The sequence below is a fragment of the Pseudomonas sp. LjRoot277 genome (assembly GCF_964253845.1).
Classification (GTDB): domain Bacteria; phylum Pseudomonadota; class Gammaproteobacteria; order Pseudomonadales; family Pseudomonadaceae; genus Aquipseudomonas.
Genome location: NZ_CAXURI020000001.1, coordinates 684,116 through 741,786, shown reverse-complemented (window position 1 = coordinate 741,786; position 57,671 = coordinate 684,116). Strand labels below are relative to the sequence as shown.

50 protein-coding genes and 1 tRNA gene (2 of these 51 running past the window's edge) are annotated in these 57,671 nt (G+C 58.7%); 31 read left to right on the top strand and 20 right to left on the bottom strand.

Annotated features, from left to right (window positions below; translation table 11 throughout):
• Positions 1–1,309: the 5' portion of a PAS domain-containing sensor histidine kinase gene (locus ACSQ87_RS03480; protein WP_223431291.1), read on the bottom strand. The gene continues 1,091 nt to the left of window position 1, outside the view; 1,309 of the gene's 2,400 nt are visible here — the first part of the coding sequence; it begins with the start codon at positions 1,307–1,309; its stop codon lies off the left edge, out of view.
• 73 nt (positions 1,310–1,382) lie between these two features.
• Here ACSQ87_RS03480 and ACSQ87_RS03475 point away from each other — a divergent pair, with 73 nt between their 5' ends.
• Entirely contained in the window at positions 1,383–2,372 is a 990-nt protein-coding gene (locus ACSQ87_RS03475; protein WP_223431290.1) for an alpha/beta hydrolase family protein, read from the top strand.
• Between the two features lie 100 nt (positions 2,373–2,472).
• On the opposite strand, the gene ACSQ87_RS03470 is transcribed toward ACSQ87_RS03475, so the two are convergent.
• From ACSQ87_RS03470 to ACSQ87_RS03460, 3 genes are read right to left on the bottom strand one after another with little or no spacing between them, the layout of a single operon-like run.
• Complete coding sequence (locus ACSQ87_RS03470) at positions 2,473–3,240, bottom strand: TerB family tellurite resistance protein (protein ID WP_046045379.1); 768 nt, start codon at positions 3,238–3,240, stop codon at positions 2,473–2,475.
• 1 nt (position 3,241) lies between these two features.
• A complete protein-coding gene (gene murU, locus ACSQ87_RS03465) occupies positions 3,242–3,913 on the bottom strand; it encodes an N-acetylmuramate alpha-1-phosphate uridylyltransferase MurU (protein ID WP_223431289.1) in 672 nt (223 codons plus the stop codon).
• Positions 3,910–4,929 (bottom strand): aminoglycoside phosphotransferase family protein, encoded by a 1,020-nt coding sequence (locus ACSQ87_RS03460; RefSeq protein ID WP_436273365.1) that lies wholly within the window; start codon positions 4,927–4,929, stop codon positions 3,910–3,912. The genes murU and ACSQ87_RS03460 overlap by 4 nt, the downstream gene beginning before the upstream one ends.
• 130 nt (positions 4,930–5,059) lie before the next feature.
• Between ACSQ87_RS03460 and ACSQ87_RS03455 the strand changes: the two genes are divergently transcribed.
• The 11 genes from ACSQ87_RS03455 (at position 5,060) to ACSQ87_RS03405 (ending at position 19,250) form a co-directional block, all read left to right on the top strand.
• Positions 5,060–7,861, top strand: a complete 2,802-nt coding sequence (locus tag ACSQ87_RS03455; protein ID WP_436273364.1) for an LPS-assembly protein LptD — start codon at positions 5,060–5,062, stop codon at positions 7,859–7,861.
• Positions 7,842–9,158: a peptidylprolyl isomerase SurA gene (gene surA, locus ACSQ87_RS03450; RefSeq protein WP_223431286.1), complete on the top strand. Its 1,317-nt coding sequence runs from the start codon at positions 7,842–7,844 to the stop codon at positions 9,156–9,158. The genes ACSQ87_RS03455 and surA overlap by 20 nt, the downstream gene beginning before the upstream one ends.
• Positions 9,155–10,144 (top strand): 4-hydroxythreonine-4-phosphate dehydrogenase PdxA, encoded by a 990-nt coding sequence (gene pdxA, locus ACSQ87_RS03445; RefSeq protein ID WP_223431285.1) that lies wholly within the window; start codon positions 9,155–9,157, stop codon positions 10,142–10,144. Before surA ends, pdxA begins: the two co-directional genes overlap by 4 nt.
• The gene (gene rsmA / locus ACSQ87_RS03440; protein ID WP_056741305.1) at positions 10,141–10,959 is read left to right on the top strand and encodes a 16S rRNA (adenine(1518)-N(6)/adenine(1519)-N(6))-dimethyltransferase RsmA; all 819 of its coding nucleotides are present in this window, start codon (positions 10,141–10,143) and stop codon (positions 10,957–10,959) included. Before pdxA ends, rsmA begins: the two co-directional genes overlap by 4 nt.
• A gap of 121 nt (positions 10,960–11,080) precedes the next feature.
• Positions 11,081–11,461, top strand: a complete 381-nt coding sequence (gene apaG / locus ACSQ87_RS03435) for a Co2+/Mg2+ efflux protein ApaG (RefSeq protein ID WP_008147202.1) — start codon at positions 11,081–11,083, stop codon at positions 11,459–11,461.
• Positions 11,461–12,342: a symmetrical bis(5'-nucleosyl)-tetraphosphatase gene (locus ACSQ87_RS03430; RefSeq protein ID WP_223431284.1), complete on the top strand. Its 882-nt coding sequence runs from the start codon at positions 11,461–11,463 to the stop codon at positions 12,340–12,342. The genes apaG and ACSQ87_RS03430 overlap by 1 nt, the downstream gene beginning before the upstream one ends.
• Positions 12,343–12,375: 33 nt before the next feature.
• Complete coding sequence (glpE, locus tag ACSQ87_RS03425) at positions 12,376–12,705, top strand: thiosulfate sulfurtransferase GlpE (protein WP_030130002.1); 330 nt, start codon at positions 12,376–12,378, stop codon at positions 12,703–12,705.
• Between the two features lie 296 nt (positions 12,706–13,001).
• Positions 13,002–14,924, top strand: coding sequence for a PrkA family serine protein kinase (locus ACSQ87_RS03420; RefSeq protein ID WP_033056218.1), 1,923 nt, complete (start codon positions 13,002–13,004; stop codon positions 14,922–14,924).
• A 202-nt stretch (positions 14,925–15,126) separates the two neighbouring features.
• Positions 15,127–16,398 (top strand): YeaH/YhbH family protein, encoded by a 1,272-nt coding sequence (locus ACSQ87_RS03415; RefSeq protein WP_046045371.1) that lies wholly within the window; start codon positions 15,127–15,129, stop codon positions 16,396–16,398.
• Positions 16,395–17,957, top strand: coding sequence for a SpoVR family protein (locus ACSQ87_RS03410; protein WP_046045370.1), 1,563 nt, complete (start codon positions 16,395–16,397; stop codon positions 17,955–17,957). The genes ACSQ87_RS03415 and ACSQ87_RS03410 overlap by 4 nt, the downstream gene beginning before the upstream one ends.
• Positions 17,958–18,020: 63 nt before the next feature.
• On the top strand, positions 18,021–19,250 hold the full coding sequence (locus ACSQ87_RS03405) for a multifunctional CCA addition/repair protein (protein WP_436273363.1): 1,230 nt from the start codon (positions 18,021–18,023) through the stop codon (positions 19,248–19,250).
• 94 nt (positions 19,251–19,344) lie between these two features.
• Here ACSQ87_RS03405 and folK read toward each other — a convergent pair whose 3' ends face one another.
• Complete coding sequence (folK, locus tag ACSQ87_RS03400; protein WP_223431282.1) at positions 19,345–19,863, bottom strand: 2-amino-4-hydroxy-6-hydroxymethyldihydropteridine diphosphokinase; 519 nt, start codon at positions 19,861–19,863, stop codon at positions 19,345–19,347.
• On the bottom strand, positions 19,854–20,210 hold the full coding sequence (gene folB / locus ACSQ87_RS03395; RefSeq protein WP_150658500.1) for a dihydroneopterin aldolase: 357 nt from the start codon (positions 20,208–20,210) through the stop codon (positions 19,854–19,856). Before folB ends, folK begins: the two co-directional genes overlap by 10 nt.
• Positions 20,211–20,284: 74 nt before the next feature.
• On the opposite strand from folB, the gene plsY reads away from it, so the two are divergent.
• Positions 20,285–20,854, top strand: a complete 570-nt coding sequence (gene plsY, locus ACSQ87_RS03390; protein WP_223431281.1) for a glycerol-3-phosphate 1-O-acyltransferase PlsY — start codon at positions 20,285–20,287, stop codon at positions 20,852–20,854.
• A 35-nt stretch (positions 20,855–20,889) separates the two neighbouring features.
• On the opposite strand, the gene tsaD is transcribed toward plsY, so the two are convergent.
• Positions 20,890–21,915 (bottom strand): tRNA (adenosine(37)-N6)-threonylcarbamoyltransferase complex transferase subunit TsaD, encoded by a 1,026-nt coding sequence (gene tsaD, locus ACSQ87_RS03385; RefSeq protein ID WP_046045367.1) that lies wholly within the window; start codon positions 21,913–21,915, stop codon positions 20,890–20,892.
• Between the two features lie 199 nt (positions 21,916–22,114).
• On the opposite strand from tsaD, the gene rpsU reads away from it, so the two are divergent.
• The 5 genes from rpsU to ACSQ87_RS03360 all read left to right on the top strand — a co-directional run bounded on the left by rpsU (position 22,115) and on the right by ACSQ87_RS03360 (position 30,655).
• Complete coding sequence (gene rpsU / locus ACSQ87_RS03380) at positions 22,115–22,330, top strand: 30S ribosomal protein S21 (protein WP_002551877.1); 216 nt, start codon at positions 22,115–22,117, stop codon at positions 22,328–22,330.
• A 478-nt stretch (positions 22,331–22,808) separates the two neighbouring features.
• On the top strand, positions 22,809–24,776 hold the full coding sequence (gene dnaG, locus ACSQ87_RS03375) for a DNA primase (protein WP_046045366.1): 1,968 nt from the start codon (positions 22,809–22,811) through the stop codon (positions 24,774–24,776).
• 67 nt (positions 24,777–24,843) lie between these two features.
• Positions 24,844–26,694, top strand: a complete 1,851-nt coding sequence (rpoD, locus tag ACSQ87_RS03370; protein WP_223431280.1) for an RNA polymerase sigma factor RpoD — start codon at positions 24,844–24,846, stop codon at positions 26,692–26,694.
• 122 nt (positions 26,695–26,816) lie between these two features.
• On the top strand, positions 26,817–30,563 hold the full coding sequence (locus ACSQ87_RS03365; RefSeq protein WP_436273362.1) for an EAL domain-containing protein: 3,747 nt from the start codon (positions 26,817–26,819) through the stop codon (positions 30,561–30,563).
• Positions 30,564–30,578: 15 nt separating this feature from the next.
• Positions 30,579–30,655 (top strand) — tRNA-Ile (locus tag ACSQ87_RS03360).
• Between the two features lie 80 nt (positions 30,656–30,735).
• Here ACSQ87_RS03360 and ACSQ87_RS03355 read toward each other — a convergent pair.
• Both ACSQ87_RS03355 and ACSQ87_RS03350 read right to left on the bottom strand, forming a co-directional pair.
• A complete protein-coding gene (locus tag ACSQ87_RS03355; protein ID WP_056741296.1) occupies positions 30,736–31,041 on the bottom strand; it encodes a helix-turn-helix domain-containing protein in 306 nt (101 codons plus the stop codon).
• On the bottom strand, positions 31,034–31,399 hold the full coding sequence (locus tag ACSQ87_RS03350; protein WP_223431278.1) for a type II toxin-antitoxin system RelE/ParE family toxin: 366 nt from the start codon (positions 31,397–31,399) through the stop codon (positions 31,034–31,036). The genes ACSQ87_RS03355 and ACSQ87_RS03350 overlap by 8 nt, the downstream gene beginning before the upstream one ends.
• 492 nt (positions 31,400–31,891) lie before the next feature.
• Between ACSQ87_RS03350 and ACSQ87_RS03345 the strand changes: the two genes are divergently transcribed.
• Entirely contained in the window at positions 31,892–32,200 is a 309-nt protein-coding gene (locus ACSQ87_RS03345) for a DUF3077 domain-containing protein (protein WP_436273361.1), read from the top strand.
• Positions 32,201–32,254: 54 nt separating this feature from the next.
• Here the strand turns inward: ACSQ87_RS03345 and ACSQ87_RS03340 are convergent, their stop codons facing one another.
• A complete protein-coding gene (locus ACSQ87_RS03340) occupies positions 32,255–32,911 on the bottom strand; it encodes a peptidase M41 (protein WP_436273360.1) in 657 nt (218 codons plus the stop codon).
• Positions 32,912–33,022: 111 nt separating this feature from the next.
• Between ACSQ87_RS03340 and ACSQ87_RS03335 the strand changes: the two genes are divergently transcribed.
• The 10 genes from ACSQ87_RS03335 to ACSQ87_RS03290 all read left to right on the top strand — a co-directional run bounded on the left by ACSQ87_RS03335 (position 33,023) and on the right by ACSQ87_RS03290 (position 43,936).
• On the top strand, positions 33,023–33,484 hold the full coding sequence (locus ACSQ87_RS03335) for an Lrp/AsnC family transcriptional regulator (RefSeq protein WP_007980298.1): 462 nt from the start codon (positions 33,023–33,025) through the stop codon (positions 33,482–33,484).
• 156 nt (positions 33,485–33,640) lie between these two features.
• Positions 33,641–35,323, top strand: coding sequence for a flavin monoamine oxidase family protein (locus ACSQ87_RS03330; RefSeq protein WP_436273359.1), 1,683 nt, complete (start codon positions 33,641–33,643; stop codon positions 35,321–35,323).
• Between the two features lie 12 nt (positions 35,324–35,335).
• Positions 35,336–36,130 (top strand): carbon-nitrogen hydrolase family protein, encoded by a 795-nt coding sequence (locus ACSQ87_RS03325; RefSeq protein ID WP_223431275.1) that lies wholly within the window; start codon positions 35,336–35,338, stop codon positions 36,128–36,130.
• A 48-nt stretch (positions 36,131–36,178) separates the two neighbouring features.
• Entirely contained in the window at positions 36,179–38,611 is a 2,433-nt protein-coding gene (gene pqqF / locus ACSQ87_RS03320) for a pyrroloquinoline quinone biosynthesis protein PqqF (RefSeq protein WP_436273358.1), read from the top strand.
• Positions 38,612–38,766: 155 nt separating this feature from the next.
• The gene (gene pqqA, locus ACSQ87_RS03315) at positions 38,767–38,841 is read left to right on the top strand and encodes a pyrroloquinoline quinone precursor peptide PqqA (protein WP_009045898.1); all 75 of its coding nucleotides are present in this window, start codon (positions 38,767–38,769) and stop codon (positions 38,839–38,841) included.
• Between the two features lie 75 nt (positions 38,842–38,916).
• Complete coding sequence (gene pqqB, locus ACSQ87_RS03310; RefSeq protein WP_223431273.1) at positions 38,917–39,828, top strand: pyrroloquinoline quinone biosynthesis protein PqqB; 912 nt, start codon at positions 38,917–38,919, stop codon at positions 39,826–39,828.
• Between the two features lie 144 nt (positions 39,829–39,972).
• Positions 39,973–40,725: a pyrroloquinoline-quinone synthase PqqC gene (gene pqqC / locus ACSQ87_RS03305; protein ID WP_223431272.1), complete on the top strand. Its 753-nt coding sequence runs from the start codon at positions 39,973–39,975 to the stop codon at positions 40,723–40,725.
• Positions 40,722–40,997: a pyrroloquinoline quinone biosynthesis peptide chaperone PqqD gene (pqqD, locus tag ACSQ87_RS03300; RefSeq protein WP_223431271.1), complete on the top strand. Its 276-nt coding sequence runs from the start codon at positions 40,722–40,724 to the stop codon at positions 40,995–40,997. The genes pqqC and pqqD overlap by 4 nt, the downstream gene beginning before the upstream one ends.
• Positions 40,990–42,144 (top strand): pyrroloquinoline quinone biosynthesis protein PqqE, encoded by a 1,155-nt coding sequence (gene pqqE, locus ACSQ87_RS03295; RefSeq protein ID WP_176471511.1) that lies wholly within the window; start codon positions 40,990–40,992, stop codon positions 42,142–42,144. The genes pqqD and pqqE overlap by 8 nt, the downstream gene beginning before the upstream one ends.
• On the top strand, positions 42,110–43,936 hold the full coding sequence (locus tag ACSQ87_RS03290) for a S9 family peptidase (RefSeq protein ID WP_436273357.1): 1,827 nt from the start codon (positions 42,110–42,112) through the stop codon (positions 43,934–43,936). The genes pqqE and ACSQ87_RS03290 overlap by 35 nt, the downstream gene beginning before the upstream one ends.
• A 141-nt stretch (positions 43,937–44,077) precedes the next feature.
• Here ACSQ87_RS03290 and ACSQ87_RS03285 read toward each other — a convergent pair whose 3' ends face one another.
• From ACSQ87_RS03285 to ACSQ87_RS03270, 4 genes are all read right to left on the bottom strand, one after another.
• Positions 44,078–44,236: a YqaE/Pmp3 family membrane protein gene (locus ACSQ87_RS03285; RefSeq protein WP_007904205.1), complete on the bottom strand. Its 159-nt coding sequence runs from the start codon at positions 44,234–44,236 to the stop codon at positions 44,078–44,080.
• 83 nt (positions 44,237–44,319) lie between these two features.
• Positions 44,320–44,640 (bottom strand): helix-turn-helix domain-containing protein, encoded by a 321-nt coding sequence (locus ACSQ87_RS03280; RefSeq protein ID WP_223431269.1) that lies wholly within the window; start codon positions 44,638–44,640, stop codon positions 44,320–44,322.
• A complete protein-coding gene (locus tag ACSQ87_RS03275) occupies positions 44,633–44,989 on the bottom strand; it encodes a type II toxin-antitoxin system RelE/ParE family toxin (RefSeq protein ID WP_223431268.1) in 357 nt (118 codons plus the stop codon). The genes ACSQ87_RS03280 and ACSQ87_RS03275 overlap by 8 nt, the downstream gene beginning before the upstream one ends.
• Positions 44,990–45,242: 253 nt before the next feature.
• Entirely contained in the window at positions 45,243–46,526 is a 1,284-nt protein-coding gene (locus tag ACSQ87_RS03270) for an aspartate aminotransferase family protein (RefSeq protein ID WP_436273356.1), read from the bottom strand.
• A 169-nt stretch (positions 46,527–46,695) separates the two neighbouring features.
• On the opposite strand from ACSQ87_RS03270, the gene ACSQ87_RS03265 reads away from it, so the two are divergent.
• On the top strand, positions 46,696–47,625 hold the full coding sequence (locus ACSQ87_RS03265) for a LysR family transcriptional regulator (RefSeq protein ID WP_150658483.1): 930 nt from the start codon (positions 46,696–46,698) through the stop codon (positions 47,623–47,625).
• 227 nt (positions 47,626–47,852) lie between these two features.
• On the opposite strand, the gene ACSQ87_RS03260 is transcribed toward ACSQ87_RS03265, so the two are convergent.
• From ACSQ87_RS03260 to ACSQ87_RS03250, 3 genes are all read right to left on the bottom strand, one after another.
• Positions 47,853–49,631, bottom strand: coding sequence for an acyl-CoA dehydrogenase C-terminal domain-containing protein (locus tag ACSQ87_RS03260; RefSeq protein WP_223431265.1), 1,779 nt, complete (start codon positions 49,629–49,631; stop codon positions 47,853–47,855).
• Between the two features lie 187 nt (positions 49,632–49,818).
• Complete coding sequence (locus ACSQ87_RS03255; protein WP_436273355.1) at positions 49,819–51,615, bottom strand: acyl-CoA dehydrogenase C-terminal domain-containing protein; 1,797 nt, start codon at positions 51,613–51,615, stop codon at positions 49,819–49,821.
• Positions 51,616–51,705: 90 nt separating this feature from the next.
• A complete protein-coding gene (locus ACSQ87_RS03250; protein WP_436273354.1) occupies positions 51,706–52,995 on the bottom strand; it encodes a GGDEF domain-containing protein in 1,290 nt (429 codons plus the stop codon).
• 407 nt (positions 52,996–53,402) lie between these two features.
• Here ACSQ87_RS03250 and ACSQ87_RS03245 point away from each other — a divergent pair, with 407 nt between their 5' ends.
• Positions 53,403–54,986, top strand: coding sequence for a hypothetical protein (locus ACSQ87_RS03245; protein ID WP_436273353.1), 1,584 nt, complete (start codon positions 53,403–53,405; stop codon positions 54,984–54,986).
• Positions 54,987–55,074: 88 nt separating this feature from the next.
• Here the strand turns inward: ACSQ87_RS03245 and ACSQ87_RS03240 are convergent, their stop codons facing one another.
• The 3 genes from ACSQ87_RS03240 to bioD form a co-directional block, all read right to left on the bottom strand.
• Entirely contained in the window at positions 55,075–56,880 is a 1,806-nt protein-coding gene (locus ACSQ87_RS03240) for a phenylacyl-CoA dehydrogenase (protein WP_056741279.1), read from the bottom strand.
• 276 nt (positions 56,881–57,156) lie between these two features.
• Positions 57,157–57,453 carry a pyrroloquinoline quinone biosynthesis protein PqqE gene (locus ACSQ87_RS03235; RefSeq protein ID WP_150658478.1) on the bottom strand — a complete coding sequence of 99 codons (297 nt, stop codon included), beginning with the start codon at positions 57,451–57,453 and terminating at the stop codon, positions 57,157–57,159.
• 107 nt (positions 57,454–57,560) lie between these two features.
• On the bottom strand, positions 57,561–57,671 hold the end of the coding sequence (gene bioD / locus ACSQ87_RS03230) for a dethiobiotin synthase (protein WP_223431261.1). Its footprint extends 570 nt past the window's final position; only the last 111 of its 681 coding nucleotides appear in the window; its start codon lies beyond the right edge, outside the window; its stop codon occupies positions 57,561–57,563.

The following is a 57,671-nucleotide window of genomic DNA, read 5'->3' as shown; positions in this document are numbered from 1 at the left end:
CGTCGTTGAGGTAGACCACCAGGTATTCTCCGTCGCGAAACCGCAAAAAGCTCAGCGAAACATCCACCGGCAGATTGCTGCCATCCGCCCGTATGCAGTTGGTTTCAAAACTTTGCGGGCCGTCCTCACTGGCCCGGGCGCGTTTCCACAGGTTCAGCCAGCGGTCCATGTGCAAGCCGGGCTCGAAGTCGATCAGCGGCCGATCAATGATCCCGCCCGCCGGATAACCCAGCATGGTTTCGGCCGCGCGATTGGCGTAGCGCACATGGCTGTCCCAGTTGACCCACAGGATGCCGACGGTGCTCTGATCGATGGAAAACTGAGTGAGTCGCAAGGCTTCTTCGCTGGCGGCACGCAGCGCAATGTCTTCGCGCGCAGCCCGCAAACGATGCTCAAGACTGTGCTGCTGCCGACGCTGCCAGAACACGATGGCCATGCTGCTCAGCATCACCACCGCCAACAACAGACAGAGGTTTTGCCAGAAACCCGGGGACTCGGTCAGCCGCGGGTATTTGGGTTGCAGCCATTGGTTGTGCAGTTGCTCCAGGTCCTTGGCCGGGATCGCCCGCAACGCACTTTCGACGATGCCGGCCAGTTCCGGCCAGTCCCGGCGCGTGGCCACCCGCAACAGTTGCGGCAGGCCGATGTCGCCCACCACCACCAGACCGGCGAACTCTGGCTCGGCGGACAAACGCCCCAGCTGCGCTTCGTCGACCACGGCGTAACTGGCCTGCTGACTCAACAACAGTTGCAGCGCCTGGCGCTCGATCGGTACGCCTTGAAGGTTCAGGTGCGGGTAATTGCTGCGCAGGTAATCGGCGGTGGCGCCGGGCATGCGCACGGCGACGCGGGTCTGGCTGTCGAGTTTTTCCAGCTCTACCACGCCGGTGCTTTTCTGGTCGCTGACCACCAGTTGCGGCACCCGCATATACGGGTCGGAAAACTGCCAGAGCCGCAGGCCATCGGGTGTTTGGGTCAGCCCCGGAGCGATGTCGATTTCACCCTCGCGTGCGGCGTCTTCCAGCTGCGCCAGGTCGGGAAAGTTGCGCCAGCTCAGTTCGACTTTAAGCGCCTTGGCCAGCCACTTCATCAGCTCGACATTGACCCCGGACAAACGCTGCAAGCGGCGATCGTATTGGGCGTAGGGCACTTGCAACACAAGCCCCACGCGCAATTCGCCATGTTGCGCCAGCCATTGCTGCTGGCCCACGGACAATTGCGCGACATGCACCGGTGGCGCGGGAGCCGCCCAGCCCATCAAGGGAAACCACAAACAGCCGATAACCCACAGGCAGCGAAAACGCATCATCGAAATCTCACACACTGACAAATACTGACCAACCCATTAGGCTGCCGGAATAACTTCTGGCCTGGAATATCCGATGCCCCCTGTCTACCGCCTGGCACTGCCAGCATTGTGCCTGTCGCTGATCCTGCCTTGTGCCTTTTCTGTCGAGGCCGCCGACCCGGCGCCAGCCACTACGGAAACACCCGCCGAAGAAAAACCGGTCGAGCGCCAGCCGCTGCTTGAGCGTAGTCAGGAAGAAGCGTCTGCACTTGAGCGACAGATCCCTGCTCAGGAACAGCAGCAACTGCAAGCGGGCAGCGACACGTTTCTGGCCTTGTGGAAACCGGCCAATTCCGCCGCCCCCAAAGGCGCGGTGATTATCATCCCGGGCGCCGGCGAAACCGTTGACTGGCCGCAAGCAATCGGTCCATTGAGACGGAAATTGCCGGACGCCGAGTGGAGCAGCCTGAGTATCACCTTGCCGGACCTGCAAAGCGATGCCATTGCGCCGCGTATCGTCGAAGTGCCGCCCACACCAAAAGCCCCTGACGCCGGCAGCAAAGACTCGACCACCGCAGCGCCCATCGAACAAGCGGCGGGCGGCGAAGCGGAGGTGGCGGACAAGGCGATCGCCGAAACCACCGAGGAACAGGCCAAAGCCGACGCTGAACGAATCTTCGCCCGCATCGACGCCGCGATCGCCTACGCCGAACAGCAAAGCGCTCGCAGCATTGTCGTGCTGGGGCATGGCACTGGCGCTTACTGGGCCGCGCGCTACCTGAGCGAGAAGCAGCCCTCGCAAGTGGAGAAGTTTGTGATGGTCGCCGCTCAGATGCCGGTGAAAGCCAAACCAGAGCTGGCCGAACTGACACCGACCCTGAAGCTGCCCACCGCAGACATCTTCTATATGGATAGGCCGCTGGACCGCAACCTGGCGCTGGAACGCTTACAGGCCAGCAAACGCTTGAAGACTTCGGGGTTCAGTCAGGTTTCGCTCAAGGCTTTGCCGGGTAATTCCAATGCAGAGCAAGAGCAACTGTTCCGTCGGGTGCGGGGCTGGTTGAGTCCACAGACCGCGAATTAAGCAAAAGCAAAAGATCGCAGCCTGCGGCAGCTCCTACACCGGGTTATGCGTACACCTGTAGGAGCTGCCGCAGGCTGCGACCTTTTGATCTTCCCGGCCACTAGCGAAAATCCCGCCGCTCGCGAATCAATGTGTAGGCGCTATGCAGTTCGCGAGTCTTGTCAGTGGCTTCGCGCACCTGCAGCGCCGTCGCACCGCTGCCGGCGATCTTGTCCGGGTGATGGCGACTCAGCAGGCGTCGATAAGCACGCTTGATCTGCGCCGGCTCACTGGTCGCCGAAACGCCCAAAAGCCGCAGGGCATCTTGATAGGTCAGCACGCTGCTGGCCTGTGCAAACTTGTGCTGCTCGTAATCGGCCGACAGAGCCCGTACCTGTTGTGACGACCAGCCCAGCCATTTACCCCACTGCCTGATCAGCTCTCGCTCAGCGCTACCGGCGCGGCCATCGGCCCAGATCATCCGCCAACAGGCGCGCAAGACGCCTTCGGCGGCATGAGGTTGATGACTCAAGCGGCGCAGGTAACCGCGCAACCGGTCATCTCCCGACTTGCCGCGATTAAACGCCGCAATGGCCCGACGCTGGGCCGACTCGGTCATGTCCAGCGAGCGCATTTCCTGACGGGCCTGCTGGATATGCCCTTCCACCACCCGTCCATCGCACTTGGCCAGCCGTCCCAACAATACAAACAGCAGTTCATCGTTGCGCAGCACCGAGCGGCCACCGAGCCTTTCTCGCAAGTGCGCCCAGCTTTGTATGTGCAAGTGCCGATCCAGCACCTGCCCCAACAAGGCGCCTAGCATGGCCCCCGGAATGCTGGCGATGTAAAAGCCCGCTCCGGCTCCAATCAGAGTCCCTGGCCACAACATGTCAGCGTCTCGCTTCTAACAGGGTTTCGACTTCAGCCAGACGTTCGTGAGTGCCGACATCCACCCAATGTCCATTCAAGCGCTCGCCGGTGACGTGTCCATCGGCCATGGCCTTGCGCAGCAGCGGTGCAAGCTTGAAGGCGCCGGCGGAGCAACCGTCGAACAGCTGCGGGTGCAGGACCGCGATGCCGCTGTAGGTCAGGGTTGCAGTGTCCGGTTGGCCGTCGCGTACTTGCCCGTCGATCAGACTGAAATCGCCGGTCGGGTGATGGGCAGGGTTATCCGCCAACACCAAATGCGCCAGCCCGGTGATCGGTTGGTGCAACACGCTGAAGTCGTAGTCGGTCCAGATGTCACCGTTGACCACCATAAAGGCCTCGTCACCCAGCAACGGCAGCGCACGGAAAATCCCGCCTCCGGTTTCCAGTGGCTCACCTTCCGGCGAGTACTGAATACGTACGCCGTATTGCGAGCCATCACCCAGGTAGTTTTCGATCAGTTGGCCGAGCCAGGCATGGTTAATCACCACCTCGGTAAACCCCGCCACCGCCAAGGCCTTCAAGTGATACTCGATCAACGGAATACCGCCAGCGCGAACCAGAGGCTTCGGCGTGGTCAAGGTCAGCGGGCGCATGCGCTCGCCTTTCCCTGCAGCCAGAATCATTGCCTTCATGCATTCACTCCAGCACGCAGACTCAGCAGCAACACATCCAGCTCGGCCAGTTCAGGGCGGCGGGCGATCACAGCGTCTATATAAGCGAAGAAGCGTGGTACATCACCGAGATAACGCGGCTTGCCGTCGCGGTGGCAGATGCGGGCAAAGATGCCGATCACTTTCAGGTGCCGCTGCACACCCATCAGGTCACTGGCGCGCAGGAAATCTTCGAAGTCGGGCTGGACCGGGATCCCGAGATCGCACGCTTGCTGCCAGTAGGCTTCCAGCCAACCGCGCACACGCGCCTCGGGCCAGCTGAGGAACGCATCCTTGAACAGGCAGGTCACGTCGTAGGTCACCGGACCATAGACTGCATCCTGGAAATCCAGCACGCCGGGATTGGGCTCGCTGAGCATCAGGTTGCGCGGCATGTAGTCGCGGTGCACCAGCACTTTGGGCTGGGCCAGTGCGCTGTCGATCAATAGCTCGGTCACGTTCTGCCAGAGCATTTGCTGCGCCGAGTCGAATTCGATGCCCAACTCGCGCTTCACGTACCACTCAGGGAACAATTCCAGCTCGCGACGCAGCAGCGCCACGTCATAACTTGGCAGCGGTGCAACCATCGGCAACTGCTGAAAAGCCAGCAGCGCTTGCAGGGCATCCTTGAACAAATCGTCGGCATTTTCGCTGTCGATCACGTCCAGGTAAGTCTTGTTGCCCAGGTCATTGAGCAAAAGAAAACCACGTTCGAGGTCTTCGGCATAAATTTGCGGAACATTTATTCCGGATTTCGCCAGCAAAAAAGCGATATCCACGAAGGGTTTACAGTTTTCCTGGGGCGGTGGCGCGTCCATCACGACGAAGCTTCTGCCCTCGCCTTCCCAGCGGAAATAACGTCGAAAACTCGCATCACTGCTGGCCGCGGTCAACGTGGCCGGGGGTACGACGCCCCAGTCCTGTTCTGCAAAGAGGGCAGCCAATTGCTCATCGAGCCAAACTTTCAGGTGTTGCAAACGTACATCTTGGTCAGGCATTGCAAGGGTCTCCGACGGCGCTAGCCGTCAAGCGGGTCATGCTTTATTATCCAGCATCTTTTTCAGACCATCGAGAGGCGTGCGGCCCACACCGCGGGCAGATGGCACGCAGGAAGCCCGGACTAATAAGATGGCATTGAAATCCCCCGCGTTTCGTAAAAAATTTCCGTTGTTGGTTACCGGCAGTCTGCTGGCCCTGCAACCTCTAGCCACTTCGTTCGTGGTCGCCGCGGAACAGTATGACTGCTCAGTCTCTGCTTCGGGTGCCTGGAACTGTGCGCCAAAATCTCCAGCAGCTGCGCTACCACCTCGCCCCGTCCATGACGGCAGTGCGGCGGCAAGCACGAGCGGCGAGACTCCGGCTGACAGCGGTTTAAGTCAAGACACCGGCGCAAAACCTGTGCTGGTGACCGAATCCAAGGGCCGCGGCCTGAAGTCGCGTAGCGAAGACTACAGCCACCTCGATTGGGTTCCGCGCGAGAAGCTCACTGCCGCGCAATTGGCCGAAACCGGTCCTTACTGCGCTGGTTCCTATATCGAACCGATTCGTCCTGGCATGAATGACAAGACGAATAAAAGTGACGCTCCGACCTTTCTCGGCGCCAAAGCCTCTCGCTATAAGCAGGATGAGCAGGTCGCGACCCTGGCGGGTGATGTGGTCATGCGTCAGGGCAGCATGCAGGTCGAAGCCGACGAAGCGAACCTCTACCAGGCCGAGAGCCGTGGCGAACTGAGCGGTAACGTCCGTGTTCGCGACAACGGCGCTCTGATCGTGGGCGACCACGCCGACGTGCAGCTCGACACCGGTGAAGCCAAGGTCGACAACGCCGAATACGTGATGCACAAATCCCGTATCCGCGGTAATGCGCTGTACGCCAAACGTGCCGAGAACGCGATCATCCGCCTCAAGGATGGTACGTACACCACGTGCGAACCGGACAGCAACGCCTGGCAGCTCAAGGGCAACAACATCACCTTGAACCCGGCCACCGGCTTCGGTACCGCGACCAACGTGACGTTGCGGGTCAAAGACATTCCGGTTCTATACACGCCGTACATCTATTTCCCGATCGACGACCGTCGCCAGTCCGGCTTCCTGCCACCGACCATCGGCACCGGCAGCGATACCGGCTTCATGCTGGTCACACCGTATTACTTCAACCTGGCACCGAACTACGATGCCACGTTGTACCCTCGCTACATGAGCAAGCACGGGCTGTTGATGGAAGGCGAATTCCGTTACCTGACCCCGTCCAGCGAAGGTCAGTTCGGCGCCGCGTACCTCAACGACGAAGATACCGATCGCAGCAAGCAGACCGACTACCAGAAAAACCGCTACATGTATAACTGGCAGCACAAGGGCGGTCTCGACTCGCGCGTTCTGACACAAGTCGATTACACCAAGCTCAGCGATCCGTATTACTTCCAGGATCTGCAAACCGATCAGATCGGGGTAAAAAGCTCTGACTTCGTGAACCAGCAGGGTTCTGTCACCTATCGTGGCGACAGCTACACCGCTCGCTTGAATGCACAGGCTTATCAGCTCGCGACCGTTTCGGACATTACGCCGTACGACCGCTTGCCGCAGATCACTTTCAATGGTCAGTTGCCGACTCACCCTGGCGGCCTGAATTTCGACTACGACACAGAAGTCGTACGCTTCGACCGTGATTTGAAGAACGGTAACTTCGTTAACGAAGACGGTACCGTTGAACCGCGCCTTGATAACAACGTTACGGGACTGGCACGTGCCAATGGCGACCGTTTGAATCTCAAACCGGGTGTCAGCCTACCGTTGGACTGGACTTATGGCTTCGTGAAGCCATCTCTCAAGTACCAGTACACCCAGTACCAACTGGATCTGGACGGTACCGGCAAAAGCCAGATTGACGCGCAAACCGCGGAGCAGCAAAAGCTCAACGGCACCTTCAGCAGCAGCCAGAACCGTGGCGTGCCGATTGCAAGCATCGACAGCGGCCTGTACTTCGATCGCAACACCCAATGGTTCGGCAAGAACTATCGCCAGACCCTCGAACCGCGCCTGTTCTACCTGTACGTCCCTGAAACGGATCAGGAAGACATTCCGGTATTCGACACCACCGAATACACCTTCAACTACGCGTCGCTGTTCCGTGACAACCGCTTCTCCGGCTCCGACCGTGTCGGCGACGAGAACAAACTGTCTCTGGGCATCACCAACCGCTGGATCGAAGAAAATGGCTTCGAACGTCAACGCATCAGCGTCGGCCAGGCCTTGTACTTCAAGGACCGCGAAGTCCAGTTGCCGGGTATCGATGCAAAAACCCGCGACGACGCGCATGCTAATGTCTCGCCTTATGCGCTGGAATACGAATATCGCTGGAACCGCGATTGGCGCACCACGGCCGATTACAACTGGGACCCGGACAGCCGCAGCCCTCGCTCCGGCAGCGCGATGTTCCACTACCAGCCTGAAGACAACCCGAACAAGGTCATCAACGCCGGCTATCGCTATCGTAATGACCAGGTCCGTTACGACCAGAACACCGGTAAATGGCAAGTCGGCGGTGGTGACTACGGCACCCCAGGCCAACCTGGCTACGTGAAGGACTACTACAAGATTGAGCAGCACGATTTCTCGGTGATCTGGCCGATCGTGCCGCAATGGAACGCCATCAGCCGCTGGCAGTATGACTACAACCGTAACCGTACCCTGGAAGCTTTCGGTGGTTTCGAGTACGACAACTGCTGCTGGAAACTGCGCCTGATCAACCGTTACTGGGTCAGCTATGACGAATTCAGTCAGAACGCCCCGGAAAACGAAAAAGGCGACCACGGCATCTTCCTACAAATTGTTCTGAAGGGACTCGGCGGCCTCACCGGCGCCAAAGTAGAGAGCTTCCTCGACAAAGGCATCCAAGGTTATCGTGAACGTGAAGACCAAGCTTTCTGATTGTCTGCGCCCGCTGATGCTGGGCGCGCTGTTCCTGGGTACCGCGGCGAACGCCGCGGTGCAGTCCATCGATAAAGTGGTGGCCATTGTCGACAACGACGTGGTCATGCAGAGCCAACTGGACCAACGCGTTCATGAAGTTCAGCAAACCATCGCCAAGCGTGGTTCTGCCGTACCGCCGGCCAACGTGCTGGATCAGCAGGTACTTGAACGTCTGATCGTCGAAAACCTGCAACTGCAGATCGGCGAACGCTCCGGTATCCGCATTACCGATGAAGAACTGAACCAGGCTGTCGGCACCATTGCCCAGCGCAATAACATGTCGATTGAACAATTTCGCGCCGCTCTGACTCGCGACGGTCTGTCTTACGACGACGCACGCGACCAGATTCGCCGCGAGATGGTCATCAGTCGTGTGCGTCAGCGTCGTGTGGCCGAGCGTATTCAGGTTTCCGAACAGGAAGTGAAGAACTTCCTCGCTTCCGACCTTGGCAAAATGCAGCTGTCCGAAGAATTCCGCCTGGCCAACATCCTGATTCCTACGCCGGAAAGCGCCAACTCCGACGCGATTCAGAACGCAGCCAAACAGGCAGACGCGGTTTACCAGCAGCTCAAGCAAGGCGCTGACTTCGGTCAGTTGGCAATCGCCAAATCCGCCAGCGAAACCGCACTGGAAGGTGGCGACATGGGCTGGCGTAAAGCCGGTCAATTGCCACCTCCGTTCGATCGCATGCTGGGCACTATGGCTGTCGGCGACATTACCCAGCCAATGCGCACACCGGGCGGCTTCATCATCCTGAAGATCCTCGACAAGCGTGGCGGTGAGACCCAGACACGCGATGAAGTGCATGTGCGTCATATCCTGGTCAAACCTAGCCCGATCCGCGACGAAGCAAAAACCAAAGCTCTGGCTCAATCGCTCTACTCCCGTATCGAAGCGGGCGAAGATTTCGGCGAACTGGCGAAAAGCTTCTCGGAAGATCCGGGTTCCGCCCTCAACGGCGGCGACCTGAACTGGATCGACCCGAATGCACTGGTGCCTGAATTCCGTGAAGTGATGGCCAAGACCCCACAAGGTCAGCTGTCCAAGCCATTCCAGACCCAATATGGCTGGCACGTTCTGGAAGTCCTCGGCCGTCGCGCCACTGACAGCACCACCCAGGCTCGTGAGCAGCAAGCAATGACCGTATTGCGTAACCGCAAATACGACGAAGAACTGCAAACCTGGCTGCGTCAGATCCGTGACGAAGCGTACGTAGAGATCAAACTCCCTGGTGCAGACCAGGCAGCGCAGTGAAACCCAAACGTTTCGCGCTGACACCCGGCGAACCGGCCGGCATAGGTCCTGACCTGTGCCTGCTGCTCGCCTCGCAAGCCCAGCCACATCCCCTGATTGCCATTACCAGCCGCGACCTGCTCCTTGAGCGGGCCGTGCAGCTGGGTGTGGTTGTCGATTTGCTGCCGGTAAACCCGGACAACTGGCCGGATGTACCCGCGCCAGCCAACAGCCTGTATGTCTGGGATACACCGCTCAACGCCAAGGTCACCGCCGGGCAACTGGACAAGGCCAATGCGGCTTTCGTTCTCGAAACCCTGACTCGAGCTGGCCAAGGCTGCCTGGACGGGCATTTTGCGGGCATGATCACGGCCCCTGTGCACAAGGGCGTGATCAATGAATCCGGGATCGCCTTTTCCGGGCACACAGAATTTCTCGCCGACCTGACCCATACCGCACAAGTGGTGATGATGCTCGCCACTCGCGGATTGCGCGTGGCGCTGGTCACCACTCACCTGCCTCTTCGCGAGATTGCCGATGCGATCACGCCGGAGCGTCTGGAACGGGTCACGCGAATCCTGCACGCCGATCTACAAGAAAAATTCGGCATTGCCCGGCCACGCATCCTCGTCTGTGGGCTCAACCCCCATGCCGGCGAAGGCGGACACCTGGGCCATGAAGAAATCGACATCATCGAACCTACATTAGAGCGCCTGCGCGGTGAAGGAATGGACCTTCGTGGCCCCCTGCCCGCCGACACTCTGTTTACCCCCAAATATCTGGAGCACTGCGATGCAGTGCTGGCGATGTACCACGACCAGGGCCTGCCTGTGCTGAAGTACAAAGGCTTCGGCGCGGCAGTCAACGTGACCCTCGGCTTGCCGATCATCCGCACATCGGTCGACCACGGCACTGCCCTGGACCTGGCCGGCAGCGGCAAAATCGATACCGGCAGCCTGCAAGTCGCCCTGGAAACCGCCTACCAGATGGCCGAGACCCGTTTATGACCGAGCATTACCAACACCGTGCGCGCAAGCGCTTCGGCCAGAATTTCCTGCACGATGCCGGCGTTATCGACCGCATCCTGCGCGCCATTCGCGCCAAGCCTGAAGACCACTTGCTGGAAATCGGCCCTGGCCAGGGTGCGCTGACTGAAGGTCTGCTTAACAGCGGTGCCCAGCTGGACGTGGTGGAACTGGACAAGGATCTGATCCCGATCCTCAACCAGCAATTCGCCGGCAAGAGCAACTTCAACCTGCATCAGGGCGACGCACTGAAGTTCGACTTCAACAGCCTGAACGCTGCGCCGAACAGCCTGCGGGTGGTCGGTAACCTGCCGTACAACATCTCTACGCCGCTGATTTTTCACCTGCTGCATAACGCCAGCCTGATTCGCGACATGCACTTCATGCTGCAAAAAGAAGTGGTCGAGCGCCTGGCAGCAGGCCCTGGTGGTGGTGACTGGGGTCGCTTGTCGATCATGGTTCAGTATCACTGCCGGGTTGAGCATCTGTTCAACGTTGGCCCCGGCGCGTTCAATCCGCCGCCCAAAGTCGATTCGGCTATCGTGCGCCTGGTGCCTCACGCGGTGCTGCCGCACCCGGCCAAGGATCACAAGTTGTTGGAGCGCGTCGTGCGCGAAGCCTTTAACCAGCGCCGCAAGACCCTGCGCAATACCCTCAAGCTGCTGCTGAGCAACGCTGAAATCGAAGCCGCTGGCGTTGATGGCAGCCTGCGCCCCGAACAGCTCGATCTGGCCGCCTTCGTGCGCCTGGCCGACAAGCTCAGCGAACAAGTCCTACAGACACCCGCCGCCGACTGACAGGCAATGAGCGTTATCGGGTAGGACACCAGCCTTCATGTCTGGTTTACTACCCGATACTTGGCCTAGACTGAGTTCTATCAGCTACGCCCCGCGTTCCGCTTCGTTTAAGGCCTCTTGCATGTCCGATCCTCGTTACCAGGTCGACGTCAGCGTCGTCACCCGCTATCTGGCAGAACAATCGCAACCCGAGCAAAACCGCTTTGCCTTCGCCTACACCATCACCGTGCACAACAATGGCGAGCTACCGGCCAAGCTGTTGTCACGGCACTGGGTGATCACCGACGGTGACGGGCATGTCGAAGAGGTTCGCGGAGCCGGCGTTGTTGGCCAGCAACCGTTGATCGAGGTGGGCGAGAGCCACACCTACAGCAGCGGCACCGTCATGACCTCCAAGGTCGGCACGATGCAGGGCACTTATGAAATGGTTGCCGACGACGGCAAACACTTCGACGCCATCATCGCCCCATTCCGTCTGGCGGTGCCCGGAGCCCTGCACTGATGGCAACGTATGCCGTCGGCGATCTGCAAGGCTGTCTTCAAGCATTGCAATGCCTGCTCAAGCAGGTCGCCTTCGACCCGACACAGGATCGTCTGTGGCTGGTCGGCGATCTGGTCAACCGTGGCCCGCAGTCCCTGGACACCTTGCGCTTCCTCTATAGCATCCGCGAATCGCTGGTGTGCGTGCTCGGCAACCATGACCTGCACTTGCTGGCGGCCGGAAAAAACATCGAACGCCTGAAGAAGTCCGACACCCTGCTCGAGATTCTCGCAGCGCCCGATTCCGCGGAGCTGCTGGAGTGGCTGCGTCAGCAAAAGCTCATGCATTACGACGAACAGCGCGATGTCGCCCTGGTACATGCTGGCATTCCGCCCCAGTGGTCACTGCGCAAGGCCTTGAAGTATGCCGCCGAAGTCGAGACTGCATTGCGCGATGACAACCTGTTGCCGCCCTACCTCGATGGCATGTACGGCAACGATCCGGCGAAATGGGACAACGACCTCAAAGGCGTGACACGCCTGCGGGTGATCACCAACTATTTCACCCGCATGCGGTTTTGTACCGCCGAGGGCAAGCTTGACCTCAAAAGCAAGGAAGGCCTCGACAATGCGCCACCGGGCTACAAACCCTGGTTTCAGCACAAAGAGCGCAAGACCAAGGGCCTGAAAATCATCTTCGGCCACTGGGCCGCACTGGAAGGCCGATGCAATGAGCCGGGCATCTCGGCCCTCGACACCGGTTGTGTCTGGGGTGGCGCCCTGACCCTCATGAATGTCGACAGCGGTGAACGCCTGTCTTGCAAATGCGACGAGCATGGCCTTGCCCTGCCGCCAGTCGCCGCACTTACCCCCGAACCATCGTCAGCCAGCGCCCCGCGCTAGACTGCGCTTTCAGCCGAGCCACAGGAGCCCGCCATGAGCGAATTCAAACGTATCCCCCCAGAACAGGCCCAGGCCCTGCGCGAACAAGGCGCAGTGGTGGTCGATGTTCGCGACCCAGCGACCTTTGCCGCACTGCACATCGCCGGCTCGAAGCATCTGGATAACCATTCGCTGCACGCCTTCATCCAAGGCGCCGACCTCGACGCACCGACGGTGGTGGTCTGCTATCACGGCAATTCCAGCCAGGGCGCCGCCGCTTACCTCATTAGTCAGGGCTTCTCCGACGTCTACAGTATGGATGGCGGTTTTGAGCTGTGGCGTACGACTTATCCTTCGGAAACGGCGCAAGGCACTTCCGAATAATTTTTTTGTAACGCGCAAGCCCCGGCCCCCGCGGGCTCGCGCGGTGGCAGACGAACGGTCTGCCACAACTAATTACGTATCTCGCCTTTACCTCCCGAATTCCCAACTATCCTTAAGCGCAGGCCATCCAAAACAGGGGAGAGCCGGTACACCGGCGCGCGGGTCATCGGGAGTAGCTTTCGGGGTAGTCAGCTTCGAAAGAGTTCTGGGGGGTAAACAGCGACTGCATATTCGGTCGCTGCCAGCATCGACTGAATGATCCGGCGTCGGCTCCACGTATCGAGCGAGGTGACGTCATGAGTATCTTTAGCCACTTCCAACAACGCTTCGAGTCCACACGCCAGGAAGAACTCTCGCTGCAAGAGTATCTTGAGCTGTGCAAAAGCGACCGCAGCGCCTACGCCTCCGCCGCCGAGCGTCTGTTACTGGCCATCGGTGAACCGGAGCTTCTCGACACCTCGGCCAACTCGAGGCTGTCACGGATCTTTTCCAACAAGGTAATCCGCCGCTATCCGGCCTTTGAAGACTTCCACGGGATGGAAGAATGCATTGACCAGATCGTGTCGTATTTCCGCCATGCCGCCCAGGGCCTGGAAGAGAAGAAACAGATTCTTTATCTGCTCGGCCCTGTGGGTGGCGGTAAATCGTCCCTGGCCGAAAAGCTGAAACAACTGATCGAAAAAGTGCCCTTCTACGCGATCAAGGGCTCGCCGGTATTCGAGTCGCCTCTGGGTTTGTTCAACGCCACCGAAGATGGCGCGATCCTCGAGGAAGACTTCGGCATTCCACGGCGCTACCTCAACACCATCATGTCGCCATGGGCTACCAAACGCCTGGCCGAATTCGGCGGCGACATCAGCCAGTTCCGCGTGGTTAAGCTCTATCCTTCGATCCTCAACCAGATCGCCGTGGCCAAAACCGAGCCGGGAGATGAAAACAACCAGGACATCTCGGCGCTGGTGGGCAAGGTCGATATCCGCAAACTCGAAGAGTTCCCGCAGAACGACGCCGACGCCTACAGCTACTCGGGCGCACTGTGCCGGGCCAACCAGGGCCTGATGGAATTCGTCGAAATGTTCAAGGCACCGATCAAGGTGCTGCACCCACTGCTGACCGCCACTCAGGAAGGCAACTACAACAGTACCGAAGGTCTGGGGGCGATTCCGTTTACCGGGATCCTGCTGGCCCACTCCAACGAATCGGAATGGCACACCTTCCGCAACAACAAGAACAACGAAGCCTTCATCGACCGGATCTACATCGTCAAAGTGCCGTACTGCCTGCGGGTCAGCGACGAAGTGAAGATCTACGACAAGCTCCTGTTCAACAGCTCCCTGGCCAAGGCTCACTGCGCGCCTGACACCCTGAAGATGCTTGCCCAGTTCACCGTACTCTCGCGCCTCAAGGAGCCGGAAAACTCCAACATCTACTCCAAGATGCGCGTGTATGACGGCGAAAACCTCAAGGACACCGATCCGAAGGCCAAGTCGATCCAGGAATACCGCGACAACGCAGGTGTCGACGAAGGCATGAACGGCCTGTCGACCCGCTTCGCGTTCAAGATCCTGTCGAAAGTGTTCAACTTCGATCCGCACGAAATCGCCGCTAACCCGGTGCACTTGCTTTACGTGCTGGAACAACAGATCGAACAGGAACAATTCCAGGCCGAAACCCGCGAACGCTATCTGCGCTTCCTCAAGGAGTACCTGGCACCGCGCTATATCGAGTTCATCGGCAAGGAAATCCAGACCGCCTACCTCGAGTCTTACAGCGAGTACGGCCAGAACATCTTCGATCGCTATGTGCTGTACGCCGACTTCTGGATCCAGGACCAGGAATACCGCGACCCGGAAACCGGCGAGATCCTCAACCGCGTAGCGCTGAACGAAGAACTGGAGAAAATCGAAAAACCGGCCGGCATCAGCAATCCGAAGGATTTCCGCAACGAAATCGTCAACTTCGTACTGCGCGCCCGGGCCAATAACAACGGCAAGAACCCGACCTGGCTCAGCTACGAAAAACTGCGGGTGGTCATCGAGAAGAAAATGTTCTCCAACACCGAGGACCTCCTGCCCGTCATCAGCTTCAACGCCAAGGCCAGCAAAGAGGACCAGCAGAAGCACAACGACTTCGTCACACGGATGGTCGAGCGGGGCTACACCGACAAACAGGTTCGACTGCTGTCCGAGTGGTACCTGCGGGTCAGAAAATCACAATAACCCGCTGCCGGTCAGACCGGTTGTCGTCAGCCAGAGGCCTGTGTACGCATTTTCTGTTACACAGACCTCTGGAAGGTGTTCGAAAGTCGGTAGCGAGGTTCAGGCAGCGTCCAAAAGCGCTTGGGGGAGTGTGAGCATCCCTTGGCTCGGTCGATGCTGCATAACCGCTCGCCCCTTTCAGGACAGCTTCTAAGGAGCAGTCATGAGCTATGTGATCGACCGACGTCTCAATGGCAAGAACAAGAGCACGGTGAACCGTCAGCGGTTTCTGCGGCGTTACCGTGATCACATCAAAAAGGCTGTCGAAGAGGCGGTCAGTCGGCGCTCCATTACCGATATGGAGCACGGCGAACAGATCAGCATCCCCGGTCGCGACATTGACGAGCCGGTGCTTCACCACGGTCGCGGTGGCAAGCAGACCGTCGTGCACCCGGGCAACAAGGAATTCACCAGCGGCGAGCACATTGCCCGCCCGCCCGGAGGTGGCGGTGGCAGAGGCCCCGGCAAGGCCGGCAACTCAGGCGAAGGGATGGACGAATTCGTCTTTCAGATCACTCAGGAGGAATTCCTCGAATTCATGTTCGAGGACCTTGAGCTGCCGAACCTGGTCAAGCGCAACCTGACCGGTACCGACACCTTCAAGACCGTTCGTGCCGGGATCAGTAACGAGGGCAATCCGTCGCGGATCAACATCATCCGCACCTTGCGCTCGGCCCATGCACGGCGAATCGCCCTGTCTGGCAGCAGCCGGGCAAAATTACGCGAAGCCAAAGAAGAACTTCTGCGCCTGAAGCAGGAAGAGCCAGACAACTTCGGCGATATTCAGAAAATCGAAGCAGAAATCGAAAAACTCAGTGCGCGGATTCATCGCATACCGTTCCTCGATACCTTCGACCTCAAGTACAACTTGCTCATCAAACAACCCAACCCCAGTTCCAAAGCGGTGATGTTCTGCCTGATGGACGTGTCCGGCTCCATGACCCAAGCGACCAAGGACATCGCCAAGCGTTTCTTTATCCTGCTGTACCTGTTTCTCAAGCGTAACTACGACAAGATCGACGTCGTGTTCATCCGCCATCACACCAGCGCCCGGGAAGTGGATGAGGAAGAGTTTTTCTATTCTCGCGAAACCGGCGGCACCATCGTTTCCAGCGCCTTGAAACTGATGCAGGAAATCATGGCCGAACGCTATCCGAGCAATGAATGGAACATCTATGCCGCCCAGGCCTCCGACGGCGATAACTGGAACGACGACTCGCCAATCTGCCGCGACATTCTGATCAACCAGATCATGCCGTTCGTGCAGTACTACACTTACGTTGAGATCACCCCGCGCGAACATCAGGCCCTGTGGTTCGAGTACGAACGCATCGCCGAAGCCTTCTCAGACACTTTTGCCCAGCAACAACTGGTCTCGGCCGGCGATATCTATCCGGTCTTCCGTGAACTCTTCCAGCGCAGGTTAGTGACATGACCGCCAAAGAGCAGAAGCGCCAACCCATTTCCACCGGCTCCGAATGGACGTTCGAGCTGATTCAGGCCTACGACAAAGAAATCAGTCGTCTGGCGGCTCGCTACGCGCTCGATACTTACCCTAACCAGATCGAAGTGATCACCGCCGAGCAGATGATGGACGCCTACGCCTCCGTCGGCATGCCGCTGGGTTATCACCATTGGTCCTACGGCAAACACTTCCTCAGTACCGAAAAATCCTACTCTCGCGGCCAGATGGGGCTGGCGTACGAGATCGTGATCAACTCGGACCCGTGCATCGCCTACTTGATGGAAGAAAACACCATCTGCATGCAGGCTTTGGTCGTCGCCCATGCCTGCTACGGGCATAACAGCTTTTTCAAAGGCAACTACCTGTTCCGCACCTGGACTGACGCCAGCTCGATCATCGATTACCTGGTCTTCGCCAAGCAATACATCATGCAGTGCGAAGAGCGCCACGGTATCGACGCGGTCGAGGACCTGCTGGATTCCTGCCATGCCCTGATGAACTATGGGGTCGATCGCTACAAACGCCCGTATCCGATTTCCGCCGAAGAAGAACGTCGCCGGCAAAAGGATCGGGAAGAGCATTTGCAGAAACAGATCAACGATCTGTGGCGGACCATTCCAAAAGGTGCGGACAAGTACAGTGACAAGGACAACGCGCGCTTCCCCGCCGAACCTCAGGAAAATATCCTCTACTTCATCGAAAAACACGCACCACTGCTGGAGCCATGGCAGCGGGAAATCGTGCGGATCGTGCGCAAGATCGCTCAGTATTTCTACCCGCAACGTCAGACTCAGGTGATGAACGAGGGGTGGGCCACGTTCTGGCATTACACCCTGATGAACGACCTGTATGACGAAGGCCTGGTGACCGACGGGTTCATGATGGAGTTTTTGACGTCCCACACCAGCGTGGTCTATCAACCTGGCTTCGACAGCCCCTACTACAATGGCATCAACCCCTACACCCTCGGCTTTGCCATGTACCGGGACATTCGCCGCATGTGTGAACACCCGACCGAAGAGGACTACCGCTGGTTCCCTGAGATTGCCGGCACCGACTGGCTGTCGAGCATCAAGTTCGCCATGAGCAGCTTCAAGGATGAAAGCTTCATCCTGCAGTACCTGTCACCCCAGGTGATCCGTGATCTGAAGCTGTTCAGCATTCTTGATGACGATCAGAAGGACGATCTGCTGGTCCCGGCCATTCATGACGAAGGTGGCTACCGCATCATCCGTGAAACCCTGGCGGCGCAGTACAACCTCGGTAATCGTGAACCCAACGTGCAGATCTACAGCATCGACCGGCGTGGTGACCGCTCGCTGACCTTGCGTCACCAGCAACACGACCGCAAACCGCTGGGCGAGTCCACCGAGGAAGTGCTCAAACACCTGCACCGACTCTGGGGCTTCGATATTCATCTGGAAACCCTGCAAGGGGACCAGGTGATGAAAACCCATCATGTTCCGCCCAGAGGTGAACACAGCGAAGGGGACTACGGCCGGCTGGACCTGGCTGTCATCCATCTTTGATCCTGTTTGTGCCTCCGGAGGTTCGACGCAAAGGTTATTCTGTCGGGCTAACGGAGGTTTTTTATGCAGATTTATAAAGTCGGCGGCGCGGTACGCGATCGCCTGCTAGGCAAGCCTGTCACAGACATCGACTGGGTTGTGGTTGGCGCCACCACTGAAGAAATGCTCGCCAAGGGTTTTCGCCCGGTGGGTGCGGATTTCCCGGTTTTTCTTCACCCCAAAAGCGGTGAGGAATACGCCCTCGCCCGGACCGAGCGCAAAAGCGGACGCGGTTACGGCGGCTTTACCTTTCACGCCAGCCCCGAAGTCACCCTCGAAGAAGACCTGATCCGTCGTGACCTGACCATCAATGCCATGGCTGAAGACAATCTACAGAACCTGACTGACCCTTATCATGGCCAACAGGATCTCGAGAATCGTCTTCTGCGCCACGTTTCCCCCGCATTCGCCGAAGATCCTCTCAGAGTTCTGCGCGTTGCCCGCTTCGCAGCTCGTTATGCGGCGCTCGGTTTCACCGTGGCGCCGGAGACACTGGATCTGATGCGCCAACTCAGCGAATCAGGCGAACTGGAGGCCTTGACCGCTGAACGCAGCTGGAAGGAAATTTCCCGCGCCCTGATGGAAGATCAGCCACAGGTGTTCATCGAGGTGCTGCGAGAGTGTGGCGCTCTCAAGGTATTGATGCCGGAAGTCGATGCCCTGTTTGGCGTACCGCAACCGGAAGCCCACCACCCGGAAATCGACACGGGCGTGCACACTTTGAGCGTGCTGGAGCAAGCGGCACGGCACAAACAACCACTCACAGTGCGCTGGGCCTGCCTGCTGCATGACCTCGGCAAGGGACTGACGCCCGAGGAGGAGTGGCCGCGACACATTGCTCATGAGCACAAGGGCTTGAAGCTGATCAAAGCGGTCAACGAACGCTTCAAGGCGCCGAAGGACTGTCAGGAGCTGGCACTACTGGTGGGCAAATATCACACCCACGGCCATCGCGCCCTGGAGCTGAAGCCGTCGACGCTGCTGGAGTTGCTGCAAAGTTTTGACGTTTACCGTCGGCCGCAGCGGTTCGAGGAATTTATCGCAGCGTGCGAGATGGACGCGCGCGGACGCAAAGGGCTGGAGCAGCGAAGTTATCCACAAGCGGATTATTTGCGGGGAGCGGCGAATGCTGCTCGGACCGTGGCGGTCCAGCCATTGCTGGAGAACGGATTCAAAGGACCGGAGCTGGGTGAGGCGATCAAGCGAGAGCGGCTCAAGGCATTGAAGACTTACAAAGAGGCGGCGTCCGCCTGAAAAAGCTTCGCGAACAAGCCCGCTCCCACATTGAATCTGCGTCGTACACAAATCAAATGTGGGAGCGGGCTTGCTCGCGAAGGCGTCATCAGCATCACAACAATTCTGAAGGGGTCAACTGCTCACCGCGCCACTCAAACGCCACCGGTGCCAACACCTGATCAATCTGCGCCTCGCGCCACAACACGGCAAAGCTCTTGCCTACACCCGGATGCACGCGATCCGGTGCGATCAGCGACAACGGCCACAGCACAAAGGCGTTTTTCAGAATTTCTGCCCGCGGCAGGATCAAGCCATCGAAGTTGCCCACCAGATCACCGAACAGCAAAACGTCGATATCCAGCGGCAAACCTTTGCGGTCCGGCGCATAACGGCCATTGTCCGCCTCGATGAATTTCAGCCGGCGATCCAGTTCCATCAGCGGCAAATCGGTAAATGCCGACACCACAAAATTGAAGAACGGCCCGCTCTTGATCCCCACCGGCTGGCTTTCGAACACCGCCGAGCAGCGTATATCCACCAGAAAACCTGTCAGGGCTTCCAGGCCAGCCTGCAAATGGGATTCGCGCTCGATATTGCTACCGAGCCCGAGAAACACCTGAGTCAGCGACATCCGCGCTCGATCTCCACGCCCACACCACCTGTGGCAGCCGGGATGGCACCTGGCTTGGTCAGCTTGAGGCGCATCCAGGTGATGCTGAATTCGCTCATCAGCACTTCAGCCAGACGCTCGGCGAAGGTCTCGACCAGCTGGAACTGCGCCTGCTCGGCAAAAGCCTGGATACGCGACGACACACTGGCGTAATCGAGCGCCAGCGTCAGGTCATCACCGGCGGCGGCCGGACGATTGTCCCAGGCGAAGCTCAGATCAAGACGCAAGCACTGTCGGATGCCTCGCTCCCAGTCGTAGGCACCAATCACGGTGTCGACTTCCAGGCCCTCGATAAACACTCTGTCCAAGCACTTTTCTCCGCTGCACGACAAGGGCGCAATGCGCCGTTAGAATCAGGGCGTCCTCGCCCGGAATAGTTAGCATGTTTTGGTTACTGGCGACCCTCGCCTACCTGCTCGGCTCTCTGTCCTTCGCCATTTTGCTCAGCCGCCTGACCGGTAACCCCGATCCGCGAATGAGTGGCTCGGGCAATGCCGGTGCCACCAACATGTTGCGCCTGGCCGGCAAAAAACTCGCCGTCCTGACCTTGACCGGGGACCTCTTCAAAGGCCTGCTGCCCGTACTTATCGCCGGCGTTGCGGGCCTTTCGCTTCAGGAGCAGGCCTGGATCGGCGTCTGTGCCGTCATCGGTCACCTGTTCCCGCTGTACTTTCGTTTCCGCGGCGGCAAGGGTGTCGCCACCTCCGCCGGCATGCTGCTGGGGCTCTACCCGCCCGCCGCACTGCTGGCAGTCTGCGCCTGGCTGCTGACGTTCTACCTGACTCGCACCAGCTCACTGGCAGCCTTGATCGCCACACCGCTGACCCTGCCGCTACTGGCCTGGCAAGAACCGGCGGCATTGCTGCCCATGAGCGCACTCACGGGGCTGATCGTCTGGCGCCATCGGGGCAATCTACGCGACCTGTTTGCCGGGCGCGAACGGCATTTTTAAATACCGGGCATGAGCGCCGCTCATCCCGCACATCATCACAGCGCCGACAATTGCTCCATCGGCCAACGCGCCTGCACGCTGATCGCCAGGCTTTCATGCTGACCGGCCTGTAAGCGCTGGCAGCCGGCAAACGCGATCATCGCGCCATTGTCGGTACAGAACTCCGGACGGGCGTAAAACACATCGCCCTTCATGTCCCCGAGCATTTTCTCCAGTGAAGTACGCAGTGCCTTGTTGGCGCTGACGCCGCCAGCGATCACCAGACGCTTCATACCGGCCTGTTTCAGGGCACGCTTGCACTTGATGGTCAAAGTCTCCACCACGGCCTGCTGGAACGCCAGCGAGATGTCGCAACGGGCTTGCTCGCTGTCGTCCCCGGCGCTGACACTCTGCTGCCAGGTGTTCAGGGCGAAGGTTTTCAAGCCACTGAAACTGAAAGCCAGGCCCGGACGGTCGCACATCGGGCGCGGGAACGTGAAACGTCCTGCAACCCCTTGCTCTGCCAGGCGCGCGATTTCCGGGCCACCCGGATAATTGAGACCCATCATCTTCGCGGTCTTGTCAAAAGCCTCACCGGCGGCATCGTCGAGAGTTTCGCCCAAGAGCGTGTATTGACCGATCCCGTCGACCTGAACCAGCTGCGTATGACCGCCAGACACCAACAAAGCGACGAACGGGAATTCGGGCGGTTGCGACTCCAGCATCGGCGCCAGCAAGTGACCTTCCATGTGGTGCACACCCAGCGCCGGAATACCCCAGGCGAAGGCCAGCGCCTGAGCACAGGAAGCGCCCACCAACAAGGCACCGACCAGGCCAGGACCCGCGGTGTAGGCGATGGCGTCGATTTCGGTTGGCACACAGTCAGCTTCGGCCAACACCTGACGAATCAAGGGCAGCATGCGCTTGACGTGGTCACGCGAGGCCAGCTCCGGCACGACCCCGCCATAGGCGCGGTGCAGGTCGATCTGGCTGAACAGCGCGTCGGCCAGCAGGCCGCGTTCACTGTCATATAATGCGACACCGGTTTCGTCGCAGGAGGTTTCTAATCCCAGTACTAGCATGGGTTTGCGCCTTGTTTAGGCTGAATTCGAAGGCGCGCATAATAGTCGCCACGTGATGCCCCGACCAGCGGTTTTCGATCAGAGGCTTTGCATTCCGAGCGATGAGGGGTTAACATCCGCAACCCTTAAAAACCGACGTCTTCAAGTGCTCTTTTGCCACGAGGATGTTGACCCCGGTAATGAATGAAGGTAGCTCTGGATGCCAGCCGTCAAAGTAAAAGAGAACGAACCCTTCGACGTAGCTCTGCGTCGTTTCAAGCGCTCCTGCGAAAAAGCCGGTGTACTGGCTGAAGTTCGTAGCCGCGAATTCTACGAGAAGCCTACTTCTGAGCGTAAGCGCAAAGCAGCAGCCGCTGTTAAGCGTCACGCCAAGAAAGTTCAGCGCGAACAGCGCCGCGCCGTTCGTCTGTACTAATACACAGACGTCCGTAGCAAGCTTCTGCCAAGCCCGGCCCTCAGCCGGGCTAATGGCATTTGCGGAAAACGCTTGATGCTTCACCGTCAAAGCCGCAGACGCGACCGAGACAAATCTGCTTCACAGCGTCAGACCTGGCTCTTTTGCCAGCGGTGCACGTCTTTTCTGACGAGCCTTCCAAGGCTACTGACGAGCACACCCACTGATTCCTCTCACGACGATCAGCCCAAGGCACCTTCTTGCGTGCCAGCTTATGAGCTATCCGAGGCCATCGACAGGCCGCAGCGGATTTCAGCGCAACACTTTCAGTCGAATACTGATTGGTACTAACGTCAGTGGATTTTCGGCAGATACACTTCCCGACAGCGATTACGCAGACGACACTGGTCGAGCCGCACATTTTGCGCGCCTCAAACAACGACCCGCGCTCAGCCGCTCTTCGTTTCGGATTCATTGCAGCGCAGATGACGAGAACGCCATGGCCGGGCTAATTCCCCAGAGCTTCATTGACGACCTTCTGAACCGCACCGACATCGTCGATGTGGTCAGCTCGCGCCTGCAAATGAAAAAGGCCGGCAAGAATTACACCGCCTGCTGCCCGTTTCACAAAGAGAAAACCCCTTCCTTCAGCGTCAGCCCCGACAAGCAGTTCTATTATTGCTTTGGCTGCGGCGCTGGCGGCAACGCCCTCGGCTTCATGATGGACCACGACAATCTGGATTTCGTCCAGGCTGTCGAAGAACTGGCCAAAGCCGCTGGCATGGAAATCCCCCGCGAAGAAAGCGGACGGCCGCACAAACCGCGACAGCCGACCGATTCGCCGCTTTACCCGCTGCTCACTGCGGCTGCCGATTTTTACCGCCAGGCACTGAAAAGCCATCCATCGCGGAAAGCGGCTGTGGATTATTTGAAAGGTCGCGGACTGACCGGCGAAATCGCCCGAGACTTCGGCCTCGGCTTTGCCCCGCCCGGCTGGGACAACCTGTTCAAGCACTTGAGCAGCGACACCCTGCAACAGAAAGCCATGATCGATGCCGGCCTGCTGATCGAGAACGCCGAAACCGGCAAACGCTATGACCGCTTCCGCGATCGCGTGATGTTCCCGATCCGCGACAGTCGCGGGCGAATCATCGCTTTCGGTGGCCGGGTATTGGGCGACGACAAGCCGAAATACCTGAACTCACCGGAAACCCCGGTATTCCATAAGGGCCAGGAACTCTACGGCCTTTATGAAGCACGCAAGAACAACCGCAACCTCGACGAAATCATCGTCGTCGAAGGCTACATGGATGTTATCGCCCTCGCCCAGCAAGGCCTGCGCAATGCTGTCGCGACCCTGGGTACCGCCACCAGCGAAGAGCACTTGAAGCGCCTGTTTCGCGTCGTGCCCAACGTGCTGTTCTGTTTCGACGGAGATCAGGCAGGTCGAAATGCCGCCTGGCGGGCATTGGAGGCAGCGCTGCCGAGCCTGCAGGACGGGCGGCGCGCACGCTTTCTGTTCCTCCCTGAAGGCGAAGACCCGGACACGCTGGTCCGCTCCGAAGGCACTGATGCCTTCCGTGCACGGATCAACCAGCACGCCCAACCACTAGCGGATTATTTTTTTCAACAGCTGACCGAAGAATCGGACCCACGCTCGCTCGAAGGCAAGGCCCACATGGCCACCCTCGCCGCGCCGCTGATCGACAAAGTCCCGGGGGCGAACCTGCGCATCCTGATGCGTCAGCGCCTGACCGAAATTACCGGGCTTAGCGGTGAAGCCGTGAGCCAACTGGTGCAAAGCGCGCCTCAAGAAGCCCCACCGGCTTACGATCCAGGCATCGACTACGACGCCATGCCGGATTACAGCGACTACCATCAGCCGCAGGCGCAAGAGATGTATGTGCCGCAGCAGGAATGGACGCCGAAGAAACCCGGCGCAGGCGGCAAAAAATGGGACAAAAAACCGTGGGACAAAAACGGCAAACGCGGTGGTGATCACGATCAACCCCGCGCGCCACGGGTGCCGGCCGCTGTAGAGCCGCCGACCCTGGCCGCCTTGCGTACGCTATTGCATCACCCGCAATTGGCCGAGAAAGTCGAGGATGCCGGGCACTTTGCTGCCGAGGATCACACCAACACGCAATTACTGGTGGCCCTTCTCGAAGCCGTACAGAAGAATCCCAAGCTAAACTCATTTCAGTTGATTGCACGCTGGCACGGTACGGAGCAAGGACGTTTGCTCAAGGCGCTGGCGGAAAAGGAATGGCTGATTGACGGAGATAACCTTGAACAACAGTTTTTCGACACCATTACTAGCTTGTCAGCCCGCCAACGCGAGCGAAACCTGGAACAACTTCTCAGAAAAGCACGTCAAAGTGAACTGAGTACCGAAGAGAAAAATCAACTGCGCGACCTATTAAGTCGCAATGTTTCCGCAACAAGCCCGACCTCAACTGGCGCGTGAGGTCATAGCTCAGGTATAATCCTCGGCTTGTTTTTTGCCCGCCAAGACCTTCAGTGGATAGGGTGTTATGTCCGGAAAAGCGCAACAGCAGTCTCGTATCAAAGAGTTGATCACACTTGGTCGTGAGCAGGGTTACCTGACTTACGCGGAGGTCAACGACCACCTGCCGGAGGATATTTCAGATCCGGAACAGGTGGAAGACATCATCCGCATGATCAATGACATGGGGATCAACGTATTCGAGGTTGCGCCAGATAAGGATTCCCTTATGCTGGCCGACGCCGATACCGACGAAGCCGCGGCCGAAGAGGCAGCAGCAGCGTTGGCAGCGGTCGAGACCGACATTGGTCGCACCACCGACCCAGTGCGCATGTACATGCGTGAAATGGGTACGGTAGAGCTCCTCACACGTGAAGGCGAAATTGAAATCGCCAAGCGTATTGAAGAGGGCATCCGCGAAGTGATGGGCGCAATTGCGCACTTCCCTGGCACGGTTGACCACATTCTGTCCGAATACACTCGCGTCACCACCGAAGGTGGCCGCCTGTCCGACGTCCTGAGCGGTTATATCGACCCGGACGACGGCATTGCGCCGCCTGCTGCAGAAGTGCCGCCGCCTGTCGACCCGAAAGCCGTGAAAGCGGACGACGACACCGACGACGACGACGCTGAAGCCAGCACCGACGACGAAGAAGAAGCCGAAAGCGGTCCGGATCCGGTCATCGCAGCTCAACGCTTTGGCGCTGTCTCCGATCAGATGGAAATCACCCGCAAGGCGCTGAAAAAGCACGGTCGTAGCAACAAGCTGGCAATTGCCGAGCTGGTGCTTCTGGCTGAGCTGTTCATGCCGATCAAACTGGTTCCGAAGCAATTCGAAGGCCTGGTCGAGCGTGTTCGCAGTGCCCTGGATCGCCTGCGTCAGCAAGAGCGCGCGATCATGCAACTTTGCGTTCGTGATGCCCGCATGCCGCGTGCCGACTTCCTGCGCCAGTTCCCGGGCAACGAAGTTGACGAAAGCTGGTCCGACGCACTGGCCAAAGGCAAAAGCAAATACGCTGAAGCCATTGGTCGCCTGCAACCGGACATCATTCGTTGCCAGCAGAAGCTGACCGCGCTGCAAACCGAAACCGGTTTGACGATCGCCGAGATCAAGGACATCAACCGTCGCATGTCGATCGGTGAGGCCAAGGCCCGCCGCGCGAAGAAAGAGATGGTAGAAGCGAACTTGCGTCTGGTGATCTCCATCGCCAAGAAGTACACCAACCGTGGTCTGCAATTCCTCGATCTGATCCAGGAAGGCAACATCGGTTTGATGAAAGCGGTAGACAAGTTCGAATACCGCCGCGGCTACAAGTTCTCGACTTATGCCACCTGGTGGATCCGTCAGGCGATCACTCGCTCGATCGCCGACCAGGCCCGCACCATCCGTATTCCGGTGCACATGATCGAGACGATCAACAAGCTCAACCGCATTTCCCGCCAGATGTTGCAGGAAATGGGTCGCGAACCGACCCCGGAAGAGCTGGGAGAACGCATGGAAATGCCTGAGGACAAAATCCGCAAGGTATTGAAGATCGCTAAAGAGCCGATCTCCATGGAAACCCCGATCGGTGATGACGAAGACTCCCATCTGGGTGACTTCATCGAAGACTCGACCATGCAGTCGCCAATCGATGTCGCCACTGTTGAGAGCCTTAAAGAAGCGACTCGCGAAGTTCTGTCCGGCCTCACTGCCCGTGAAGCCAAGGTTCTACGCATGCGCTTCGGTATCGACATGAATACCGACCACACCCTCGAGGAGGTTGGTAAGCAGTTCGACGTGACCCGTGAACGGATTCGTCAGATCGAAGCCAAGGCGCTGCGCAAGCTGCGCCACCCGACGAGAAGCGAGCATTTGCGCTCCTTCCTCGACGAGTAATAACAAAACCCCCGGCCCAGGCCGGGGGTTTTGCTTTTATACAGATTAAATCCCCCGCACCTCCCCCCCTCCGAATTGCCCGTCTACACTCGAAACATTCCCCGAGCCATAACGAGACCGTTATGCCCAGACTGCCGACCGTGCTTTTTTTGCTGTCGCTATTGACCTGGACCGCAACGGCTGGCGCGCTGACTCTGACCGACGAAGAACGTAGCTGGCTGGCGGCTCACCCGGACTTGCGTCTGGGTGTCGATGCGTCATGGCCACCCTTCGAGTTTCGCGACGATCAGGGCCGTTATCAGGGCCTTGCAGCAGACTATATCGACCTCATCCGTCAACGCCTGGCCATCAAGCTCACGCCCATCGAGCCCGTCAGCTGGACCGTCGTCCTGGAGCAAGCCAAAAAAGCCAGGCTGGACCTGTTGCCCGGCATAATGTCGACCCCGGAGCGCCAGACTTACCTCTCATTCACCCGCCCCTACCTGGACTTTCCGATTGTCATCCTTGCCCATGTCGGAGGCCCCCAGCCACGCAAACTCAAAGACTTGTACGGGCTGAAAGTCGCCGTGGTGGAGAACTACGCACCCCACGAGCTGTTGCGCACCCACAATCCCGACCTCAATCTGGTGGCGATGCCTAACGTCAGCTCAGCGCTGCAGGCGCTGGCTACCGATGAAGTGGATGCGGTGGTCGGCGATCTCGCCTCCAGCGTCTGGAGCCTGCGTCAGCTCAAGCTCGACGGGCTCTATGTCAGCGGCGAAACCCCCTATCGCTATCAATTGGCGATGGGTGTGCCCCGGGACAACAAGATACTGGTCGGCATTCTGGATAAAGTCCTGGCGGACATGACCCCGAACGAAATCAATGAGATTCAGGAGCACTGGGTCGGCAACGTCCTCGATCATCGGACATTCTGGAACGATCTGCTGGTTTACGGTCTGCCAGGTTTGCTGCTGCTGATCATCGTGCTGGCGATGGTTATCCGGATCAACCGCCGGTTGAGTTCAGAAATTGCCCGCCGGGTCGACCTGGAACAAGAACTGCGCAGCAGCGAATACCATTACCGCGGGCTGGTGGAGAGCCTTTCGGCCATCGCCTGGGAGGCGCAGATCAGCGATTTCACCTACAGCTATGTGTCGCCCCATGCCGAGGATCTGCTCGGCTACCCCTTGTCTCATTGGCTGATTCCGGGCTTCTGGCGCAACATTATCCACCCGGCCGACCTGACCCGCGCCCAGACCTTCTGCGATCACGAAGTATTGGCCGGGCGCGATCACAGCCTCGATTACCGGGTCATCACCGCCGATGGCCGCTGCATTTGGGTGCGCGATATCGTCAGCCTGATCGAACACGGTCATGAACCGGTGATGCGCGGGCTGATGATCGACATCAGCGAAGCCAAGCGCACCGAAGAGGCGTTGCGCCTGTCGGAACAGAAGTTCGCCTCGGTGTTCCAGCAATGCCCGGACATTCTGGTCATCGCGCGACTCTCCGACGGCTGCCTGCTGGAGGTCAACGAAGCGTTCGAAGAACAGATCGGCCTCAAGGCCGAAGACGTCATCGGCCAGACGGCCACCGACCTGAACATCTGGGGCATACCCGGCGTCGGGCCGGGTTTGTTGCAACGGTTGCAGGCCGGCAGCATCCGTAACCTGGAGATGCCCTTTCGCCGCAACAATGGCCAAGTGTTTACCGGCCTGATCTCCGCTGAACCGTTCGACCTCGATACAACCCCTGCGCTGGTAGTGGTCGTACGGGACATCAGCCAGCTCAAGGAAACCCAGAAACAGCTGCAAACCTCCGAAGAGAAATTCGCCAAGGCCTTCCATGCATCACCCGACGGCTTGCTATTGTCCCGGCAGAGCGACGGTTTACTGATTGAGGTCAACGAGGGTTTCAGTCGCATTACCGGTTTCAACAGCGCGATGTCCGTGGATCGCTCCGTCCTCGAGCTGGGAATCTGGGTCAATCTCAACGAACGCAAACAGATGCTCGACCTGCTGCACCGGGACGGTTTCGTCCGCGACTTCAGTTGCCATATACGCCGCAGCGACGGGCAGATTCGCCTCTGCGAGGTGTCCAGCCGTCCGCTACCGATCGGCGATGAAGATTGCATGCTGACCATCGCCCGGGACATCACCGAGCGACACCTGATGCAGGAGAAACTGCAACAGGCCGCCACGGTATTCGAGAGCACCGCCGAAGGTGTATTGATCACCGACACTCAACAGCACATCAGCGCGGTCAACCGTGCGTTTACCGAAATCACCGGCTACAACGAGAGCGAAGCATTGGGCCACACCCCTCGCCTGCTCGCCTCGGGCCTGCACGACAGCGCGTTTTATGCCGCCATGTGGCATCAACTGACTGCCGAAGGTCATTGGCAGGGCGAAATTTCCAACCGGCGCAAGAATGGCGAGCTCTATCCGAGCTGGCTGACCATCAGTGCGGTGCGCAACCGAGACAAATTCGTCACCCACTTTGTCGCAGTATTCGCGGACATTTCCAGCCTCAAACACGCCCAGGCCAAGCTCGATTACCAGGCACACCACGACCCGCTGACCGGTCTGCCGAATCGCACGCTATTCGAGAGCCGATTGCTGACTGCGCTCAACAACCAACAGGAAAACGGCGGCCAGGGCGCGGTGCTGTTCCTGGACCTGGACCGTTTCAAACATATCAACGACAGCCTGGGTCACCCGGTCGGCGACTTGCTGCTCAAGGGCATTGCCGTGCGCCTCAAGGAGCAGCTGCGCGACATCGACACCGTGGCGCGCCTGGGCGGCGACGAATTCATCATCTTGCTGCCCGGGCTGCAGCAATCCAGTGACGCCGACAACATCGCGACCAAATTGCTCAATTGCTTCGGCGCACCGTTCCAGGCTGGCGAACATGAGTTTTTTATCAGCGCCAGTATCGGCACCAGCCTGTACCCCAAGGATGGCTGCGACGTCGCCACGCTGGTAAAGAACGCCGATGCGGCGATGTACCGCTCCAAGGCCAAGGGTCGCAACCGGGTCGAAAGCTACACCCGCGACCTCACCGCTCAAGCCAGCGAGCGAGTGGCACTGGAACATGAACTGCGACGCGCAATCGAGCGCAACGAACTGCACCTCCATTATCAACCGAAGATCAGCCTGGTCGACCATCGCCTGGTCGGTGCAGAAGCGCTCATTCGCTGGCGCCACCCGACCTTCGGCGATGTGCCGCCGGAGCACTTCATTCCGCTGGCCGAAGAAAACGGCATGATCCTGCAAATCGGCGATTGGGTTCTCGAAACCGCCTGCCAGCAGATGTTCGAGTGGCATCAGGTTTACGAACCCGTCGGCCCGCTGTCGGTCAACCTCGCGGGCGCTCAATTACGCCAGCCGAACCTGCTCGGCCGGATCGAACAATTGCTCAAGGACAACCGCCTCAAACCCGGTTTCCTGCAACTGGAAATTACTGAAAACTTCATCATGAGCCAGGCCGAAGAGGCGCTGGCAGTGCTGCATCAACTCAAACACCTGGGCGTGCAACTGGCGATCGACGACTTCGGCACCGGTTATTCGTCCCTGAGTTACCTCAAACGTCTGCCGTTGGACATTCTCAAGATCGACCAGTCTTTCGTCCGCGGCTTGCCGGACGATCCCCATGACGCAGCCATCGTTCGCGCCATTATCGCCTTGGGCCGCAGCATGCAATTCACCATCATTGCCGAGGGCGTGGAAACCCTCGCACAGCAGCAATTCCTCGCGGCCGAAGGCTGTGAACAGATCCAGGGCTACATCGTCAGCCTGCCCTTGCCACCGGAAGAATTTGCCGCGACGTTTCTTCGTATAGCCATTTCAGACTTTTCGGATAGCACAGCCGAGAAACCGTCGCTATAATCCGCGACCTACTGAGGGCCTATAGCTCAGTTGGTTAGAGCAGGGGACTCATAATCCCTTGGTCGTAGGTTCGAGTCCTACTGGGCCCACCAAACAAGAAAGCCGCGCAATGCGCGGCTTTTTCGTGTCTGTTGGAATACTCAATCGCGACGAGCGCCTGCCGAAACATCACTCAGTTGGCGAAATTCTCGATTCTGACCTGGCCCTCAGGAAAGGTCGCGATAATTTCCAGTTCGCCGCCCATGGCGCGGATGTAGTTTCGCAAGGTGCTGATGTACATGTCTGTTCGCCGCTCCATTCTGGAGATCGCTGCCTGGTTGACGTGCAACGTCTTGGCCAGCGTTTCCTGACTCAGCTCCTGGGCCTTACGCAGCTCGTGCAGAGGCATTTCTTTCAGGTGCTGCTGGAACAACCGCTCTGCGTTAGCGCGAGACTCCGGCGTCATGCGAGCTTGAAGTTCAGCAAATTTTTTAGCCATCGTTGCGGCCCTCTTTACGCAATGTTTCCAAATGGTCGTCGTACAATATTTCCGCCTGTGGGACATGCTCGTCATACCAACGGTTTCGACCGGTTTTGTCCCCTCCGATTAAAAGTAACGCGCATCGGCGTGGATCAAACGCATAGAGCACACGATAAGGCCGACCCGCATGCTGGACCCGCAACTCTCGGAGATTGCCCAGTCGTGAGCCTTTAATATCGCTGCTATGCGGGTAACGCAGACCCGGCCCGAAAAACCCCAGCAGATCGACGCTGGCTGAAACCGAGGCTTGCTCCTTTGCATCCAACCCCTCCCACCAACCTTCAAATTCATCGGTGTATTCAATTTCCCAGCCCATACCAATATGCCACCCAAGGAATATGATCTCAAGGGAATAACTCTAGGCTTTAACGGCCGTGCGGCCGCCTTGGTTGCCAATGAAATTGTTAACAGTGGTTTCTGGTTGGATCGGGGTGTTCGGTGCCTGGCGTTTAGTTGTGTTTACTTAAGGTGTCGAAATATCGGATGACGCCCGCAGACCTTGTAGGCAAACTCCGAAACTTGCATTTGGGGCACTTTGCCGCCTTGTTGGGCTTTTCTTTGACGGGATACTCTCCGGACGTCGCTGACCATTCAGCGATCGGGCTTGGAAACCCGACGAGCGAATCGCAACAACGCGCCCAACATGACCGCAGACGTTTTACGGCTGCAACCCTGTGTCATGGCGGCTGTGCGTGGGACGTCTTCGGACGTGCCGGTTTCCTAAGCTCCCGGTTTCCAACCTGCGCACAGCTGCCACCCATTCGCTTGGAAACGAACGTGGCAGCTCATCAAGCTTAGGAGCTAGACCATGAGCAAAACAAACCCGTCCGAACCTTCAGAACTGAAAACCATCGGCTTCACCCCGTTGATTTTTTGCTCGAATCAAGCGCTGTTCAACGTCCGCGCCGGCGTCCCGATCAGCAATGCGTTGGCTCAGGCTTCCGATCTGCTGTTCCTCGCCAAGGCGTTCGCCGTTGACGCCGCCTACGCAAAAGACACCGACCGCCACACCTGGGCCGCGCACTACCTGACGGCGATGAGTAAAGCGGTGATCGATGATGTGGTGAAAGTGCTGACACGAAAACCAGTTCCGACAGCAACGAAATCCAAAGCGTAGCGCCCGACAGTTCTACGAGATGAGCCCCGAGTCTTCGGGGCTTTCAATGCTCACTTACGTATCGGTAGAAGCCACCGCTATCGATGGAATAGCCTGCACCGGCCCCAGCCGCTCCAGCATTTCCTTCGTCATCACAACCTCATACGTATCCGCTGCCCTGCCCCACTGCTCCACGATGACCATGCCGTCCACCAGCGCCCGCGCCAATCCACTAACCGTATCAGCCAACGCCTCGACGATTTTCTCAGTCCGCAGCCAAACACGATCGGTAATTTCTTTAAGCTCAGTCGTTACGCGGTCGGACGACGCGGGATCCGTACCGGGGTAGGCGATATTGCGCAGCAAATGCCGCAACTCCCTTACTTTTGCGTAATCCTGTTCCGCCCCCAGCCCGCCCTTGAGGATGGCGGCCGCTTCCGACTTATCGACACGCCTCCTGGGCAAATGTTTTGAAGATAATGTCTGCCCCATGGCGCCAGCGAAGAGGACCATCATCCGCGCTTCCAGATACTCCTTCATGGCTTCTATCGACGGAATTGGCCGCGTCAAGGTGATGGAAGCTCCTCCTTGATGCCTCAAGTCCATGGTGACTGTCAGGGTCACACCGCCCGTTGCGAACCCCAAGGCGCGGGCCACGACGTAGTGCCCCATTTCGTGATGCGCTATCTGCAATGCATGATCCCGTATTACGGGAGGCATCTTGTTCGTCATTTCCATCGCCTCGCGTCACTGCCCTCAATTGCTCATTCGACTATGAGCTACTTTTGGCGTCCATCCTATGTAACATGCTCGCCCATTGATCTGTACCGCTGGAGACGACCCTTGCCTGACACCCGCCCGCCCGTTCTTGACGAAATCGACCGCCAGTTGATTGCAGCCCTGCAGATCAATGCCCGCGAAAGCGTGGCCATGCTCGCGCGACAATTGGGCATCGCTCGCACCACCGTGACTTCGCGCCTGGCCCGGCTGGAAAAAGCCAAGGTGATCACCGGTTACGGCGTGCGTTTGGGTCAACGTGTCGTGGATGGCGGCTTGCAGGCGTACGTCGGGATCACGGTGCAACCGCGCTCGGGTAAGGAAGTTTTGCGACGTCTCAGCGCGATGGCTCAGGTGCAGCAATTGTGTGCAGTCAGTGGCGAATTTGATTACGTGGCGTGGTTGCGCACCGATTCACCTGAGCAGCTGGATCAGTTGCTGGATCAGATCGGCAGTGTGGATGGGGTGGAGAAGACCACGACCTCGATCATTCTCAGCAGCAAGATTGATCGGGGCCAACCGGTTTAATCCAATCTGTTCGTCACACTCGTCAAATTGCAGCATAAACAAGCAAAACGACGACACATTGCGTCTTATTAACGTGTTCTACGCTCTCTAGAATGGCTGCCATCTTTTCCTATACTCAGACGCGTATACCGCGTCCGGTCGCCAGCAAGGTCAGCCATGAACAAGAACAATCGCCATCCTGCAGACGGTAAAAAACCAGTCACCATTTTCGGTCCGGACTTTCCCTTCGCCTTCGACGACTGGATTGAGCACCCGGCCGGTCTGGGCAGCATCCCTGCGCACAACCATGGCGCCGAAGTCGCGATCGTCGGTGCTGGCATCGCAGGTCTGGTGGCCGCGTACGAATTAATGAAACTGGGCCTGAAACCCGTCGTCTACGAAGCCTCGAAAATGGGCGGTCGTCTGCGCTCGCAGGCGTTCAATGGCGCCGAAGGCATCATTGCCGAGCTCGGCGGCATGCGTTTCCCGGTGTCGTCCACCGCGTTTTATCACTACGTCGACAAGCTCGGCCTCGAAACCAAACCTTTCCCGAACCCGCTGACACCTGCCTCGGGCAGCACGGTGATCGACCTCGAAGGTCAAACCCATTACGCACAGAAGCTGGCGGATCTTCCTGCACTGTTCCAGGAAGTCGCCGACGCCTGGGCCGATGCGCTGGAAGCCGGTTCACAGTTCTCGGATATCCAGCAAGCAATCCGCGACCGCGATGTACCGCGCCTCAAAGAACTATGGAACACCCTCGTCCCGCTGTGGGACGACCGCACGTTCTATGACTTCGTTGCCACTTCCAAAGCTTTCGCCAAGCTCTCGTTCCATCACCGCGAAGTGTTTGGTCAGGTCGGTTTCGGTACCGGCGGCTGGGACTCGGACTTCCCGAATTCGATGCTGGAAATCTTCCGCGTGGTCATGACCAACTGCGACGATCACCAGCACTTGGTGGTCGGTGGCGTGGAACAAGTACCGTTGGGGATCTGGCGTCATGTGCCGGAACGTTGCGTGCACTGGCCGGAAGGCACCAGCCTCAGCTCCCTGCACAACGGCGCACCGCGTACCGGCGTGAAAAAAATTGCCCACGCGGCAGACGGGCGCTTTGCCGTCACCGACAACTGGGGTGACACCCGCGAATATGCAGCAGTGCTGACCACGTGCCAGAGCTGGCTGCTGACCACCCAGATCGAATGCGACGAAACCCTGTTCTCGCAAAAGATGTGGATGGCCCTCGACCGTACGCGCTACATGCAATCGTCGAAAACTTTCGTGATGGTCGACCGGCCATTCTGGAAGGACAAGGACCCGGAAACCGGCCGCGACTTGATGAGCATGACCCTCACCGATCGCCTGACCCGTGGCACCTACCTGTTCGACAACGGCGACGACAAGCCGGGCGTGATTTGCCTGTCGTACTCGTGGATGAGCGACGCGCTGAAAATGCTTCCGCAACCCGTGGAAAAACGCGTGAAACTGGCGCTGGATGCGTTGAAGAAGATCTATCCGAAAGTCGACATCGCGGCACGGATCATTGGCGATCCGATCACCGTGTCCTGGGAAGCCGACCCGCATTTCCTCGGTGCTTTCAAGGGTGCCCTGCCCGGCCATTACCGCTACAACCAGCGCATGTACGCGCACTTCATGCAGGCCGACATGCCAACCGAGCAGCGCGGGATTTTCATCGCCGGCGACGATGTTTCGTGGACGCCGGCGTGGGTCGAAGGCGCGGTGCAGACCTCGCTCAATGCGGTGTGGGGCATCATGAAACACTTCGGCGGTGAAACTCACGCCGAGAACCCGGGTCCAGGAGATGTGTTCAACGAGATCGGCCCGATCGCCCTGCCCGAGTAAGAGGAATCCGAAATGCGCGTAGCCCTTTACCAATGTCCACCGCTGCCCCTGGATGTCGCCGGCAATCTGCAACGCCTGCATCAATTGGCGCTGGAAGCCAAGGGTGCGGATTTGCTGGTGCTGCCGGAGATGTTTTTGACCGGTTACAACATCGGCCTCGACGCGGTCAGCGTGCTGGCGGAGGTGCACAACGGTGAGTCGGCGCAGCAGATCGCGCGCATCGCCAAGACGGCCGGGATCGCCATTTTGTATGGCTATCCCGAGCGCACCGAGGACGGACAGATCTACAACGCCGTGCAGTTGATCGACGCCAATGGCGAGCGCCTGTGCAACTACCGCAAGACTCACCTGTTCGGTGACCTCGATCACTCGATGTTCAGCGCCGGGCCGGATGAGTTTCCGCTGGTTGAATTCAATGGCTGGAAGCTCGGCTTCCTGATCTGCTACGACCTGGAGTTCCCGGAAAATGCCCGACGCCTGGCCCTGGCCGGCGCCGAGCTGATTCTGGTGCCGACGGCGAATATGATTCCTTACGACTTCATTGCCGACGTCACTGTCCGCGCCCGGGCTTTCGAAAACCAGTGCTATGTGGCTTACGCCAACTATTGCGGTAACGAAGGCGAGATCCAGTATTGCGGCCAGAGCAGCATTGCCGCGCCGGATGGCAATCGCATCGCCCAGGCGGGTCTTGATGAAGCGCTGATTGTCGGCGAGCTGGATCGTCAGTTGATGGTCGATTCCCGCGCCGCCAATCGCTACTTCCTCGATCGCCGTCCCGAGCTTTATGGCGAGCTGAACAAGCGCTGATCACCCCTAATCCGCTAGCATTAGCGCTTCTCTGCTCTGGAAGTGCTCATGCCTGCGCTGAATCACCCCCACCTTCACACTGAAACCCTGGCCAACGGTCTGCGGGTGACGCTGCGTCATGTTCCCGATTTGAAGCGCAGTGCTGCTGCGTTGCGCGTCGCGGCGGGCAGCCATGACGTGCCGCTGGCCTGGCCCGGACTGGCGCACTTTCTCGAACACCTGCTGTTTCTCGGTACAGAGCGTTTTCCTGCGAGTCAAGCACTGATGGCCTACGTCCTAGGCCATGGCGGTCAGGTGAATGCGCGGACCAGCGAACGCACCACGGACTACTTTTTCGAGTTACCGCCTCAAGCGTTTGCCGGGGGACTGGAGCGCCTGTCGGACATGCTCACTCATCCACGTATGAATCCGGACGATCAGCGGCGGGAACGGGAAGTGCTGCACGCAGAATTTGTCGCCTGGTCTCGGGATACGACCGCTCAGCAGCAATTCGCGCTGTTCGATGGTCTTTCAGCCGCGCATCCACTGCGGGCGTTTCATGCCGGCAACCGCTACAGCCTGCCGGTGCCGCAACCTGAATTTCAGCAAGCCTTGCAGGGTTTCTATCAGCGGTTTTATCAGACCGGGCAAATGACCTTGTGCTTGGCTGGGCCGCAGAGTCTCGATGAGTTGAGGGCGATGGCTCAGAGCTTTAGCGCTGCTATTCCCATAGGGGAAAAAGTCCCGCAACAAGCGCCTGCATCGCTGATGGACTCTTCGGACAAAAGTTATCAACAGGCTGGAGCGCGTCGACTGGATCTGCTGTTTGCCTTCGACGCGTTGCCCGATTCATCGCCTGAGGCGCTGGCGTTCCTGTGTCATTGGCTGAACGCCGCGAAACCCGGTGGCCTGCTGGCGCAATTGCGCGAGTGCGGGCTGACTGACAGCCTGAAAGCTGCGCCACTGTATCAATTCGCCGGCCAGGCTTTGTTGCACATCGAGTTCACGTTGCCTGCCAACACGACGCCCAACGGGATCCGCGAACGGCTACTGGATTGGCTTGGATTCTTTGCCTCACAGCAACCCTGGACCGGATTGCGCGAAGAATACGCCGCCCTGCTGCAACGTCAGCAACAAGTCAGCGGCGCCCTGCAACTGGCGCGACTGGACAGCGAGCAGCGTGAAACAGGGTTATCCGAATCGGGCGTTGCAGCCCTCAAGGAAGTCCTGAAACAAATCGGCGCTGTGGATAACTTCACCGGCCAATGGCAACTGCCAACATCTAATCCGTTTTTACGCGCCGAGGCTGCGGCCCCGAGTGCCGGACTGATCCGCGGCCAGACCAGCAAACACAGAGGCCTGCGGACTTTTGCCCAGGATCGCTCACGCGGTCGTCGTGAACGTTCGCCCATGCAGTTCAGTCAGGCGTTGCCCGATAACAGTGCCGAAGGTGCCGTTTACCTGCGCTGGCGTCTGGACGCTGCACCTCATAGCAACCTTCAGGCAAGCCTGGTACACCGCCTTCAGCCGTTGCGTGAAGACGCTCGTCAGGCAGGTGTCGATTTTTCCTTCAGCGCATCAGGCAATGAATGGCTGCTGAAAATGACCGGACTGCAGGAGCCGATGCCGACCGTCCTCGAACATGCGCTGAAAGAACTGACAACACCTGATGCCAGTTTCTCGCAAGAAGAGCTGCCGAGCGTTGCGTTGATGCCGATTCGACAGTTGCTAAAAGCGCTGCCTGATCAATGCCTTGAGCGCACCGCTGACTCGGACGACTTGGCTCAGCTTTGGTCAAGCGCACGCTGGGATGGTCTGGCGACCGGGCTGTCCGCCCAGACCCAAGCGGCGATGGGCCTTGCCTTGAGTCGTGCGCCCGGCACTGCGGACAATCAACTGACGCCGCCCGCCCCGATAAACGCGCAGCGTCTGTGGAGCGCTGTCGACACCGGATCCAGCGAACACGCCTTGTTGCTCTTCTGCCCGACGGCAACCGCGGACATCGCTGACGAAGCCGCCTGGCGCTTGCTGGCTCACGTCTGCCAGACGCCGTTTTACCAACGCCTGCGGGTAGAACTGCAGCTCGGTTATGCGGTGTTCAGCGCCCTGCGGCAGATCCATGGGCAGACCGGGCTGCTGTTCGGCGTGCAATCACCCAGCGTCGCCCCTCTGGATCTACTGGAACATATCGAACATTTCCTGAGCGGATTGGCCGGGATGATCGACGACATCAATGACAAGACCTTCATCGACCAGCGCCAGGCACTGGCCGATCAATTCACTAGCGCGGCGCTGCCCAATGCGCAGGCCGCCGAACTGCTCTGGCAGGGCAAACTGGCCGGCCGCTCGTCGGATTATCTGGAGCTTCTACCTCAGACGATTCTGATGATCGACCGTGAAACGTTACTGGCCGCCGCACAACGATTGAAACAGGTCGAAGGCGGTTGGCGCTGTCTGGCCAGCGGACCGTGCCCGACCTCGCCTTGGCAAGCGGCAAAATGATCATTACCGGTGCTGCAATTAGCTTTCTCAAAGATTCCCGGCCAATCGCCCTGTAATTTTGAGTAACATAGCCACCTAACTATCTGAACATCTCCGGTTGGAGGTGGACTATATGTATAGATCTCAACTGTCCCATCACCTGAAGGAGCGCTCCTATGTCCTGGTCCAAACCTGCTTACACCGACCTGCGTATCGGCTTTGAAGTCACCATGTACTTCGCAAGCCGCTAATCTTTTTGTAGCGCAGTGCAACGCCTCGGCTCGCCGAGGCGTTTTTATTTTCAGTTTTCGAATGATGGAGCGGCCATGTTTGTCCAGATTCTAGGTTCCGCCGCCGGCGGTGGTTTCCCCCAGTGGAACTGCAACTGCGTGAACTGCGCCGGTTTTCGTGATGGCAGCCTGAACGCCAAGGCTCGGACTCAGTCGTCCATCGCAATTTCCGATAACGGCGTGAATTGGGTGCTGTGCAACGCTTCGCCGGATATCCGCGCCCAGCTCCAGAGCTTCGCCCCGATGCAACCGGGCCGGGCCCTGCGCGATACCGGCATCAACGCGATCATCCTGATGGACAGCCAGATCGACCACACCACCGGCCTGCTCAGTCTGCGCGAAGGTTGCCCGCACCATGTCTGGTGCACCGACATGGTCCACGAAGACCTGAGCACCGGTTTCCCGCTGTTCACCATGCTGACCCACTGGAACGGCGGGCTGACCTGGAACCAGATCGAGCTTGACCGCAGCTTCACCATCCCGGCCTGCCCGAACCTGCGCTTCACTCCTCTGCCCTTGCGCAGCGCCGCCCCGCCGTATTCGCCGCACCGTTTCGACCCGCACCCTGGCGACAACATCGGCCTGATCGTTGAAGACATCAACACCGGTGGCAAACTGTTCTACGCCCCGGGCCTGGGCAAGGTCGACGCACCGCTGCTGGAGATCATGGCCGGTAGCGATTGCCTGCTGGTGGACGGCACGATGTGGGATGACGACGAAATGCAGCGCCGTGGCGTCGGCACCCGCACCGGTCGTGAAATGGGCCACCTGGCGCAGAACGGCGCCGGCGGCATGCTGGAAGTGCTGGAACAGCTGCCCAACCAGCGCAAAGTACTTATCCACATCAACAACACCAACCCGATTCTCGATGAGGATTCGCCAGAGCGTGCAGAACTGGCTCGGCGTGAGGTTGAAGTGGCTTATGACGGCATGAGTATTGTGCTGTAGCGGCTGACGTCTTCGCGAGCAAGCCCGCTCCCACATTCAACCGAGTTCCTTCAGAAGAATACGGTCGAATGTGGGAGCGGGCTTGCTCGCGAAGACGTCAGACCAGACACCAAAGAATCCACCGGTCGTGCCCGGAGAACCGAAATGACTGACACAGCAATGTCCCCCGCCGAGTTCGAAGAAGCCCTACGCGCCAAAGGCGCCTACTACCACATTTATCACCCGTATCACGTGGCGATGTATGAAGGCCGGGCAACGCGCGAGCAGATCCAGGGCTGGGTCGCCAACCGCTTCTACTATCAGGTAAACATCCCGCTCAAGGACGCCGCGATCCTCGCCAACTGCCCGGACCGCGAGATTCGTCGTGAGTGGATTCAGCGCCTGCTCGACCATGACGGCGCCCCCGGCGAAGACGGCGGCATCGAAGCCTGGCTGCGCCTGGGCCAGGCCGTCGGCCTCGACCCGGATCAGCTACGCTCGCAGGAATTGGTATTGCCCGGCGTGCGTTTTGCCGTCGATGCCTACGTCAACTTCGCCCGTCGTGCCAGTTGGCAGGAAGCCGCCAGCAGCTCGCTGACCGAACTGTTTGCGCCGCAAATCCACCAGTCGCGTCTCGACAGTTGGCCGCAGCATTACCCGTGGATCGATCCGGCCGGTTACGAGTATTTCCGCACCCGCCTGGGTCAGGCGCGTCGCGACGTGGAACACGGCTTGGCGATCACCTTGCAGCACTACACGACGCGGGCCGGCCAAGAGCGCATGCTGGAAATTCTCCAGTTCAAACTGGACATTCTTTGGAGCATGCTCGATGCCATGAGCATGGCCTACGAACTGAAACGCCCGCCGTATCACAGCGTGACCGAGCAACGGGTCTGGCATAAAGGAATCACCTTATGAGTTTTGATCGCAGCAAGACCCCGACCTGGCGTCCCGGCTACCGCTACCAGTATGAACCGGCGCAGAAAGGTCATGTGCTGCTCTACCCGGAAGGCATGATCAAACTCAACGAAAGCGCCGCGCTGATCGGCGGTTTGATCGACGGCGAACGCGACGTCGCTGCGATCATCGCTGAACTGGACGCGCAGTTCCCCGGCGTGCCCGAGCTCTGTGACGACATCGAGCAATTCATGGAGGTCGCCCGTGCTCAGCACTGGATCGAACTTGCCTGATTGCGCGTCAGACAAGTTACCGCCCAAACCGGAAATCGGCCTGCCGCTGTGGCTGCTGGCCGAGCTGACGTATCGCTGTCCGCTGCAATGCCCGTACTGCTCCAATCCTCTGGATTTCGCCGAGCAAGGCAAAGAACTGAGCACCGAACAGTGGATCAAGGTGTTCCGCGAAGCGCGGGAAATGGGCGCGGCGCAGTTGGGCTTTTCCGGCGGTGAACCGCTGGTCCGCCAAGACCTCGCCGAGCTGATCACCGAGGCGCGCAAGCTGGGTTTCTACACCAACCTGATCACCTCCGGCATCGGCCTGACCGAGCAGAAAATCAGCGACTTCAAGAAGGCCGGCCTGGACCACATTCAGATCAGCTTCCAGGCCAGCGACGAGCAAGTGAACAACTTGCTGGCCGGCTCGAAAAAGGCCTTCGCCCAGAAGCTGGAAATGGCTCGTGCAGTGAAAGCCCACGGTTATCCGATGGTGCTGAACTTCGTGACCCATCGGCACAACATCGACAAGATCGACCGGATCATCGAGCTGTGCATCGCCCTTGAGGCGGACTTTGTGGAACTCGCCACGTGCCAGTTCTACGGTTGGGCGCAGCTCAATCGAGTCGGTCTGTTGCCGACCAAGGAACAACTGGTCCGCGCTGAACGCATCACCAACGAATACCGCGCCAAACTCGAAGCCGAAGGGCATCCGTGCAAGCTGATTTTCGTCACCCCTGACTATTACGAAGAGCGCCCGAAAGCCTGCATGAACGGCTGGGGCAGTATTTTTCTGACAGTCACGCCGGACGGAACTGCTCTGCCCTGTCACGGCGCCCGACAGATGCCGGTGCAGTTTCCCAACGTGCGCGACCACAGCATGCAACACATCTGGTACGACTCGTTCGGCTTCAACCGCTTTCGCGGTTACGACTGGATGCCCGAGCCGTGCCGTTCCTGCGACGAGAAAGAAAAAGACTTCGGCGGCTGTCGCTGCCAGGCATTCATGCTCACGGGGGACGCGAGCAACGCCGACCCGGTGTGCAGCAAGTCGGAACATCACGGCGTGATCCTCAAGGCTCGCGAAGAAGCCGAACACGCGACCCAGACCATCGAACAACTGGCCTTTCGCAATGAACGAAATTCACGACTCATCGCTAAAAGCTGAACCCTTCAGCGCTGCCAAGGCTGTTGCGGCCGGCATCGACTTCGCCGAGTTGCAGTTCGGGCCACATGGCTTGTTCTGGAATGAGTACCGTCCCGAGGACGCCGCCTGCCGAATCTGGCATTGGCGTGACGGCCTGGCACATTGCCTGACGCCAGCGGGTTTCAGTGTGCGCAGTCGGGTGTACGAATATGGCGGCGGCGCGTTCTGTCTGACCGATGACGGGATAGTGTTCGTCAACGAGGCGGACCAACAGCTGTATCGGCAGTCGCTTGCTGGCGAGACACCTGAGTTACTGAGCTCAGGCGAATGCCGATACGGCGATCTGCAGTTCGCTAACGGGCAGGTATTGGCGGTTGAAGAAAACCGCGATCGGCATCGTCTGGTGGCTATCGATGTGGCTGGCGGGACACGTCATCTGCTGGCCGAAGGCGCCGACTTCTACGCCGCGCCGACGTTGAGTCCCGACGCGCAACGACTGGCGTGGATCGAGTGGAGTCGTCCGGATCAGCCATGGACCGCGACTCGCCTGATGGTTGCCGAACGCCAGAACGAGGGCAGTTTTGCTCAACCGCTTTGCATGGCTGGCGGCGACGCCGAGGAATCGCTGCAACAACCGAGATTCGATACCAGCGGCCGTCTGTTTTGCCTGACTGATCGCGGCGGCTATTGGCAGCCTTGGGTGGAATCGGCAGACGGTTTGAGCCCGCTGCCGAGTGCCGCCGCTGATCATGGGCCAGCGCCGTGGCAGCTGGGTGGCTGCACCTGGTTGCCGCTGAGCGAAGGCCGCTATCTGGCGAGCTGGACCGAAAACGGGTTTGGCAGGCTGGGTCTTTGCGGCGATGCCTGTGAAGATTTCACGGGCGATTACAGCCGCTTCCGCTCTCTCGCACTGGATGAGCAGTTCATTTACTGCATCGCCGCTTCGCCAGTCAGTTCATCGGCAGTCATTGCCATCGACCGCCAGACCCGGCAAGTCAAAACACTGGCTGGCGGTATTGCACCGTTGCCTGCCGAGCAGATCAGCGTCCCGCAAACCCTGCGCTACCCGAGCGGTTCGGGCGAGGCACACGGCTTCTTCTATCCAGCGATGACCGGTGATGCGAAACCGCCTCTGGTGGTGTTTATCCACGGCGGCCCGACTTCGGCCTGCTACCCCATGCTCGATCCGCGTATCCAGTACTGGGCGCAACGCGGCTTCGCCGTGGCCGACCTCAACTACCGCGGCAGCAGTGGCTATGGTCGGGCTTATCGACAAGCACTGCATTTGAGCTGGGGTGAAGTGGACGTGGAGGATGCCTGCGCCGTCGTCGCTCATCTTGCCGAACGCGGACTGATCGACGGCAACAAGGCGTTTATTCGCGGTGGCAGTGCTGGCGGCTACACCACACTGTGCGCGCTGGCCTTTCACACAGTCTTCCGCGCCGGCGCCAGCCTGTATGGCGTCAGTGACCCTGTGGCGCTGGGCCGGACGACCCACAAGTTCGAAGGCGATTATCTGGATTGGCTGATCGGCGACCCGGTGCAGGATGCCGAACGCTACGCCGCACGAACGCCGTTGCTGCACGCAGGCAACATCCGTGTTCCGGTGATTTTCTTTCAGGGTGAACTGGACGCTGTAGTGGTGCCGCAACAGACCCGCGACATGGTCACGGCGCTACAGGACAACGGCATTCTGGTTGAAGCGCATTACTACGCCGACGAACGCCATGGCTTTCGCAAGGCCGGCAATCAGGCCCATGCGCTGGAGCAGGAGTGGTTGTTTTATCGGCGGGTGATGGAATTGGCGGACTGAAGATCGCGCTGAGTGCGGAAATTGCGGTGCCCCTTTCGCGAGCAAGCCCGCTCCCACACTGACCGAGTCCTCCCAGGGGAATACGGTCGAATGTGGGAGCGGGCTTGCTCGCGAAAGCAATCTAACGGGGCGTCGCGAAACTCAGCGCTTGGCGATGATATACACCGCATGCACGATCCCGGGGATGTAACCGCACAGCGTCAGCAGAATATTCAGCCAGAACGCCCCGGCGAAACCGACTTGCAGAAACACACCCAGTGGCGGCAACAGAATGGCGATGATGATGCGAATAAAGTCCATGGGGTCAGCTCCTGATTAAAGTTGGCTCGCGTGAGCCTACAGCTAATCGACCTTTGCCATTCGTCAGGGTTCAGTGCGGTTCTTCAGGACAGTATCTCAAGACCGTGTTTCTGAACGATGCTCAGCAACTTCAACGCCATGCCGCTGGGGTGCTTGTCTCCCGCTTCCCATTGTTTAACCGTCGAGGCGCTGGTGTTCAGGTAACGCGCGAACACTGGCTGGCTTACATTGTTGCGTTCACGTAGCGCTTTGATCTGCTCGGCCGGGATCGCGTCCGGAACCGTTGCAAGACATGACTCATCGAATTCGCGCATGGTTGCCTTGCTGATTGCACCGATGGCAAACAAGGCACTAGCTGACTCGTGTATCGATTCCGAAATTTCACTTTTGAATTTTTTACTCATGAGATATCTCCACAAACTCCTTCATATCCAGCAAGCGCTGGATTTCCATCTCGGTCAGCCCTCCATACGTCTTGGCTAACTCGCGCAAGTCGGCCAATTGCCTCGGACTGATATTGCTCTGGTCTTTCTTGGCATACAGAAACTGATAAACCCAGTAACGGCCACCTTTGGCCAAAACAATCGACCGATGGCGGTTGGCATTCAAGCGCTTCTTCCAGACCCCGCCGCCGAGATTGTCCGCCTGGCCATTGAGCATTTCGGTGAATGCTTCCCGAAGCTCGTCGTCATCGATCCAGGCCTTCCCGACCTGCATCGAAAAGCGTTTCGTTTTGAACAACCTTGGTGACATTGGCATCCCTTCCACAAAACATACCACCCAGTGGTATAGAAATCAAAGCCAGCTCCACCCACATATCGTTTCGCTGGCACCGGCACTCCTTGCCGACACCCTCTAAAAAGCCATTGATCCCGATACGGCTCAAGCACTGAAATACATTTGGCAAAACGCAGAGACAAAAAAACGCCCCACGCCAAAAGAATCAGGCATGGGGCGATGCGTTATACCGCGAGACGGTTCGGAAATTCGTGTAGGGCGGGTCTGATCAGACGGCAATCCCTTTGCGGCACTGCAGTTGCGCAGTGCGCACGCGGGAGAAGGCGCGGGCCAGGCGCAGGAGCATTTCGTCGATGTTGGTTTTGCTGACGGTCAGGGCCGGGGTAAAGCGCAGGCAATCGGGCTGCGGAGCGTTGAGCAGCAAGCCTTCGTAAAGCGCCGCTTTGACGACGGCGTCAGCCGATTCGTCGGACAAGGTAAGACCCCAGAACAGACCTAGCCCGCGCAACTCGCCGTGACCATAGCGATGGGATAAACGCTGCAGACCTTCGCTCAGGTGCTGACCGGTTTCCCCGACATGATCGAGAAATCCCTTGTCCTGCACGCTGTCGAGGACGGCAAGACCGGCCGCCGTCATCAGCGCATTGCCATGATGAGTTCCTGTCACTTCACCGACGTCGAAACAGCAGGCTTTGCCCCGCGCCAGCAACGCTGCCAATGGCACGCCACCACCCAGCCCTTTGCCGAGAACAACGATATCTGCCCGCACGCCGTAGGATTGTTCGGCGAGTAAAGTGCCGCAACGACCGATGCCGGTTTGCACTTCGTCGAAGATCAGCAGAATGCCCAGCTCACGGCACAGGCGCTCGACCCCTTTGAGGTAATGCTCGGTGGCCGGTATCACCCCGGCTTCGCTCTGGATCGGTTCGAGCATGATCGCCACGGTCTGGGCGTCGACGGCTGCATGCAAGGCCGGAAGGTCATTGAACGGCACGTGACTGAAGCCCGGAAGCAGCGGCTCGAATCGGTTAGTCAGATTCGAACTGTCCGACGCCGAAATCGTCCCCAGACTACGACCATGGCAGCCGTTGTTGGCAACGATGATCCGCGAAGCCCCGCCGCGATGCCGTTGGCCCCATTTGCGCGCCAGTTTGATCGCCGCTTCACAGGCTTCGCTACCACTGTTGAGCAGGTACGCCTGATCACTCCCGGTGCTGGAACACAGTCGCCCAGCAAGATTGAGCATGCCGCGGTTATGCAGGCCGAAACCGGGATTAATCAGCGACTGAGCTTGCATCGCAATGGCGTTGACCAGTACCGAAGGGCTGTGTCCAAGGCTATTGGCCCCGCCACCCTGTGAGAAATCCAGATAAGCGCGGTCATCGCTGTCCCACAACCATGAGCCCTGGCCGCGCACGAATATCTGTTTCGGTCGCTCGACACTGGGCATCAGGCACTCGCTGGAAAGATTGTCGCCTTTGGACGGCAAGAAGGTGCCCACCGCCAGGTCATCAAGACTCGGAGGATTGCGCCGCAAATTAAACAGGTTCATCTGATCAAACCTCGGGTGAGGTTTTTTGCCTTACCTATGTAAACACCCTCGAAGCAAACAGTATTCATCGCACTCTGCGGCCCTGTAAGCCTTGTGAATGCGGTTAGACTAGGCCCAGCCAAGGCCTTGAGCCATTTCGATTTCCCAGTATTTTCGATAAGTATTACTTATGGATTTCAAGCAACTGCGTTATTTCGTCGCGGTCTACGAAGAAGGTCATGTGGGCCGGGCTGCCGAACGGCTTTCAATTTCCCAACCGGCGCTGTCCCAGCAGATCCGTCACCTCGAGCAAAACCTCGATGTGAGTCTGTTCGAACGCAGCAGCAAACGTCTGCTGCCAACCCTCGCTGCTCATACTTTGTACAACCATGCCCTGCCCTTGCTAGATGGATTGCAGCGGGCACGGGAAGCCTTGGGCAATTTCAAGGGCCAGGCACTGCGTACTCTGGCTATCGGTGTATTGCAGACCGTCCATACCAGCCTGGTGCCGCAGATGCTCGAACGCGTGCGCAAGGCGCAGCCGCATTTGGTGGTGCAGATCTATGAACTGACGGGGCTGGAAATCGAGCGGCGCTTGCTCAACGGTTCTCTGGACATCGGCATCAGCTATCTGCCACCTCGTCAGCCGGGGTTGCACGGCGTAATGCTGTACGAAGACGAACTGACCCTGGTCATCCCGGCGGATCACCCGTTGCGGGAATTCAAGAAAGTCTCGATGAGTCAGGCCGCCGAATTGCCGATGTTGCTACTGGGTGAAGAGTTTCAAGTACGGCAGATCTGGCAGGCGCAATTGGCCAATCTGGGACGACGTCCGCAGGTACAGGCAGAACTGAACAACATGGCGGGGATTCTCGACAGCCTGCCGCACACGCGACTGGCGACGGTGCTGCCCGGACGCTCACAACAGGCACACGGCAACAAGGAACTGTTGTGGAAACCATTGAGCGAGCCGAGGGTGCCGCTTAAAGTTGGATTGGTGTGTCGGGATGTGCAGCGACAACAGGCCTCGCTGGCCTTATTGCGTACGTTGCTGGAAGAAGTGATTAATGGCTCGGATAGACGTTTGAGTAGCCCGGCAACACGGGATGAAATGAGCTGAGCACTTTTCTGCAGACAAAAGAAAACCCCGCCGAAGCGGGGCTTTGCAGACTGTTTCCCTGACATCCATTTCACTCCGCCGTCCTGGCAGAATCCTACGTGTCCGTGTTGTTGCTTTGCGCTTCCTGCGCGACGTCCATGTGAAGTAGATTAGCTGTGGATCCAATTTGCATCTATGGGAGAAGAGCAGCACGTCATGTAAGAGAATGCTTACACGACGTTACATTGTCAGAACTGTCCTGCATCCAGCAGGAACAATGACTCGCTACCGGCCTTCACCGACGCGCTCAACGAGTGAATACGCGGCAGAAGGCGTGCGAAATAGAACCGCGCCGTGCCCAACTTGCTCGCGTAGAAATCGTCCTGCACTTCTTTGCCAAAAGCGGCCTTGGCCATCAGTGCCCACATGTACGCATACGCCACGTAACCGAATGCTTGCAGATACTCGACCGAGGCAGCGCCGATTTCGTTCGGGTTGTTTTTCGCCCGGTCGAGCAGCCAGGCGGTCAATTCGTCGAGGGTGGTCACGGCATCGTTCAGCGGCTTGGTGAACTCGGCCAGATCAGCACTGGCAGTCGCAGTGAAATGACGGATCTCGTCGGCAAACAGGTTGTAGAACGCCCCGCCAGTACCGACGATCTTGCGTCCGACCAGGTCCAGCGCCTGAATGCCGTTGGTGCCTTCGTAGATCTGGGTGATGCGCACGTCGCGGACCAGTTGCTCCTGGCCCCACTCACGGATGTAACCGTGGCCGCCGAAAACCTGCTGGCCGTGAATCGTGGTTTCCAGACCCAGGTCGGTCAGGAACGCCTTGGCCACCGGGGTCAGCAAGGCCACCAAATCTTCCGCGCGTTTGCGGGTGGTGGCGTCTTCGCTGAACTTGGCGGTGTCCAGCTGCATGGCCACGTAGGTCGAAAAGGCACGACCGCCTTCGTTCGAGGCTTTCATGGTCAACAACATGCGCCGCACGTCCGGGTGGACGATGATCGGGTCAGCGACCTTGTCCTTGTTCTGCGCGCCGGTCGGCGAACGGCTTTGCAAACGGTCGCGGGCGTACTCGACGGCGTTCTGGTACGAACGCTCGCCGCTGGCCAAGCCTTGAATACCAACACCCAGACGTTCGTAGTTCATCATGGTGAACATCGCGGCCAGGCCTTTGTTCGGCTCGCCGACCAGATAACCCACGGCCTCGTCGAAGTTCATCACGCAGGTCGCGGAGGCCTGGATGCCCATCTTGTGTTCGATCGAACCGCAGGTCGCCGGGTTGCGCGCGCCCAGGCTGCCATCGGCATTGACCATGAACTTCGGCACCAGGAACAACGAAATGCCTTTGGGCCCCGCCGGTGCGTCGGGCAGTTTGGCCAGTACCAAATGAATGATGTTCTCGGTCAGGTCGTGCTCACCGCCGGTGATGAAGATCTTGGTACCGCTGACTTTGTAGGAACCGTCGGCCTGAGGCTCGGCTTTGGTGCGGATGATCCCCAGGTCAGTACCGGCGTGTGGCTCGGTCAGGCACATGGAGCCGGCCCAGACGCCGGCGTACATGTTCGGCAGGTATGCGGCTTTCAGCGCTTCACTGGCGTGGGCGTTGATCGACAGGCAGGCGCCTGCGGTCAGCATCGGGTACAGGCCGAACGACAGGCTCGCGGAATTGACCATTTCTTCGACCTGCGCCGAAACAGCCTTGGGCATGCCCATGCCGCCGTAGGTCGGATCGCCACCGACACCGACCCAACCGCCTTCAGCGTAAGTCTGATAAGCCTGTGGGAAACCTGCCGGCGTGGTGACGGCACCGTCCGCCCAATGGCAACCTTCTTCGTCAGCCGCACGGCTCAGGGGCGCGATGCTTTTGCTGGTGACCTTGCCGGCTTCTTCAAGAATGGCTTCGACCGTTTCAGCATCGACAGTCTCGGCCAGCGCAGGCAGCTCGGCCCAGAGTTTGGCGACCTCGAACACTTCATTGAGGACGAAGCGCATATCGCGCAGGGGCGCTTTGTAGTCAGCCATGGCAAACCTCGCAAGATCTAAACAGGTGATTCGTAGGAGTGGTGCTTTCGTTGGGTCCGAGTGTAACCCAACAACTTTTACGACACATAGGGTCAGCTCATGACCGTTTTGTTATTTTTAGTCACCGAAAAGCGAACCATTAAAGAAGCCCGCAACCAGGCGGGCTCTTTTACGTCGGCTTGAAACACTATAGTGCGAACAAATCCGCAGGCAGGTTCATCAGACAGTCGCTGCCCGCCTCGATGGCCGCCCGATGAGCCGCCGTGCGTGGCAACAATCGCTTGAAGTAAAACTCGTTGGTCGCCAGTTTTGCCTGGCAGTAATCGGCATCGCCGCTGCCCGAATCGAGCTGTGTCTGAGCGACCAGCGCCATGCGCAGCCACAGATAGCCGAGGATGATGTAACCGCTGTACATCAGGTAATCCACCGACGCCGCGCCGACTTCATCCGGATTTTTCATCGCAGCCATACCGACCTTGGTAGTCACCTCTCCCCACTGCTGATTCAGGTCGTTGAGCTGCGCCACGTAGCTGGCAAGTTGCGGATGTCCCGCGTTTGCCGCACAGAACTTGTGAACGATTTTGGTGAACCCGCGCAGCAATTTCCCCTGGCTGCCGAGGACTTTTCTACCAAGCAAGTCCAGCGCCTGAATGCCGTTGGTGCCTTCGTAGATCGGTGCGATGCGGCAGTCGCGTACCAGCTGCTCCATGCCCCACTCGCGGATAAAACCGTGACCACCGAACACCTGCATGCCGTGGTTGGTCACTTCCAGCCCGGTATCGGTCATGAAGGCTTTGCAGATCGGCGTGAGGAACGCCAGCAGGTCTTCGGCATCCTGACGCGCCGTTTCGTCCGGGCTCAGATGCGCCACGTCCAGCAACTGCGCGGTGAAATAGGTCAGCGCCCGGTTGCCTTCGTTGAAGGCTTTCATTGTCAGCAACATCCTGCGCACGTCAGGATGAACAATGATCGGATCGGCTGGTTTTTCCGGCGCTTTCGGGCCGGTCAGCGCGCGCATCTGCAGACGATCATTGGCGTACTTGATCGCCCCCTGAAAGCTCGCCTCCCCCAGACACAAACCCTGCATCCCGGTGCCCAGTCGCGCATGGTTCATCATGGTGAACATGCAATTCAGGCCCTTGTTCGGCTCACCGATCAGGAAGCCCTTGGCATCGTCGAAATTCAGCACGCAGGTGGCCGAGGCCTTGATGCCCATTTTGTGTTCGATCGAGCCGCAGGAAACGCCATTGCGCTCTCCCGCCTCGCCTTCGTCGTTGGGTAGGAATTTAGGAACGATGAACAGTGAAATGCCCTTGGTCCCGGCCGGAGCGTCCGGCAGTTTCGCCAGCACCAGGTGAATGATGTTTTCACTCATGTCGTGCTCGCCGGCAGAGATGAAGATCTTGCTGCCGGAGATCGCATAGCTGCCGTCGGCCGCAGGCACGGCGCGGGTTTTGATGATGCCCAGGTCAGTGCCGCAATGGGCTTCGGTCAGGCACATGGTGCCGGTCCATTGACCAGCGGTGAGTTTGCTCAGGTAAGTCTGTTTCTGTTCTTCGGTGCCATGGGCGTGGATCGCCGACATTGCACCGTGAGTCAGACCGGGGTACATGCCCCAGGAGGTGTTGCTGGAGCCGACCATTTCGCTGATGACCAGCCCCAGTGAGCTCGGTAAACCCTGGCCACCGTAAACCGGATCAGCCGCCAGACCGTGCCAGCCACCTTCAACGTATTGTGCGAAGGCCTGCTTGAAGCCTGTAGGCGTAGTCACCACGCCATTGTCGAAATGGCAGCCTTCTTCGTCGCCGCTGCGGTTCAGCGGTGCGAGAACGTTCTCACAGAACTTTGCGCCTTCTTCGAGGATCGCATTGACCATGTCCGGGCTGGCATCGGTGGCGCCCAGCGTGGCGTAGTTGCTGTGAAAATCGAAGACGTGGTCGATCAGAAAGCGCATGTCGCGCAGGGGAGCTTTGTACTCAGGCATGGTCATTTCTCCGGCAGCAGATTCCCCAAACCTACTGCCGCGCACCCGGCCTCACAATCACAGTCCAGACGCTGAATGCGCCATCATCACTCAATCATTAGCGGCGTCCATGCGCACCGCGCCACGACGGCTCTGACCGAACGCCACCACACAGTTGCGTCCCGCGCCCTTGGCACTGTAGAGCGCCTCGTCAGCGGACTTGAGCACTTTCTCGGGAGTGCGCTGCTCCAGCCGTTCGGCGACGCCAATGCTGACGGTGACCGACACACTTGAGGCGCCCGAGCCCGCGCGACGTTGACGACCTTGCTGGTCGTCCTGAGGACGGCTGTCCTGATTGCGCAGTTGAATGTTGTAGGTGGCGATGGACTCGCGGATGACTTCCAGGTGCGGCATGCACTCTTCGAGGGTCTTGCCTGCGAACACCAGGGCGAATTCTTCACCGCCGTAGCGATACGCCCTACCGCCTCCGCCGATTTTCGACAGCTTGCTGGCGACAAGTCGCAATACCTGATCGCCGACATCGTGACCGTGGGTGTCGTTGAATTTCTTGAAGTGATCGACGTCGCTCATCGCCAGCACGTAATTGCGCCCCAATCGCTGCATCCGCTCATTCAAGGCGCGGCGCCCCGGCAGGCCGGTAAGCTCGTCGCGGAAGGCCATCTGATATGCCTCGTGCGCCACGGCGGCCGCGATCATCAACATGACCTGGCTGCACATGATGTTCAAGGTGAACGGCAGGATGAAGGTTTTCGGCAACATCCAGAACAAGCCGAGCAAACCGACCAACTGCGCCGCATGCAGCGGTCGCGGGTTGCGCCAGTACTGCCAGGCGAGCAGCACGAAAGAGGCGATGAACACCGGATACGACAGCTGGATCAGGCTCATCCACGCGCCATGCAGTGCCGGCCAGCGAATTTCCGAGAGCCACATCAACAGCGCTTGTGGATAACTTTGTTCGAGACCGAGCGCGACGCTACCGAACGCCAGCAACACAGCGAACCGCGCCACCATGTCCTGAAACAAATGAGTGCGTTCCTGCCACGCGGCGAAGATGCCGAACAGCAGCGGCAACAGCAGGCAACACAAATGGAACACCACGGCTGCGTCTTCGCGGACCTTGCCGTTATCGCGGTAAAAGTCGGTCTGGGTGTCGAGCAAAAAGTAGGCGATGTACACCGTGACCATCAGGAACAGCTCGCGCTGTCGCCGATAAACCGCACAATACGACCCGCCAAGCAGCAGGACCAAGGTCGGCAGGACGTTGAACAATGACGTGAAGAATACGTTGAGATCTTTGACGTAGGCTGCGGCAAGCCCCGCCAGCAACAGGACCAGCGACGGCAGGAAATGGTTGATATGAACAGCAGAAGAACGCGGCAAGGGGGTTGAGCTCCGGCCCGGGCAAATCAAAGATGGCATTGTGCCTTCACTTGGCGCAGTTAAGCACACGCAATGTGATCTGCATCACACCGCACCCTCTATAGCGGCAGGAATTCGGTTTTTCTGAGCGATTTGCCAGGTATTTCAGAAATAAAGTGGCTGATAGCCATTAGATCGATCAGCCATGGCTTTTTTACAGATGTCGGATCGCCGGAGCAGAAAAACCTTTGGCGTTTGGCGTTTGGCAACATCACGCCTCATGCAACATGCGCGCCATTTGCAACTGTCAGTTATGACAGTATCGGCCGGTGTTTTAACGGCGTTTAATCCCCTGTACCACTCACCGGAGCCCTACCACCACTTTCGGGATAGGAGAGTGTCGTCCAAACCTGACAGGAGTGACACGCATGGAAGACCCAATTATCGAGGCAGTCAGCACCACTTCACTTACTCTGATTCGTGATGCGATACCCAGGCTGCTACCGCTGAGAGTGGTGGAAGCCATACCCAATTCCGGTGGTTTGATTCCTCTGGCCGCGACGGCACGTGACCTGCGTATTGGCATCCCGGCATTGCCACAACCCGGTCCCGCCGGGTCGCGCCCCATTATCCGGATATACGCAGAGTTACCGTCTCCGGGTGAGTATGAAATCATTGCCTACCATCAATTGCCGGCGTATCCCGCCGGGGATTTCGAGCTGCTTGTACCGCGCTCTAAGCTATGCTGTGAAGGCGTGCATCGGCTCACGTACGTTCTGGATGATGGCGACAATTTACTGAGCGCCACCGCCAGCACCCAGTTGCTGATTCAGAAGACTGCACCTTTTGGCCACCTGACCATCACTCCGCCACGCCCGCTGCTACCGCCCAACCTCGACACTGCGCTGATCACCGAGGCTTATCTGCTCGCCAACGACCCCGTCATGTTCCGGATACCACCGCACCCCGAAATCGATAACCAGATTGGCCTGCGCTGCGTTTTCTACTATGGATACACTTATAGTCACATGGAGGTTTCTTACGCCGTTCCGCCGGTTGTCACCTTGCCCGACAATCCGGCTGACCGATTTATCCCCGTATCAGCGGAAACTTTTCGCAACCGAGGCAATGGCACACAGCAACTGAAATACCGCCTCATAGACCAGGCCGGCAATCGCGTTCGAGACTCATTGATCCTTGAAGTCAGGGTCGCGATTCAAATAGCGCCTTCAAATATTCCCGTGCCGCGGGTGACGCAGGCTATTGCGCCAGACAACACGGTGACCCTGGCTGACATCACACCAGCCGGGATGGAGGTGTGGCTGGACAGTGTCGACGGTTTGCAGATTGGCAACTCCATCACGGTACTCGTCGGTACGCTGGCGGCGGTGGCTGTTGTATATGCCGGGCAGTCGTTGCCGATGCGGTTGGTGGTCCCTGCGGCACGCGTGCAAGCCGCTGTTCCGGGAGCCACCACCAATGATACGCCGGCCTCCGTCAGGTTCAGGATCACCAGTGGCGGGGTAAACTTCGACGGGCTGGTCGCCAGGAATCTGATCTTCAATCTGTCGACCTTCATGCAGTTGCCGCCGTCAGTGGTGAGATACCTGAACAACGGCAATCTCACCTGCAACTCCCCGCAACCCAGCGACCTGCCCTATTCCAACCGTAACATTGAGGTATTTATCCCGCCCTCGGAGCTCTTGCGGGCCAATGCGACGGTTATTGTGAACTGTGCACTCAGTCGACAGGACGATGGCTCGACGCTGATCAATCCGCCAGTCACCGTCTCTGCCTTGCTGTCAGCCGACGCTGCGACGCTGGGTCAGACCTTGAACGTGCCGTATCCATTGACCATGGGCCTGATCGGCAGAGGGGTAATGTACGTCTTCTATACGACGCTCAATGCGGCCGGGCAAGCGATTCGGTCAGTCACGGTGGCCGTACCGGTCAGGGGTGTTTTGCCGGGGAACTTCTATTGCGACGGCACGCCTTTTATCCCGACGCCTTGATGGACGCTGCAGCGTCGCGTGTCTGGCGCCCATAAAAAAACCGCCGCTCCCAAAAGAAGCGGCGGTTTATTGAAGAGCGGCGTGAGGCTTAGTAACCCAGCGCGAAGTCTTCTTCTTTCATGTCCATCAGGTTGTTAGCGCCCGACAGCATGGTGACAACGTGAGTGCGGGTACGCGGCAGGATGCGCTGGAAGTAGAAGCGCGCAGTCTGCAGCTTGGCGGTGTAGAAAGCCGTTTCGGTGGTGCCGGCAGCCAGTTTCTCGGCAGCCAGACGCGCCATGTCAGCCCAGAAGTAAGCCAGGCAGGCGTAACCGGAGTACATCAGGTAATCCACCGAGGCCGCGCCGACTTCTTCGCGGTCTTTCATGGCAGCCATACCGACCTTCATGGTCAGCTCGCCCCATTCTTTGTTCAGCGCAGCCAATGGCTCGACAAACTCTTTGACCGCTTCGTTGCCTTCGTTGGTCTGGCAGAACTTGTGGACGATCTTGGTGAAACCTTTCAGGGCTTCGCCTTGAGTCATCAGCACTTTACGGCCCAGCAGATCGAGTGCCTGGATACCGGTGGTGCCTTCGTACAGCATCGAAATGCGGCTGTCGCGAACGTTCTGCTCCATGCCCCACTCGGCGATGAAGCCGTGGCCGCCGTAGATTTGCACGCCGTGGTTGGCAGATTCGAAGCCGACTTCAGTCATGAAAGCTTTGGCGATCGGCGTCATGAACGCCAGCAGTGCGTCGGCCTTCTTCTTCTCTTCTTCATCTACACCGTATTTGACGATATCGACTTGCTTGGCAGTAAAGTAAACCATCGCACGGTTACCTTCGGCGAAGGCCTTCATGGTCAACAGCATGCGACGTACGTCAGGGTGAACGATGATCGGGTCAGCAGCTTTTTCCGGCGCTTTCGGGCCAGTCAGGGAGCGCATTTGCAGACGATCACGAGCGTATTTCAGACCGCCCTGGAAGCCGATTTCGGCGTGAGCCAGACCTTGCAGCGCAGTACCCAGACGTGCGGTGTTCATAAAGGTGAACATGCAGTTCAGGCCTTTGTTCGCCGGGCCGATCAGGAAACCGGTGGCCGCGTCGAAGTTCATCACGCAGGTGGCGTTACCGTGGATGCCCATCTTGTGTTCCAGGGAACCACAGGTCACAGCGTTGCGTGCGCCGACCGAACCGTCTTCGTTTGGCATGAACTTGGGAACGATGAACAGCGAAATGCCTTTGGTGCCCGCAGGTGCATCCGGCAGACGTGCCAGCACGATGTGGACGATGTTGTCGGCCATGTCGTGTTCACCAGCCGAGATGAAGATCTTGGTGCCGGAGACTTTGTAGGAACCGTCGGCCTGAGGTTCGGCCTTGGTGCGCAGCATGCCCAGGTCGGTGCCGCAATGCGGTTCGGTCAGGCACATGGTGCCGGTCCATTCGCCGGAAACCAGCTTGGTCAGGTAAGCCTCTTGCTGCTCAGGCGTGCCGTGCTCGGAAATGGTGTTCATCGCGCCATGCGACAGGCCTGGGTACATGCCCCACGACCAGTTGGCTTCGCCAACCATTTCGCTGACGGCCAGACCCAGAGACTCCGGCAGGCCTTGGCCGCCGTGCTCTACGTCATGGGCCAGGCTTGGCCAGCCGCCTTCGACGAATTGTTTGTAGGCTTCTTTGAAGCCCGTCGGGGTTTTAACGCCGGACTCGCTCCAGGTGCAGCCTTCGGTGTCACCCACGCGGTTCAGCGGAGCCAGCACCTGCTCACAAAACTTGGCGCCTTCTTCGAGAATGGCGTCAACCATGTCTGGAGTTGCGTCCTGGCAAGCCGGAAGGCTCTGATAGTGCGCTTCGTAGCCGAGCAGTTCGTCACGAACGAAGCGAATATCACGCAAGGGGGCCTTGTAGTCAGGCATAGCGATAAACCTCTGCTGATGTAACCGGGAATGAACGACCGCGTTGATTTGTTGTGGCGGTCAAACAGTTGTTTGAAACATACGTTTACGCCCAAATCTTGTCAAGCGCCGATCCTTTGCCGTTCGTCATCACCCGAGGCAAATACCAGACCCACAGCAACGCAACACCGTCGCCTGAGCAATTACTGTGGAGGAAAGATTAGTTGAGAGAGAAGGACTCACGCAGAAAAACGCCGCGAACATTCGCGGCGTTGAGGGAGCGGGTTCAGCGAGGGTTCAAGCGAAAGTATCGATCAGCGTACCGAGTACTTCGTCGGATGCCTTGGCGACTTTGACGCCCAGTTCAACCTGAAATTTGCCTTGGGACATCTCGACCATATTGCTGGCCAGGTCCGACTGCTGACTGCGATCCACCGAGCGCAGACGATCAACCTGAGCCTCGGAAGACTGGCTGGTGACCGAACGCTCGATCGTCGTGTTGGCGATCTGGCCAGAGGCTTGATCGACACGGTTCTGCCCTGTCTGAATAGTGCTCAGACCGGCATAAAAAGCGGTGTTTCCTGAGATTTCCATGGGAGAACTCGTCCTACAAAGGATCAACAGCGGCCATTGAACCAGACCCACTGACAAAAGACCCGACAAAAACACTAATGGCACAGTGCCTTGTCATAGCTAGAACCCTAGTCCAGCAGATCCAGCTGCAGATACTCCGCCACCGCTTCAGCCGTCACCACCTTGAGTTTCGGCACTCGTCCAAGGCACGGTGCCGGGATCCGCTCAGCGAGTGTCGC

What these genes read in the sequence shown, in the direction of transcription:
- folK (WP_223431282.1), bottom strand. Translation starts at nt 19,863, where the DNA reads ATGTCGCTGACTCAGGTGTTTCTCGGGCTCGGTAGCAATATCGAGCGC.
- apaG (WP_008147202.1), top strand. Translation starts at nt 11,081, where the DNA reads ATGTCCGATCCTCGTTACCAGGTCGACGTCAGCGTCGTCACCCGCTAT.
- ACSQ87_RS03350 (WP_223431278.1), bottom strand. Translation starts at nt 31,399, where the DNA reads ATGGGCTGGGAAATTGAATACACCGATGAATTTGAAGGTTGGTGGGAG.
- ACSQ87_RS03240 (WP_056741279.1), bottom strand. Translation starts at nt 56,880, where the DNA reads ATGCCTGACTACAAGGCCCCCTTGCGTGATATTCGCTTCGTTCGTGAC.
- pqqD (WP_223431271.1), top strand. Translation starts at nt 40,722, where the DNA reads ATGAGTTTTGATCGCAGCAAGACCCCGACCTGGCGTCCCGGCTACCGC.
- ACSQ87_RS03280 (WP_223431269.1), bottom strand. Translation starts at nt 44,640, where the DNA reads ATGAGTAAAAAATTCAAAAGTGAAATTTCGGAATCGATACACGAGTCA.
- pqqB (WP_223431273.1), top strand. Translation starts at nt 38,917, where the DNA reads ATGTTTGTCCAGATTCTAGGTTCCGCCGCCGGCGGTGGTTTCCCCCAG.
- ACSQ87_RS03345 (WP_436273361.1), top strand. Translation starts at nt 31,892, where the DNA reads ATGAGCAAAACAAACCCGTCCGAACCTTCAGAACTGAAAACCATCGGC.
- ACSQ87_RS03405 (WP_436273363.1), top strand. Translation starts at nt 18,021, where the DNA reads ATGCAGATTTATAAAGTCGGCGGCGCGGTACGCGATCGCCTGCTAGGC.
- ACSQ87_RS03270 (WP_436273356.1), bottom strand. Translation starts at nt 46,526, where the DNA reads ATGAACCTGTTTAATTTGCGGCGCAATCCTCCGAGTCTTGATGACCTG.
- ACSQ87_RS03470 (WP_046045379.1), bottom strand. Translation starts at nt 3,240, where the DNA reads ATGTTGTGGCCAGGGACTCTGATTGGAGCCGGAGCGGGCTTTTACATC.
- plsY (WP_223431281.1), top strand. Translation starts at nt 20,285, where the DNA reads ATGTTTTGGTTACTGGCGACCCTCGCCTACCTGCTCGGCTCTCTGTCC.
- dnaG (WP_046045366.1), top strand. Translation starts at nt 22,809, where the DNA reads ATGGCCGGGCTAATTCCCCAGAGCTTCATTGACGACCTTCTGAACCGC.
- ACSQ87_RS03245 (WP_436273353.1), top strand. Translation starts at nt 53,403, where the DNA reads ATGGAAGACCCAATTATCGAGGCAGTCAGCACCACTTCACTTACTCTG.
- pqqC (WP_223431272.1), top strand. Translation starts at nt 39,973, where the DNA reads ATGACTGACACAGCAATGTCCCCCGCCGAGTTCGAAGAAGCCCTACGC.
- ACSQ87_RS03290 (WP_436273357.1), top strand. Translation starts at nt 42,110, where the DNA reads ATGAACGAAATTCACGACTCATCGCTAAAAGCTGAACCCTTCAGCGCT.
- ACSQ87_RS03430 (WP_223431284.1), top strand. Translation starts at nt 11,461, where the DNA reads ATGGCAACGTATGCCGTCGGCGATCTGCAAGGCTGTCTTCAAGCATTG.
- ACSQ87_RS03285 (WP_007904205.1), bottom strand. Translation starts at nt 44,236, where the DNA reads ATGGACTTTATTCGCATCATCATCGCCATTCTGTTGCCGCCACTGGGT.
- ACSQ87_RS03410 (WP_046045370.1), top strand. Translation starts at nt 16,395, where the DNA reads ATGACCGCCAAAGAGCAGAAGCGCCAACCCATTTCCACCGGCTCCGAA.
- rpsU (WP_002551877.1), top strand. Translation starts at nt 22,115, where the DNA reads ATGCCAGCCGTCAAAGTAAAAGAGAACGAACCCTTCGACGTAGCTCTG.
- tsaD (WP_046045367.1), bottom strand. Translation starts at nt 21,915, where the DNA reads ATGCTAGTACTGGGATTAGAAACCTCCTGCGACGAAACCGGTGTCGCA.
- ACSQ87_RS03325 (WP_223431275.1), top strand. Translation starts at nt 35,336, where the DNA reads ATGCGCGTAGCCCTTTACCAATGTCCACCGCTGCCCCTGGATGTCGCC.
- murU (WP_223431289.1), bottom strand. Translation starts at nt 3,913, where the DNA reads ATGAAGGCAATGATTCTGGCTGCAGGGAAAGGCGAGCGCATGCGCCCG.
- ACSQ87_RS03475 (WP_223431290.1), top strand. Translation starts at nt 1,383, where the DNA reads ATGCCCCCTGTCTACCGCCTGGCACTGCCAGCATTGTGCCTGTCGCTG.
- glpE (WP_030130002.1), top strand. Translation starts at nt 12,376, where the DNA reads ATGAGCGAATTCAAACGTATCCCCCCAGAACAGGCCCAGGCCCTGCGC.
- ACSQ87_RS03255 (WP_436273355.1), bottom strand. Translation starts at nt 51,615, where the DNA reads ATGCCTGAGTACAAAGCTCCCCTGCGCGACATGCGCTTTCTGATCGAC.
- ACSQ87_RS03340 (WP_436273360.1), bottom strand. Translation starts at nt 32,911, where the DNA reads ATGACGAACAAGATGCCTCCCGTAATACGGGATCATGCATTGCAGATA.
- ACSQ87_RS03235 (WP_150658478.1), bottom strand. Translation starts at nt 57,453, where the DNA reads ATGGAAATCTCAGGAAACACCGCTTTTTATGCCGGTCTGAGCACTATT.
- ACSQ87_RS03275 (WP_223431268.1), bottom strand. Translation starts at nt 44,989, where the DNA reads ATGTCACCAAGGTTGTTCAAAACGAAACGCTTTTCGATGCAGGTCGGG.
- ACSQ87_RS03455 (WP_436273364.1), top strand. Translation starts at nt 5,060, where the DNA reads ATGGCATTGAAATCCCCCGCGTTTCGTAAAAAATTTCCGTTGTTGGTT.
- ACSQ87_RS03420 (WP_033056218.1), top strand. Translation starts at nt 13,002, where the DNA reads ATGAGTATCTTTAGCCACTTCCAACAACGCTTCGAGTCCACACGCCAG.
- ACSQ87_RS03330 (WP_436273359.1), top strand. Translation starts at nt 33,641, where the DNA reads ATGAACAAGAACAATCGCCATCCTGCAGACGGTAAAAAACCAGTCACC.
- rsmA (WP_056741305.1), top strand. Translation starts at nt 10,141, where the DNA reads ATGACCGAGCATTACCAACACCGTGCGCGCAAGCGCTTCGGCCAGAAT.
- ACSQ87_RS03415 (WP_046045371.1), top strand. Translation starts at nt 15,127, where the DNA reads ATGAGCTATGTGATCGACCGACGTCTCAATGGCAAGAACAAGAGCACG.
- rpoD (WP_223431280.1), top strand. Translation starts at nt 24,844, where the DNA reads ATGTCCGGAAAAGCGCAACAGCAGTCTCGTATCAAAGAGTTGATCACA.
- ACSQ87_RS03355 (WP_056741296.1), bottom strand. Translation starts at nt 31,041, where the DNA reads ATGGCTAAAAAATTTGCTGAACTTCAAGCTCGCATGACGCCGGAGTCT.
- ACSQ87_RS03365 (WP_436273362.1), top strand. Translation starts at nt 26,817, where the DNA reads ATGCCCAGACTGCCGACCGTGCTTTTTTTGCTGTCGCTATTGACCTGG.
- ACSQ87_RS03460 (WP_436273365.1), bottom strand. Translation starts at nt 4,929, where the DNA reads ATGCCTGACCAAGATGTACGTTTGCAACACCTGAAAGTTTGGCTCGAT.
- pqqF (WP_436273358.1), top strand. Translation starts at nt 36,179, where the DNA reads ATGCCTGCGCTGAATCACCCCCACCTTCACACTGAAACCCTGGCCAAC.
- ACSQ87_RS03265 (WP_150658483.1), top strand. Translation starts at nt 46,696, where the DNA reads ATGGATTTCAAGCAACTGCGTTATTTCGTCGCGGTCTACGAAGAAGGT.
- ACSQ87_RS03260 (WP_223431265.1), bottom strand. Translation starts at nt 49,631, where the DNA reads ATGGCTGACTACAAAGCGCCCCTGCGCGATATGCGCTTCGTCCTCAAT.